This is a genomic window from Pseudomonas sp. PHC1 (assembly GCF_046487845.1).
Taxonomy (GTDB): Bacteria; Pseudomonadota; Gammaproteobacteria; order Pseudomonadales; family Pseudomonadaceae; genus Aquipseudomonas; species Aquipseudomonas sputi.
Map to the genome: position 1 here is coordinate 57,672 of NZ_JBJXHJ010000013.1, position 57,671 is coordinate 115,342.

42 protein-coding genes, 1 tRNA gene and 1 pseudogene (2 of these 44 cut by a window edge) are annotated in these 57,671 nt (G+C 61.7%); 33 read left to right on the forward strand and 11 right to left on the reverse strand.

Going from position 1 to position 57,671, the window contains the following annotated elements; all coding sequences use genetic code 11:
* The 3 genes from ACKJSM_RS17385 to pgm form a co-directional block, all read left to right on the forward strand.
* On the forward strand, positions 1 to 163 hold the end of the coding sequence (locus ACKJSM_RS17385) for a hypothetical protein (protein WP_410238384.1). Its footprint begins 1,292 nt before the window's first position; the window shows 163 of its 1,455 coding nt (coding positions 1,293–1,455); its start codon lies beyond the left edge, outside the window; the stop codon is at positions 161 to 163.
* A 49-nt stretch (positions 164 to 212) separates the two neighbouring features.
* Entirely contained in the window at positions 213 to 1,643 is a 1,431-nt protein-coding gene (locus tag ACKJSM_RS17390) for a PLP-dependent aminotransferase family protein (RefSeq protein ID WP_410238385.1), read from the forward strand.
* 76 nt (positions 1,644 to 1,719) lie between these two features.
* Positions 1,720 to 3,366: a phosphoglucomutase (alpha-D-glucose-1,6-bisphosphate-dependent) gene (pgm, locus tag ACKJSM_RS17395; RefSeq protein WP_410238386.1), complete on the forward strand. Its 1,647-nt coding sequence runs from the start codon at positions 1,720 to 1,722 to the stop codon at positions 3,364 to 3,366.
* Positions 3,367 to 3,427: 61 nt separating this feature from the next.
* Here pgm and ACKJSM_RS17400 read toward each other — a convergent pair whose 3' ends face one another.
* The gene (locus tag ACKJSM_RS17400; protein WP_236178728.1) at positions 3,428 to 4,123 is read right to left on the reverse strand and encodes a pirin family protein; all 696 of its coding nucleotides are present in this window, start codon (positions 4,121 to 4,123) and stop codon (positions 3,428 to 3,430) included.
* Positions 4,124 to 4,401: 278 nt separating this feature from the next.
* Between ACKJSM_RS17400 and ACKJSM_RS17405 the strand changes: the two genes are divergently transcribed.
* Positions 4,402 to 6,876, forward strand: a complete 2,475-nt coding sequence (locus ACKJSM_RS17405; RefSeq protein WP_410238387.1) for a UvrD-helicase domain-containing protein — start codon at positions 4,402 to 4,404, stop codon at positions 6,874 to 6,876.
* Between the two features lie 58 nt (positions 6,877 to 6,934).
* On the opposite strand, the gene ACKJSM_RS17410 is transcribed toward ACKJSM_RS17405, so the two are convergent.
* A complete protein-coding gene (locus ACKJSM_RS17410) occupies positions 6,935 to 7,207 on the reverse strand; it encodes a DUF1652 domain-containing protein (protein WP_236179676.1) in 273 nt (90 codons plus the stop codon).
* Positions 7,208 to 7,471: 264 nt separating this feature from the next.
* Here ACKJSM_RS17410 and ACKJSM_RS17415 point away from each other — a divergent pair, with 264 nt between their 5' ends.
* The 14 genes from ACKJSM_RS17415 (at position 7,472) to ACKJSM_RS17480 (ending at position 28,785) form a co-directional block, all read left to right on the forward strand.
* Positions 7,472 to 8,287, forward strand: a complete 816-nt coding sequence (locus ACKJSM_RS17415) for a helix-turn-helix domain-containing protein (protein ID WP_236179639.1) — start codon at positions 7,472 to 7,474, stop codon at positions 8,285 to 8,287.
* A gap of 51 nt (positions 8,288 to 8,338) precedes the next feature.
* A complete protein-coding gene (locus tag ACKJSM_RS17420; RefSeq protein WP_410238388.1) occupies positions 8,339 to 9,745 on the forward strand; it encodes an NAD(P)/FAD-dependent oxidoreductase in 1,407 nt (468 codons plus the stop codon).
* Positions 9,746 to 9,775: 30 nt separating this feature from the next.
* Positions 9,776 to 10,120, forward strand: a complete 345-nt coding sequence (locus ACKJSM_RS17425; RefSeq protein ID WP_410238389.1) for a cupin domain-containing protein — start codon at positions 9,776 to 9,778, stop codon at positions 10,118 to 10,120.
* Positions 10,121 to 10,176: 56 nt separating this feature from the next.
* Positions 10,177 to 11,262, forward strand: a complete 1,086-nt coding sequence (locus ACKJSM_RS17430) for a polyamine ABC transporter substrate-binding protein (RefSeq protein WP_410238390.1) — start codon at positions 10,177 to 10,179, stop codon at positions 11,260 to 11,262.
* 388 nt (positions 11,263 to 11,650) lie between these two features.
* Positions 11,651 to 13,117, forward strand: coding sequence for a serralysin family metalloprotease (locus ACKJSM_RS17435; RefSeq protein WP_236179632.1), 1,467 nt, complete (start codon positions 11,651 to 11,653; stop codon positions 13,115 to 13,117).
* A gap of 93 nt (positions 13,118 to 13,210) precedes the next feature.
* Positions 13,211 to 13,630 (forward strand): AprI/Inh family metalloprotease inhibitor, encoded by a 420-nt coding sequence (locus ACKJSM_RS17440; RefSeq protein WP_410238391.1) that lies wholly within the window; start codon positions 13,211 to 13,213, stop codon positions 13,628 to 13,630.
* A 213-nt stretch (positions 13,631 to 13,843) separates the two neighbouring features.
* The gene (locus ACKJSM_RS17445; RefSeq protein WP_410238392.1) at positions 13,844 to 15,631 is read left to right on the forward strand and encodes a type I secretion system permease/ATPase; all 1,788 of its coding nucleotides are present in this window, start codon (positions 13,844 to 13,846) and stop codon (positions 15,629 to 15,631) included.
* Positions 15,628 to 16,977, forward strand: coding sequence for an HlyD family type I secretion periplasmic adaptor subunit (locus ACKJSM_RS17450; RefSeq protein WP_410238393.1), 1,350 nt, complete (start codon positions 15,628 to 15,630; stop codon positions 16,975 to 16,977). The genes ACKJSM_RS17445 and ACKJSM_RS17450 overlap by 4 nt, the downstream gene beginning before the upstream one ends.
* A 2-nt stretch (positions 16,978 to 16,979) precedes the next feature.
* Positions 16,980 to 18,347: a TolC family outer membrane protein gene (locus tag ACKJSM_RS17455; protein WP_410238394.1), complete on the forward strand. Its 1,368-nt coding sequence runs from the start codon at positions 16,980 to 16,982 to the stop codon at positions 18,345 to 18,347.
* A gap of 56 nt (positions 18,348 to 18,403) precedes the next feature.
* Entirely contained in the window at positions 18,404 to 21,355 is a 2,952-nt protein-coding gene (locus tag ACKJSM_RS17460; RefSeq protein ID WP_410238395.1) for an autotransporter domain-containing protein, read from the forward strand.
* A gap of 109 nt (positions 21,356 to 21,464) precedes the next feature.
* Positions 21,465 to 24,551: an autotransporter domain-containing protein gene (locus ACKJSM_RS17465; RefSeq protein WP_410238396.1), complete on the forward strand. Its 3,087-nt coding sequence runs from the start codon at positions 21,465 to 21,467 to the stop codon at positions 24,549 to 24,551.
* 57 nt (positions 24,552 to 24,608) lie between these two features.
* Positions 24,609 to 26,297 carry a polyurethanase gene (locus ACKJSM_RS17470; RefSeq protein WP_410238397.1) on the forward strand — a complete coding sequence of 563 codons (1,689 nt, stop codon included), beginning with the start codon at positions 24,609 to 24,611 and terminating at the stop codon, positions 26,295 to 26,297.
* 100 nt (positions 26,298 to 26,397) lie between these two features.
* Positions 26,398 to 28,251 carry a polyurethanase gene (locus tag ACKJSM_RS17475; RefSeq protein ID WP_410238398.1) on the forward strand — a complete coding sequence of 618 codons (1,854 nt, stop codon included), beginning with the start codon at positions 26,398 to 26,400 and terminating at the stop codon, positions 28,249 to 28,251.
* Positions 28,252 to 28,410: 159 nt separating this feature from the next.
* Positions 28,411 to 28,785 carry a hypothetical protein gene (locus ACKJSM_RS17480; protein WP_236179608.1) on the forward strand — a complete coding sequence of 125 codons (375 nt, stop codon included), beginning with the start codon at positions 28,411 to 28,413 and terminating at the stop codon, positions 28,783 to 28,785.
* Positions 28,786 to 28,843: 58 nt separating this feature from the next.
* Here the strand turns inward: ACKJSM_RS17480 and ACKJSM_RS17485 are convergent, their stop codons facing one another.
* Positions 28,844 to 29,068 carry a YgdI/YgdR family lipoprotein gene (locus ACKJSM_RS17485; protein WP_039768348.1) on the reverse strand — a complete coding sequence of 75 codons (225 nt, stop codon included), beginning with the start codon at positions 29,066 to 29,068 and terminating at the stop codon, positions 28,844 to 28,846.
* A gap of 198 nt (positions 29,069 to 29,266) precedes the next feature.
* Here ACKJSM_RS17485 and ACKJSM_RS17490 point away from each other — a divergent pair, with 198 nt between their 5' ends.
* From ACKJSM_RS17490 to ACKJSM_RS17505, 4 genes are all read left to right on the forward strand, one after another.
* Positions 29,267 to 30,919: a VRR-NUC domain-containing protein gene (locus ACKJSM_RS17490; RefSeq protein ID WP_410238399.1), complete on the forward strand. Its 1,653-nt coding sequence runs from the start codon at positions 29,267 to 29,269 to the stop codon at positions 30,917 to 30,919.
* A complete protein-coding gene (locus ACKJSM_RS17495) occupies positions 30,916 to 33,234 on the forward strand; it encodes an ATP-dependent DNA helicase (RefSeq protein WP_410238400.1) in 2,319 nt (772 codons plus the stop codon). The genes ACKJSM_RS17490 and ACKJSM_RS17495 overlap by 4 nt, the downstream gene beginning before the upstream one ends.
* A 10-nt stretch (positions 33,235 to 33,244) precedes the next feature.
* On the forward strand, positions 33,245 to 35,164 hold the full coding sequence (locus ACKJSM_RS17500) for a PAS domain S-box protein (RefSeq protein WP_410238401.1): 1,920 nt from the start codon (positions 33,245 to 33,247) through the stop codon (positions 35,162 to 35,164).
* A 79-nt stretch (positions 35,165 to 35,243) separates the two neighbouring features.
* The gene (locus ACKJSM_RS17505; RefSeq protein WP_236179596.1) at positions 35,244 to 35,780 is read left to right on the forward strand and encodes a hypothetical protein; all 537 of its coding nucleotides are present in this window, start codon (positions 35,244 to 35,246) and stop codon (positions 35,778 to 35,780) included.
* A 27-nt stretch (positions 35,781 to 35,807) separates the two neighbouring features.
* Here the strand turns inward: ACKJSM_RS17505 and ACKJSM_RS17510 are convergent, their stop codons facing one another.
* The 3 genes from ACKJSM_RS17510 to ACKJSM_RS17520 all read right to left on the reverse strand — a co-directional run bounded on the left by ACKJSM_RS17510 (position 35,808) and on the right by ACKJSM_RS17520 (position 39,402).
* Positions 35,808 to 37,169, reverse strand: coding sequence for a cation:proton antiporter (locus tag ACKJSM_RS17510; RefSeq protein ID WP_410238402.1), 1,362 nt, complete (start codon positions 37,167 to 37,169; stop codon positions 35,808 to 35,810).
* 131 nt (positions 37,170 to 37,300) lie between these two features.
* The gene (locus tag ACKJSM_RS17515) at positions 37,301 to 38,158 is read right to left on the reverse strand and encodes a glucose 1-dehydrogenase (protein WP_410238403.1); all 858 of its coding nucleotides are present in this window, start codon (positions 38,156 to 38,158) and stop codon (positions 37,301 to 37,303) included.
* Positions 38,159 to 38,253: 95 nt separating this feature from the next.
* Complete coding sequence (locus ACKJSM_RS17520) at positions 38,254 to 39,402, reverse strand: MalY/PatB family protein (RefSeq protein WP_410238404.1); 1,149 nt, start codon at positions 39,400 to 39,402, stop codon at positions 38,254 to 38,256.
* Positions 39,403 to 39,620: 218 nt separating this feature from the next.
* Here ACKJSM_RS17520 and fdnG point away from each other — a divergent pair, with 218 nt between their 5' ends.
* The 4 genes from fdnG to fdhE are packed head-to-tail and all read left to right on the forward strand — an operon-like array spanning position 39,621 to position 45,216.
* On the forward strand, positions 39,621 to 42,686 hold the full coding sequence (gene fdnG, locus ACKJSM_RS17525; protein WP_410238405.1) for a formate dehydrogenase-N subunit alpha: 3,066 nt from the start codon (positions 39,621 to 39,623) through the stop codon (positions 42,684 to 42,686).
* Positions 42,687 to 42,700: 14 nt separating this feature from the next.
* Positions 42,701 to 43,636, forward strand: a complete 936-nt coding sequence (gene fdxH / locus ACKJSM_RS17530) for a formate dehydrogenase subunit beta (protein WP_410238406.1) — start codon at positions 42,701 to 42,703, stop codon at positions 43,634 to 43,636.
* A complete protein-coding gene (locus ACKJSM_RS17535; RefSeq protein ID WP_039768364.1) occupies positions 43,633 to 44,286 on the forward strand; it encodes a formate dehydrogenase subunit gamma in 654 nt (217 codons plus the stop codon). Before fdxH ends, ACKJSM_RS17535 begins: the two co-directional genes overlap by 4 nt.
* A gap of 3 nt (positions 44,287 to 44,289) precedes the next feature.
* On the forward strand, positions 44,290 to 45,216 hold the full coding sequence (fdhE, locus tag ACKJSM_RS17540) for a formate dehydrogenase accessory protein FdhE (RefSeq protein WP_410238407.1): 927 nt from the start codon (positions 44,290 to 44,292) through the stop codon (positions 45,214 to 45,216).
* A gap of 3 nt (positions 45,217 to 45,219) precedes the next feature.
* Here the strand turns inward: fdhE and ACKJSM_RS17545 are convergent, their stop codons facing one another.
* Both ACKJSM_RS17545 and ACKJSM_RS17550 read right to left on the reverse strand, forming a co-directional pair.
* A complete protein-coding gene (locus tag ACKJSM_RS17545; RefSeq protein WP_236179581.1) occupies positions 45,220 to 46,551 on the reverse strand; it encodes an ATP-binding protein in 1,332 nt (443 codons plus the stop codon).
* Positions 46,548 to 47,273: a response regulator gene (locus ACKJSM_RS17550; protein ID WP_410238408.1), complete on the reverse strand. Its 726-nt coding sequence runs from the start codon at positions 47,271 to 47,273 to the stop codon at positions 46,548 to 46,550. Before ACKJSM_RS17550 ends, ACKJSM_RS17545 begins: the two co-directional genes overlap by 4 nt.
* Positions 47,274 to 47,422: 149 nt before the next feature.
* On the opposite strand from ACKJSM_RS17550, the gene ACKJSM_RS17555 reads away from it, so the two are divergent.
* From ACKJSM_RS17555 to ACKJSM_RS17575, 5 genes are all read left to right on the forward strand, one after another.
* Entirely contained in the window at positions 47,423 to 47,734 is a 312-nt protein-coding gene (locus tag ACKJSM_RS17555; protein WP_236179578.1) for a hypothetical protein, read from the forward strand.
* A 17-nt stretch (positions 47,735 to 47,751) separates the two neighbouring features.
* A complete protein-coding gene (locus ACKJSM_RS17560) occupies positions 47,752 to 48,432 on the forward strand; it encodes a DUF3313 domain-containing protein (RefSeq protein ID WP_410238409.1) in 681 nt (226 codons plus the stop codon).
* A 51-nt stretch (positions 48,433 to 48,483) separates the two neighbouring features.
* Positions 48,484 to 49,890 carry an L-seryl-tRNA(Sec) selenium transferase gene (gene selA / locus ACKJSM_RS17565; RefSeq protein WP_410238410.1) on the forward strand — a complete coding sequence of 469 codons (1,407 nt, stop codon included), beginning with the start codon at positions 48,484 to 48,486 and terminating at the stop codon, positions 49,888 to 49,890.
* Positions 49,887 to 51,803 carry a selenocysteine-specific translation elongation factor gene (gene selB, locus ACKJSM_RS17570; RefSeq protein ID WP_410238435.1) on the forward strand — a complete coding sequence of 639 codons (1,917 nt, stop codon included), beginning with the start codon at positions 49,887 to 49,889 and terminating at the stop codon, positions 51,801 to 51,803. The genes selA and selB overlap by 4 nt, the downstream gene beginning before the upstream one ends.
* A 6-nt stretch (positions 51,804 to 51,809) precedes the next feature.
* Positions 51,810 to 51,905 (forward strand) — tRNA-Sec (locus ACKJSM_RS17575).
* Between the two features lie 9 nt (positions 51,906 to 51,914).
* Here ACKJSM_RS17575 and ACKJSM_RS17580 read toward each other — a convergent pair.
* The gene (locus tag ACKJSM_RS17580) at positions 51,915 to 53,210 is read right to left on the reverse strand and encodes an OprD family porin (protein WP_410238411.1); all 1,296 of its coding nucleotides are present in this window, start codon (positions 53,208 to 53,210) and stop codon (positions 51,915 to 51,917) included.
* 207 nt (positions 53,211 to 53,417) lie between these two features.
* On the opposite strand from ACKJSM_RS17580, the gene ACKJSM_RS17585 reads away from it, so the two are divergent.
* The gene (locus ACKJSM_RS17585) at positions 53,418 to 55,613 is read left to right on the forward strand and encodes an OsmC domain/YcaO domain-containing protein (protein WP_410238412.1); all 2,196 of its coding nucleotides are present in this window, start codon (positions 53,418 to 53,420) and stop codon (positions 55,611 to 55,613) included.
* A gap of 224 nt (positions 55,614 to 55,837) precedes the next feature.
* Positions 55,838 to 57,052, forward strand: a complete 1,215-nt coding sequence (locus ACKJSM_RS17590) for an aldose 1-epimerase family protein (RefSeq protein WP_410238413.1) — start codon at positions 55,838 to 55,840, stop codon at positions 57,050 to 57,052.
* On the opposite strand, the pseudogene ACKJSM_RS17595 reads toward ACKJSM_RS17590, so the two are convergent.
* Positions 57,029 to 57,193 (reverse strand): annotated as a pseudogene (locus tag ACKJSM_RS17595) (hypothetical protein); the annotation flags it as partial. The gene ACKJSM_RS17590 and the pseudogene ACKJSM_RS17595 overlap by 24 nt on opposite strands.
* Before the next feature lie 47 nt (positions 57,194 to 57,240).
* A protein-coding gene (locus ACKJSM_RS17600) for a carbohydrate porin (protein WP_410238414.1) crosses the window boundary here: on the reverse strand, positions 57,241 to 57,671 show its end. 868 nt of this gene lie beyond the right edge of the window; 431 of the gene's 1,299 nt are visible here — the last part of the coding sequence; the start codon falls outside the window, past its right edge — the gene reads right to left on this strand; the stop codon is at positions 57,241 to 57,243.

Genomic DNA, 57,671 nt, shown 5'->3' on the forward strand with positions numbered 1-57,671 from the left:
AGAGCAAGTCTTGCAATGGATGACCGATGTCAGCGGTATGCCTTTGCGGCTGATCTGCCGGTTGTATGCGATGGATGCAATCCGGATGGGCGATCACGTTGCGAAGACGCATGAACGGCCCGAGCACGAGGTCGCTGCGAGTGACCGATCGGCGGAAGGTTGAGTGCGATTTTGCTGCTCCGTCACGGGAACGCGCCCGCGGGCATCTGCTCATGAGTGAGTCGCAGGCGTCCGATTTTGCCTATCAGGCGGTCTATCGCTACCTGACGCAACTGATTAACGAACCGGGCATTCAGGGACCCATTCGACTGCCATCGTTAAGGCAACTGGCCGAGCGGTTGAACGTATCGATTTCGACCATTCAGTACGCCTACGCACTGCTGGAGAAAGAAGGCCGGGTCTATTCCGTGGCCAAGTCCGGTTACTTTGCACAGACAACATCGACGATCATGCCGCCAGGGCGCGGCAGTGATTTGCTGGAAACGGTCTACGTCAACGCCAGATGCGCTGGCATGCAGGTACTGAGTGCGGATGAGCCGGCCCTGGTTCAGCCTTTGGATCGCCCTTTGCTGATGCTCGAGCGAGAGCTGTTGCGCCAGTATCCCCAGCACTTGCAGGCGCCCGCCCAGCCTTGCGGCGAGCTGGAGTTGCGCACGTTGCTGGCGGCGCGCTACACCTCATCGGCGAAACATTGCTGGCACGCCGAGGATGTCTACATCGGTGCCGATCTGAGAGGCGTGCTGGAAATCCTGATCGCCGTTCTCGAATTGCGCCATGCAACCGTAGTTGTCGAATCGCCCTGTGACTGGATGCTCCTGCGTCTGCTGGACTCTGCCGAAGTCCGGGTTATCGAACTCCCGATTGAGCCAGACGGGGCACTCGATCTGCAGAGACTGCAGAGAATGCTCGAAACCGAGCGGGTGCGGTTGATCCTGCTGTCTTCGAAACTGAACATGCCCCACGGCAGCCGTATACCCCAGAACAGTCGCCAGGCCGTCGCGCAGTTGCTCGCGAATCATGGCACCTGGGTTCTGGAGAATGATTGTCATGGCGAGTTGCTGGACGACGATGACGGTGAGCCGCTGCGCGAACTGGTGGATCCCGACCGGCTGTTGGTTTTTTCCATGTTCGAAAAAATCATCGGGGTTGAAGCGCCCTACGGGTTTGTCCTGTCGCGACAATGGCGCGCCGATCTGCAGCGTCACTTCCTGTTGCGTTCGTTTCGTCTGTCACCGATCCGCCAGAGGGCCATTGCCCGACTCTATGGGAGCGGGCGGGTCGACCAGCACTTGCCGGTACTCAAGCGCATGCTCAAGGAGCGTCGGACGCGATGGATCGAGTTGATACGTGAGCGCCTGGGTGATGTTGTGCAGATCATCGAACCTCAGGGTGGCGCCACGATCTGGCTGCATTCTGCGCGCTCGATCACAATGGATGCCGTGTTTCAGCGTCTGCTTAAACAACACGTGCTGATTGCACCGGGAGAGCTGTTCAGTCTTCAGGGGCTGCACGCACAGAACCTGCGCCTGAGTGTAACCGGCAGCGCCGAACTCGAGTTGTTAATACTTGTCGGACTGCTTGGGGATGCGTTACGACTGGCTCCGCGGGCGGATGTGCGCAAACGCCCGGCCTGTATGCAATAGACCCCATCGCACTCCGGACAAACTGCCAGTAAACTCCCTTGTAATTTCCTGAACCACTCTATTTCAGAGGTTTTGCATGACACTCAGTCCTTTTGCGGGCAAACCGGCACCGGCAGAACTGTTGGTCGACATCCCGCGACTGGTTACGGCGTATTACACCGGTCAACCCGACGCCTCGGTTTCCACCCAGCGCGTGGCGTTCGGCACCTCCGGACACCGGGGCAGTTCCTTTGATTTGAGTTTCAACGAATGGCATGTGCTGGCCATCAGCCAGGCGATCTGCCTGTATCGCGAAGCCCAGGGCATCACCGGGCCGCTGTTCGTCGGTATCGATACGCATGCGTTGTCGACCCCGGCCGGGGCCAGCGCCCTGGAAGTGCTGGCGGCCAACGGTGTGACGGTAATGATCGCCGAAGGCGATGAGTACACCCCGACCCCGGCAGTCTCCCACGCCATTCTTTGCTACAACCGTGGTCGCACCACCGGCCTGGCCGACGGCATCGTCATCACTCCGTCGCACAACCCGCCTCAAAGCGGTGGCTACAAATACAACCCAACCAATGGTGGCCCGGCCGACACCCACATTACCAAGTGGATCGAAGCCAAGGCCAACGAACTGCTGGCCAACAAACTGGCCGGCGTCAAACGCGTCAGCTACGAACAAGCGCTCAAGGCCAGCACTACCCATCGCCACGACTACGTCAACACCTACGTGGCCGACCTGATCAACGTCATTGACTTCGAAGCCATTCGCGGCGCGAAGCTGCGCCTGGGCGTCGACCCGCTGGGTGGAGCAGGGGTGCGCTACTGGTCAGCGATTGCCGAGCACTATCGTTTGGACCTGGACGTGGTGAACAAGGAAGTCGATTCGACGTTCCGTTTCATGACCGTCGACTGGGACGGGCAGATTCGCATGGACCCATCGTCCAGCCATGCCATGCAAGGCCTGATCGGCCTGAAAGAGCGCTTTGACGTGGCCTTCGCCTGCGACCCGGACCACGACCGTCACGGGATCGTCACGCCGTCCGGCGGCTTGCTCGCTCCTAACAACTATCTGGCGGTGTCGATCGATTACCTGTTCCAGAACCGTCCGCAGTGGCGCGCTGATGCGGCCGTGGGTAAAACCGTGGTCAGCAGCGGTCTGATCGATCGCGTGGCCAAGCGCTTGGGCCGTCGCCTGTACGAAGTGCCGGTCGGCTTCAAGTGGTTTGCCGACGGCCTGTTCGACGGCTCGCTGGGTTTTGGCGGCGAAGAAAGCGCCGGCGCCTCGTTCCTGCGCAAGGACGGCGGTGTCTGGAGCACCGACAAGGACGGTCTGATCCCGGCCCTGCTGGCCGCTGAAATGACCGCCCGCACCGGCCGCGACCCAAGCCAGGCCTACCGTGCACTGACCGACGAGCTGGGCGAACCGTTCTCGGTGCGTGTCGACGCCAAGGCCAATCCTGAACAGAAAGCCCTGCTGAGCAAGCTGTCGCCGGAGCAGGTCACCTCGACCGAGCTGGCGGGCGAGAAGATCCAGAGCATTCTCAGCCATGCGCCTGGCAACGATCAGGCCATCGGCGGTCTGAAAGTGATGACCGAAAACGGCTGGTTCGCTGCACGTCCGTCGGGTACCGAGGACATCTACAAGATCTACGCCGAGAGCTTCATCGGCGACGACCACCTCAAGCAACTGGTGGCCGAAGCGCAAACCCTGGTGGACGGTGCGATCAGCACCAGGTAAAACCAGGCAACGGAAAAGGGCGACCCGGTGGTCGCCCTTTTTTGTGCCCGCGATTCGCCGGTCAGGCCAGGTCCACCAACACGATCTCGCTGTCTTCCAGCGCCGTGACGGTCAATATTTGTTCATCGGCTACCGCCACACCGTCTCGAGCTTGCGCGCGCAAGCCATTGACTTCAATGACACCTGTCGCCGGAACCAGATACGCCCGACGTCCGGCATCGAGGCGGTATTCAGCCGTTTCCCCGGCCTTGATATTGGCCGCCACCAAACGTGCGTCGGCGCGAATACGCAGGCTCTGATCGTCACCTTCCTTGCCGCTGGCGAGGGTCACGAAGCCTTCGCGGTCGCCTTTCGGGAACGGTTTGGCGCCCCAGGACGGTGGTGCACCGGTTTCGGTCGGCAGAATCCAGATCTGGAAAATCTTGGTGTCCGTGGCTTCCAGGTTGTATTCGCTGTGGGCGATCCCGGTGCCGGCGCTCATCACTTGCACGTCGCCAGCCTCGGTACGGCCCTTGTTGCCCAGGTTGTCCTGGTGGCTGATCGCACCTTCACGTACGTATGTGATGATTTCCATGTCACGGTGTGGGTGGGTCGGGAAGCCCGTGCCCGCAGCAATGATGTCGTCGTTCCACACGCGCAGGTTTCCCCAGCTCATGCGTTGCGGATCGTAGTACTCGGCGAACGAAAAATGGTGGTGGGCATCCAACCAGCCGTGATGGGCGCCGCCCAGCGAGCTGAAAGGTCTGAGTTCAAGCATGATCGTCTCCTCAAAAGGTTCGTCATGGGGCGTGATGCCTGAGCCACGAAGCGAGACCGGTGATTGATGACGGCCATCATCTATCAGTCAATAATCGATAAAAAGCGTAAAAAGTGCGGCATTCCAATCGAATCAATTGATATGAGAAAAGCTCGAAACCGTCTTATCCCACTTTCAGTTCATCGCCTAAACCAATGACCTGTAAGCATTTCGCTAGAACAAAAAAGCAAATGCAGACACCATTAGCCCCAACAGCCTCATATCCGGAGTCCGTCAGCGTGGCGCAACACATCCCCGATCTTCCTCCCGAACTTCGTCCCTTGGCCGAGATGCCCTGGTTCAAACGCCTGGCGGCGCGTTTCCTTGGCCACGGTCTGACGCAACTGCGCGCCCAGCATCGGGCCTCGTGGCTGCACGGCCAGGCCGACGGCTTTCGCAGCGGGCATACTGCCGGCGTGGATTACGGGTACAAGGAGGGCAAGGCTGACGGTCTGGAAGAAGGCCGCCAGGTTTTGTTGATCCGCGACAGCCGCAATACCGAGCATCGCCCGCCGAGTATCGACAATCATCTGTTCGACGACTGGCGTCTGCCACTCAGCGCAGAACTGAAGAAACGCATGAAGGCCGACGTCGCGCGTCTGTTGCCAGTTCACGCTCAGCCGAGCGTGGCGCAATGGAAGATGATTTTCAGCGATACGCCGTCAACGTCAGTGATTGCCGGGGCCGGCGCCGGCAAATCGACCACGCTGGTGCTGCGGATCCTGCTGCTGACTCATTACTTGGGCTTTGAGCTTGATTCGATGACCGTGGTGACGTTCACCCGCGAATCGCGCAAGGACTTCATCAACAAACTGATCGAACTGTTCGCATTGTGGGGGCGGGCATTGAGTCAGAAAGACGCAAAGGATCTGGTGCGCACCTTTCACTCGCGAATCCTGCCGATGGTCCGCAGTCTGCCGGGGTTCGAGCGCTTGCAGGCATTCGAAAACCTCAGCCACCGCGCGCCCGGTGCGGATGAAGACGTCGACAGCAATCCGTTCGATCTGCGCATCAACGACGCTCAGCGCCAGCAGCTCAACGCCTGCTACCACCGTCTCTACCACGAAGACCCGCGCTTCGCGCAATTGATCCAGCCATTGTCCCGCCACGCGTTGCAGCTTAAAGAGCTGGAGCGCGATCACCCGGACGTGCAAAAACGGGTGGCAGTAACAGAGCTGGCGGCTCGCCGCGATGAAGAGCTGTGCGACATGATCGAGGACATGTGGCTGCGCGCCGGGGCTTGGCCGATCAAGGGCATCGAGCCGAGCCGCCAGACATTCGAAATCAACGGCGCATCGTTCCATTGTCACGGCTACCTTCCGAGCCTGGATGCCTGGGTCGTGCTGGGCTTCGATCCACGGGAAAGTCCTCAGGTTTGTCGTCCAAACGCCAAACTGACGGTACGCGCGGAGTGGGCCGTAAAGCGCACCCTGTTTCAAGCTTTCTGTCGTAAGCCATTGATTTGGCTTGATAGTTATGAGTCGTCAAAGCGTTTATTGGCCACGCTTGCAGGTGATGTCAGCGCCGGCCCCGGCTTCGATTACAAGGTCAAGGGCGAGCTGGCATCCGCGCCGTTGCTCGATTGTTTTGTCGCTGCCGCAGGCTTCATCGAGAACCTGGGTCTGGATGTTCCAGACGCCGTTAGCCGCATGAGTTTCGCCAAGGACGATCCGGACCGGTTTTTCTTCGAAGCTTTAAGCCTGTTCTGGCGAGCGCTGGAAGATCACTTGCTGGATCAGAAGCCGCCGGTCATGACCTACAACCGGATGTTCGCCCTGTTCAGCGAGCACTCACCGGAAAACTTCAAATTGCTGAGCGATGAGCTGCTGCGGCCGATGTCGCACCTGATGATCGATGAGTTTCAGGACGTTTCGCCGCAGATTGTCTCGTGGATCCGCGCCAGCCTCTCGCAAATCCGCAGTCGCGGCCCGGCCATGCACGTCGGACGCGGGGCGCAGCGATCATCGCTGCTTTGCGTCGGCGACGACTGGCAGTCGATCTACGGCTGGCGCGGCAGTTCGCCGAGCTACTTCATGGAGTTCAACAAGGAGTTCCCGTCGCCGAGCACGACCCGGGTGATGCTCAGCGACAACTATCGCAGCCATCAGCACATCATCGATGCAGCAGAGCACATCGTCCGGGCAGCACCGGCGATTGCCGGCAAGAAGGCCAAGGCCAGCGGCGTAGAAAGACCTTTACAGCCAGTCAACGTGCTGGAGCGCGACGATCAGGCACTCGGCCAGCGCCTGGCGGAACACTATCGAAAGGGTGATTCAATCCTGATGCTCTATCGAAAAAGTAGCGATAAGTCATTGATAGAACAGCATATTCAGTCTGTAGTTAATGTTGATTCGAGCTTGCCGTACGAGTCTCGACGCCTGAAGCAACTGACCTATCACAGCGCCAAAGGCCTGCAGGCCGACGCGGTTTTCCTGCTGGGTGATTGCCAGCATCTGACCAGTTCACCTTACAAGAATCAGGTGTATCGCATGGCCGGACTGGGCAAGGCCGGCGACAGCGAACCGTATGACAGCGCGCAGAAAGACGAAATCCTGCGCCTGGCTTACGTCGGGATCACCCGCGCAGTCAGTCATTGCTACTGGTATGTCGAGCCGCAGGACACTCAGGCGGTCAACATGCCTCGCGCATCGGACCGGGTGGCCAAGGGTAAACCGTTCTTCGTCGATCATCGGCCAGACAAGAAAACCGCCTGAATCCAGCGCCCATAAAAAAGCCCGCACGTAGCGGGCTTTTGTGTTCTAAATCATTTGGTTATGCATAACTCTTGAGAGATTTCGGAGGTATAAAAGTCTCCAGCTCATCCTCAATCGCTTCGATTATTCGTTCCACATCCGCCGCATTCATCACCGTGGCGCAGGGGATGCCGGCGATCGCGATCAGGGTTTCGCCACTGGCCCGATCGAACAGGCGAGCGACCAGACTGCCCGGCGCATCCATGGTGGCTTCGAAACCCATGGGATGAAAATGCCAGCGCATCAGCTGGCAGGCATTGGGGAACGTGACTTTGCTTGAGCCTTTGATCATGTGTTGCCCGCCTTCTTCATCGAGCGCTTCCGTTTGCTCATGGTAGGTGGGAAGAGCCTTCATTGGCTCAACCGGTGACTGCCTTTAAAAGTAGCATCTGAATGTGAAATTCCTGTGAGAATTTTCAGTTCATTTAGCGATTGCGCGGATTCTTTTGATGTAAGTCACGGCCCACCCCAATCATCGCCAAAATGCCATCACGGCCGGTTGTTGAAGCAGTGGCAGAAGTTGGGCAAGCTCGGTTCTTTTTCCAAGAGTCTTTTTATGCACGCCGATGATGACGGCCCGGAACAGACTCCGGCCACGGCCGAAACGGTCATGCGCTATCACCTGCGCTGGAAACACCGCGACCTGGATGGCGTGATGGCGCTGTACCACCCGGACATCCAGTACCACGATTTTTTCCAGAACCGCGTGCTCGGCCTCGATGAGCTGCGCGAGTACGTGCGAGTCAGCATGCCGCGCGAGTCCGACGAAGCGCTGGAGCATTGCGATCGCATTCGCATCGACGGCAACACCGCCTTCATTCAATACGAAGTGACATTGCGCGGCGGTAACGGTCTGGTGTCGTTCCGCTCCAGTGAAGCGATCACGGTCAAGGACGGGCAGATCTGGCGAGTCAACGAATATGCATCACTGGTGCGCGAACAGGCCACCAGCCCGACGGCAACCCGTCAGCGCCCGGCGGTGAGTCGCCTGGGACTGTCACCGCGCCAGTTGAGCTTCATGGCCGATGACTTGCAGCAGTATTTCCAGCGTCAGCAACCGTATCTCGACCCCGAGCTCGACCTGCAACGGGTGGCGAAGGAGTGCGGGTACAGCCGTAACCAGATTTCTTATTTGCTGAATCAGGTGCTCGGGCAAAGCTTCTACCGCTACGTCAATCAGGCGCGTCTGCAACATCTATTGCAGTCGCTGGACAATGCCACGCCACCACTGCGCATTGACGAACTGGCTTTCGCTGCCGGTTTCAATTCGCTGTCGGCTTTCTATAGCTGCTTTCGTCAGCACACCGGGCAGTCGCCGAAAGCTTATGCGAAGCAAATTTCTTTGCGGACACGCGCGCAAGACAATCCCTGAGTCCAGCCACTAGGATCGACGCCATCGAAACCTGGATTGGCGGAGTCTTGCATGCCGGCGTGGCGCACTATCAGTTTGTGGATGGACCAACTCGACGAGCCGCTGACCGCGCGCCCGGCGCTTGCGCAGGATCTGGACGTCGACGTGGCGATCATCGGCGCCGGTTACACCGGGCTGTGGACGGCGTACTACCTGAAGCAACAGGCGCCAAACCTGAATGTCGCCATTATCGAAGCGCAAACCGCCGGGTTCGGCGCATCCGGTCGCAACGGCGGCTGGTTGATGGGCAATCTGCTGGGCGAGGATCGCCTGCTGGCAGGGTTGTCGCCACAACAACGCCGCGCTTCATTCGACTTGTTGCACAGCATTCCCGATGAAGTAGAAGTCGTCCTCGAACGCGAAGGCATCGACTGCGATTACCGCAAAGGCGGGGTGCTGTACTGCGCCGCGCGCTATCCCGAGCAGCAAGCCAGTCTTCGCGACTACCTGAAAAAGCTCCACGCCCAGGGCCTGACCGACGACGATTACCGCTGGCTCAGCCCGGAGCAACTGGCGCAGCAGATCCGTATCGCCAAACCTTACGGCGGCATCTTTGCGCCGCACGTGGCGACTATTCACCCGGCGAAACTGGTGCGCGGACTGGCGCGAACCGTCGAAGGCCTGGGGGTGAAGATCTACGAAAGCAGCCCGGTGACCCATTGGCAGGCCGGCAGGCTGCGTACCGATAAGGCCAGCGTGCGCAGTCGCTGGATCGTCCCGGCCATCGAAGGTTATTCCGTCACGCTGCCCCCGCTGGGGCGTTATCAACTGCCGGTGCAAAGCCTGATCGTCGCGACCGAGCCCTTGTCCACCGCGACCTGGGACGCGATCGGCCTCAGTCGGGGCCAGGCCTTCAGCGAATTCAGCCGTCAGGTCACTTACGGCCAGCGCAGCGCCGACAATCGCTTGATCTTTGGCGCCCGTGGCGGCTATCGGTTCGCCGGCAAGCTGCGCCACAACTTCGATCTGACCCGTGATGAAGTCGAACTGCGCCGCTACCTGTTCGGCGAGCTGTTCCCGCAACTGAAAAACGTGCAGATCACCCATGCCTGGGGCGGCAACCTCGGGATGTCGCGCCATTTCAAACCGCACATGCTCTGTGACCGGGCCAATGGAATCGCGCTGTCCGGCGGCTATGGCGGGGAGGGTGTCGGCGCGTCCAACCTGGGCGGTCGTACCCTGGCCGATCTGATTCTCGAGCGCGACTCCGAACTGACCCATCAGCCGTGGGTGCTGCCCGACGGTGGAATTCACGCGCTGCGGGCCTGGGAGCCGGAACCGTGCCGCTGGCTCGGCTACAACGCGATCATCAAAAGCTTCGTCCACGAAGACCAGACCCTGGCCAATCCGGCGACCGCGCCCTGGCGGCGCAAGCTTGCCAGTCAGGTGGCCGGTTTCATGGAAGGTTTCATGCACTGAACGATGTTGACTACGAGACAGGTAACGCCCATGAGCATCACCCAATTCAAGAACACCGCCCTGTTGCAACTGGAAGAATCCAACCCGGTGGCCGTGCCGCTCGGCACGCCGGTGGCGATTGCCTCGACCACCAGCGTCGAGCGCGACGACGGTGTCGAAACCGGCGTCTGGGAATGCACCCCCGGTCGCTGGCGCCGGCAGATCACCGCTCAGGAGTTCTGCCATTTCATTTCCGGCCGCTGCACGTTCACCCCGGACGACGGCGGCGAAACCCTGCACATACAAGGTGGCGACGCACTGATGTTGCCGGCCAACACGCTCGGGATCTGGGACATCCAGGAAACCGTGCGCAAGACCTATGTCCTGATTTTCTGACGTTTTGATCCTTTTGATTGCCTGCCAACAACAATAGCCAATACAGGAATCGATCCATGATCCGAAAGACCCTCGCGCTCGCACCCTTGATGCTCGCCGTCTCCCTCGCTCAGGCGGCGGATACGGTCAAGGTTTACAACTGGTCCGACTACATCGCGCCGGACACCACCAAAAACTTCGAAAAGGCCAGCGGCATTGGCGTCACCTATGACGTCTACGACAGCAACGAAACCCTCGACGGCAAGTTGATGACCGGCAAATCAGGTTACGACGTGGTGTTTCCGTCCAACCATTTCATGGCGCGGCAGATCGAGGGCGGGGCGCTGAAGAAACTCGACAAGAGCCAGTTGCCGAACTGGAAGAACCTCAACCCGGTGTTGCTCAAGGCCCTGCAGACCAACGATCCGGGCAATGAACACGGCTTTCCGTACCTGTGGGGCAGCACCGGCATCGGCTACAACATCGCCAAGGTCAAGGCTGTGCTGGGTGACAACGCGCCGGTGGATTCCTGGGACTTGATCTTCAAGCCTGAATACATGGAAAAACTGCAGAAATGCGGTGTGGCGATCCTTGATAACGGCCCGGAACTGCTGCCCGCAGCGCTCAACTACCTGGGTTTGCCGCATCACAGCAAGAACCCCGAGGACTACAAGAAAGCAGAAGCGCTGTTGATGAAAGTGCGGCCGTACGTCAGCTACTTCCATTCCTCGAAGTACACCAGCGACCTGGCCAATGGCGACATTTGCGTGGCCGTCGGTTTCTCCGGCGACATCCTGCAAGCGGAAAACCGCGCCAAAGAGGCGAAGAACGGCATCGACATCGGCTACGAAATTCCCAAGGAAGGCGCCGCCATCTGGTTCGACATGGTCGCCATGCCCGCCGATGCACCGGACGAGAAGGCTGGCTACGCGTTCATGAACTACCTGCTGCGCCCGGACGTGATGGCCGGCATCAGCAACTACGTGCACTACGCCAATGGCAACGAACAGGCCGACAGCCTGATCGACCCGGCGATCAAGAACGACACCAAGGTTTATCCAAGCCCGGAAATGATGGGCAAATTGTTTGCGCTGGAAGCGATGCCGCTGAACATCGACCGGATCCGGACGCGGGTGTGGAACAAGATTCGTACCGGCAGCTGAAAAAAAACAGGCGAGGGTGGCACAGCCCTCGCCTGATTATGTTGTGTTGGAGCAACTTGATATCAAACCACTGGCATTGTACTGATAACGTGCAGCAAAGTGAGACGCTGCTAACAAAAAACAACTTACCGATATTTAATATTTAAATAAGAAATCGTCAGACAATTAGGCAAATTCACCACACTTGCAAACTTCTTTCAGCGGCAGGCGCTTTGTTTACGGGAGTTTCCCGGAACAGTTCAATTTGATCTCGAAAAAACGCTAGACGTTAGATTTCAAATTGTGTCAGGTTTCTTACGCCTTCATTGGGCGAGTGATAGGACAATCTCGCCAGAGGTTGTCGCTATCGGACAAAAACTGTTCCATTGCTAAACAAGGAAGTGTGTTTATGTCGAAAGTAAAAGCTAACGCTGTTGATACCGCCGAACAGGCTTTCCAGTTGAGCGCGGCGCCGCAACCTCTGGCCGCGACCAGCACGGCGTATAACCAGATCAATAGCTTCAGCCACCAGTACGATCGTGGCGGCAACCTCACGGTCAATGGCAAACCCTCCTTTTCCGTCGACCAGGCCGCCACCCAGTTGCTGCGCGACGGCGCTGCCTACCAGGACAAGGATGGCAGCGGCAAGATCGAACTCACCTACACGTTCCTGACTTCGGCATCGTCCAGCACGATGTACAAGCACGGGATCAGCGGGTTCAGTCAGTTCAGTTCCCAACAGAAAGCCCAGGCCGTGCTCGCCATGCAATCCTGGGCCGATGTGGCCAACGTGACCTTCACCGAGAAAGCCTCGGGCGGTGACGGCCACATGACCTTCGGTAACTACAGCGGCGGCCAGGATGGCGCTGCAGCGTTCGCTTATCTGCCAGGCACCGGTGCCGGTTACGACGGCACGTCGTGGTACCTGATCAACAGTGGCTACACGCAAAACAAAAACCCGGATCTGAACAACTACGGTCGTCAGACCCTGACGCACGAAATCGGCCACACCCTTGGCCTGGCGCACCCGGGCGACTACAACGCCGGTAACGGCAACCCGACCTACAACGACGCGACCTACGGGCAAGACACCCGCGGCTACAGCGTCATGAGCTACTGGAGCGAAAGCAACACCAGCCAGAACTTCAGCAAGGGCGGCGTGGAAGCCTATTCCTCCGGCCCGCTGATGGATGACATTGCAGCGATCCAGAAGCTCTACGGTGCCAACATGACCACCCGTACCGGTGACACCACCTACGGCTTCAACTCCAACGCCGGTCGCGATTTTCTCAGCGCCTCGTCGTCGGCCGACAAGCTGGTGTTCTCGGTGTGGGATGCGGGCGGCAAGGACACCTTCGACTTCTCGGGTTTTACCCAGAACCAGAAGATCAACCTCAATGAAGCCTCGTTCTCCGACGTTGGCGGCCTGGTGGGCAACGTGTCCATCGCCAAGGGCGTCACCATCGAGAACGCGATCGGCGGCTCGGGTAACGACCTGCTGATCGGCAACAGCGTGGCCAACGAGCTCAAGGGCGGTGCCGGCAACGACATCCTTTACGGAGCCGGTGGTGCCGACAAGCTGTGGGGCGGCGCAGGTTCGGACACCTTTGTGTTCGCGGCCAGTTCCGACTCCAAGCCGGGTGCGATCGATCAGATCCTCGATTTCGTCAGCGGTCTGGACAAAATCGACCTGACCGGTATCACCAAGGGCGCCGGCCTGCATTTCGTCAGCGCCTTCACCGGCGCGGCGGGCGATGCGGTTCTGACGTCCTCGGGCGGCAACAGCCTGCTGTCGGTCGACTTCTCCGGGCACGGCGTGGCTGATTTCCAGGTCAGCACCGTCGGCCAGGCGGCGTTCAGCGACATCGTGGCGTGATGTAACACGGGAAAGCGGTGCGTGATGCGCCGCTTTCTTTACTTGCATCGCCATGGCCGGTAAGCAAGGCTACGTGCCGGAGTGAAATTTCCTATGATCCAATTCGCTTTTACCCGCAAAGCGGCGGCGTACTTGTTGCCGATGCTGATGATGATTTCTGGAGAAACAACCATGGCAAGCAGCCTGAGACTCGAAGACCCATCGGTATTTGCCGGACAGTGGCAAGCGACCCTGAGCGACCGCAGTGACAGCGCCGAAGCGCAGGCGATGCAAGATAAACCGTCGAACACTTGCCTGATCGATCTTGAAGCCAACCAGACGCTGGGCAAAGGTGCCGATTGCCTGAGCGCGTGGTTGCACGACGCAGCCATCGGCTGGTTCCCCGATCCGGACGGGCTGTCGATTACCGGCAAGGAAGGCTCAAGAATCCAGTTTTTCAGCCGACAACGTGATGGGCTTTATCTGAGCACTTTGAAGTCGGGCCTGGTGATTACACTTGAGCGTTCCTCGTAGCAGCCGTAATGACCGAAACCGACTGACCGTTTAAATATAAAGCGCCCCGTTACAGTTATAAGCCGCAGTGCAATAACACCGATGCCGGTTTTAATCGGAAAGTTGTTATTGAGGTGTAAGCAAGTACTGACGGTGTATGTCCCGCACTCAAGGCGGGCAATTAATTTGAAGTCTCGCCAAGCCGGGCGGGAAATACCATTTCAGGAATAATCAATGAAGATGGCGAAGGCCCCAGCCACCGCTCCCTTATTCAAGGCATTGGGTGACTATAAAAGCATTCTGATCAGCGTCGGATGCTTTACCGCACTGATTAACGTGCTGATGCTGGTGCCTTCCATCTATATGCTCCAGGTCTACGACCGGGTGCTGTCTTCGCAGAATGAAACCACCCTGGCGATGCTGTCGCTGATGGTCGTCGGTTTCTTCGCGTTTATCGGCCTGCTGGAAGTGGTGCGCAGTTTTATCGTGATCCGCATCGGCAGCCAGCTCGAGCGCCGTTTCAATCTGCGGGTCTATCAGGCAGCGTTTGAACGCAACCTGTTCAAGGGCGAGGGCAACGCCGGGCAGTCGCTGGGCGATCTGACCCACATTCGCCAATTCGTCACCGGGCCTGCGCTGTTCGCGTTTTTCGATGCGCCGTGGTTCCCGGTGTACCTGTTCGTGATTTACCTGTTCAACGTCTGGCTCGGCGTACTCGCCACCGCGGGCGCGCTGCTGCTGATTGCCCTGGCGTGCCTGAACGAATACATGACCAAGAAGCCGTTGGGCGAAGCCGCCGGTTTCTCGCAGAAATCCAGCCAGTTGGCCACCAGCCACCTGCACAACGCCGAAACCATTCAGGCCATGGGCATGCTCGGCGCGTTGCGCAAACGCTGGTTCCAGGTGCATTCGCGCTTTCTCGGGCTGCAGAACCAGGCCAGCGACACCGGCGCGGTGATCAGCTCGCTGAGCAAGACCCTGCGTCTGTGTCTGCAATCGCTGGTGCTGGGGCTGGGCGCACTGTTGGTGATCAAGGGCGACATGACCGCCGGGATGATGATCGCCGGCTCCATTCTGATGGGCCGGGTGCTGAGCCCGATCGATCAGTTGATTGCCGTGTGGAAGCAGTGGAGCGGGGCGAAGCTGGCTTACCGCCGCCTCGATGCCTTGCTGCAAGCCTTCCCGCCGAGCGATGACGCCATGGCGCTGCCGGCGCCAAAGGGCCAGATCACGTTTGAACAAGTTAGCGCAGGCCCTCCGGGTCAGCGCGCCGCGACCCTGCATATGGTCAATTTCAACCTGGCGGCCGGTGAAGTGCTGGGTGTGCTCGGTGCTTCCGGCTCCGGCAAGTCGACCCTGGCACGGGTGCTGGTCGGCGTATGGCCGGCGCTCGGCGGCACAGTGCGCCTGGACGGCGCCGACATTCACCGCTGGAACCGCGATCAGCTCGGCCCTTACATCGGTTATCTGCCGCAGGACATCGAACTGTTCAGCGGCAGCATCGCCGAGAACATCGCCCGCTTCAGTGAGGCCGATCCGCAAAAGGTTGTGGCCGCCGCGCAACAGGCCGGCGTGCACGAACTGATCCTGCGCATGCCGCAAGGCTACGACACCCAACTGGGCGAAGACGGCAGCGGTTTGTCCGGCGGTCAGAAGCAGCGCGTCGCACTGGCCCGTGCGCTGTACGGCAACCCGAGCCTGGTGGTGCTGGACGAGCCGAACTCCAACCTCGACACCGTCGGCGAAGCCGCGTTGTCCAGCGCGATCGTGCAGCTCAAGGCCCAAGGCACCACCGTGGTACTGGTGACCCACCGCTCTTCGGTGCTGGCCCAGGCCGACAAACTGCTGGTGCTCAACGATGGCCGCTTGCAGGCCTTCGGCCCGAGCCACGACGTGCTCAAGGCGCTGTCCGGTAACCAGCCCGGTAACCCGCCGCAACCAAACGACAAGCCTGCACAAGCACCGGCCGGGCTGAGCATGAGCCGCCAGTATCAGCCGACGACAAGGAATTCGGGTGTATGAGCAGCGCGAGCATGAACACGCAAAACGAAGCCACGATGGAACACGACTACATCACCGAGCGCCCGGAGCGCGATGCGAAGTTTTTCGCCCGCATGGGCTGGATTCTGGCACTGGTCGGCGCCGGCAGTTTCTTCACCTGGGCGGCATTGGCACCGCTGGATCAAGGGATTCCGGTGCAAGGCACCGTGGTGGTGTCGGGCAAGCGCAAGGCCGTGCAATCGATGAGCAGCGGCGTGGTCAGCCGGATTCTGGTGCGCGAAGGCGAAATCGTGAAGCAGGGCCAGCCTCTGTTCCGCCTCGACCAGACCCAGGTCGCCGCCGACGTGCAATCGCTGCAAGCGCAATACCGCATGGCCTGGGCCAGCCTGGCGCGCTGGCAGGCCGAGCGCGACAACCTCAAGCAAGTCACCTTCCCGGCAGAACTGAGCGACAACGCCGATCCGCGCCTGGCGCTGGTGCTGGAAGGCCAGCGGCAACTCTTCAGCAGCCGTCGCGAAGCGTTTGCCCGAGAACAGGCCGCCCTGCGCGCGAGCATCGAGGGCGCTAACGCGCAGCTGGCGGGCATGCGTCGCGCCCGAACAGACCTCAACGCGCAAGCCCAGTCGCTGCAACAGCAGTTGAGCAACCTGCAGCCGTTGGCGGACAACGGCTACATTCCGCGTAACCGCTTGATGGAATACCAGCGTCAACTGTCGCAGGTTCAGCAGCAACTGGCCGAGAACAGCGGCGAAAGTGGCCGGGTGGAGCAGGGCATTCTTGAGTCCCGGCTGAAACTGCAACAGCACAGCGAGGAGTACCAGAAGGAGGTCCGCACCCAGTTGGCCGATGCGCAACTGAAAAGCGTCACCCTGTCCGAGCAACTGACCTCCGCCGGCTTTGACCTGCAGCACAGCGAAATCCTCGCCACCGCCGACGGCGTGGCGGTCAACCTCGGCGTGCACACCGAAGGCGCCGTGGTCCGTCAGGGCGAAACCCTGCTGGAAATCGTTCCGCAAGGCACGCGCCTGGAAGTCGAGGGGCACCTGCCGATCAATCTGATCGACAAGGTCGGTACACACCTGCCGGTCGACATCCTGTTCACCGCGTTCAACCAGAGCAAGACGCCACGGGTGCCCGGCGAAGTCAGCCTGATTTCCGCCGACCAGATGGTCGACGAGAAAACCGGCGTGCCGTACTACGTGTTGCGCAGCAGTGTCAGCGATCAGGCCATGGAACAACTCAACGGTCTGGTGATCAAGCCCGGCATGCCGGCGGAAATGTTCGTGCGCACTGGCGAACGTTCACTGCTCAATTACCTGTTCAAACCGCTGCTCGATCGGGCCGGCTCCGCGTTGACCGAAGAATAAGGATGTTCGGCTGTATGAATAAGCTTTCCATGCTGGCGGCAGCCTTCGCGCTGCTCGCGGGCAACAGTGCAATGGCGGCCATGGGGCCGTTCGCGATCTACGAACAGGCGTTGCGCAATGATCCGGTGTTCCTCGGCGCGATCAAGGAGCGCGATGCAGGCCTTGAAAACCGAGCCATCGGCCGCGCCGGTCTGTTGCCGAAACTGGGTTACAACTACAACAAGGGCCGCAACTCGTCGAAAGCCACGTCCCTCGACGAACGCGCGCGCAACCGCACCGATGAGCGTAACTACAGCAGCTACGGCTCGAGCCTGACCCTGCAACAGCCGTTGCTCGACTACGAAGCCTACGCGGCCTATCGCAAGGGCGTGGCCCAGTCGCTGTTTGCCGATGAAAACTTTCGCGGCAAGAGCCAGGAGCTGTTGGTACGGGTGCTCGACAACTACACCAAGGCCTTGTTTGCCCAGGACCAGATCGACATCGCGCAGGCCAAGAAAAAGGCGTACGAACAGCAGTTCCAGCAGAACGAACACATGTTCCGCCAGGGCGAGGGCACGCGCACCGATATCCTCGAAGCCGAGTCGCGTTATGAACTGGCGACCGCCGAGGAAATAGAGGCCCGCAACGAGCAGGACGCCGCGTTACGGGAGCTTGGTGCACTGGTCGGGGTGCCGGCGGTGGACATCACTGATCTGGCGCCGCTGGATCAGAACTTTCAGACCTTCGCCTTGATGCCGGCCAACTACGACACGTGGCACGAACTGGCGATCAGCAACAACCCGAACCTTGCGTCCCAGCGTCAGGCCGTGGAAGTGGCGCGTTACGAAGTCGAGCGCAACCGCGCCGGGCATCTGCCGAAAGTCAGCGCCTATGCCACGATGCGCCAGAACGAGTCGGAAAGCGGCAACACCTACAATCAGCGCTACGAAACCAACACCATCGGTTTCGAAGTCAGCGTGCCGTTGTACGCCGGTGGTGGTGTGTCGGCCTCGACTCGTCAGGCCAGCCGCACCATGGAACAGGCCGAGTACGAACTGGACGGCAAGACCCGCGAAACGTTGATTGAACTGCGTCGCCAGTTCAGCGCGTGCCTGTCCGGGGTCAACAAATTGCGCGCCTATCAAAAGGCACTGGCCTCGGCCGAAGCGCTGGTGGTGTCGACCAAACAAAGCATTCTCGGTGGCGAACGAACCAACCTCGACGCACTGAACGCCGAACAACAACTATTTACCACCCGCCGCGACCTCGCACAGGCACGCTATGACTACCTCATGGCCTGGACCAAGTTGCATTACTACGCGGGCACCTTGAGCGAGCAGGATCTGGCGCGGGTGGATGAGGCCTTCGGACAAGGCCCAAGGACCCAATAACGCCGTAATTTCAACGCAAAAAGCATCGACCCAAAACAACAAAAAGAGTGGTGAACATGGACGTACGCATCAAGCCGATTTCGGTCGGCACTCTGCTGCTTGTGATTTCTACAACCCAGGCTCAGGCCCAATACCTCGAAGCCGGGAAACCCGGCGATCCGGCCAGTTGGCGCAGTGCCGAATTCCTGCGCGACTGGGGACTGCGGCGGATGCAGGTCGATCAGGCCTATGCCGCCGGCATCACCGGCAAGGGCGTGAAGATCGGCGCGCTGGATTCGGGTTTCGACGCGGCGCATCCCGAGTTCGCCAGTGATCGCTATCACCCGGTACTGGCCAGCGGCAGCTACCTTGACGGCTCGCTGTTCAACGTCAACGGCACCCTCAACCCGAACAACGACTCCCACGGCACCCACGTGGTCGGCACCATGGGCGCGTCCCGCGATGGCACCGGCATGCATGGCGTGGCGTACAACGCGCAGATATACGTCGGCAACACCAACAAAAACGATCGTTTCCTGTTCGGTCCCAACCCCGATCCGCGCTACTTCAAAGCGGTGTACGACGCGCTGGCCGACGCCGGCGTGCGGGCGATCAACAACAGCTGGGGCAGCCAGCCGCCGGATGTCAGCTATCGAACCCTTGCGGATATGCATGCCGCCTATGCCCAGCACTGGAACAAGGGCACCTGGCTCGACGCGGCGGCAGACGTTTCCCGTCGGGGCGTGATCAACGTGTTCAGCGCCGGCAACAGCGGCTACCCGAATGCCAGCGTGCGCTCGGCGCTGCCGTACTTTCAGCCGGATCTGGAAGGCCACTGGCTGGCGGTCTCCGGACTCGATCAAAGCAATCAGCAGAAGTACAACCAGTGTGGCATCGCCAAATACTGGTGCATCACCACACCGGGGGCGAAGATCGACAGCACCATTCCCGACGGCGGTTATGCGATCAAGTCCGGCACCTCGATGGCCGCGCCGCACGCCACCGGTGCACTGGCGTTGGTGATGGAGCGCTACCCGTACATGAACAATCAGCAGGCTCTTGAGGTACTGCTGAGCACGGCTACCCAGCTCGATGGTTCGGTGACCGATGCACCGACCGAACGGGTCGGCTGGGGCGTGGCCAACCTGTACCGGGCGATGCGCGGGCCGGGTCAATTGCTCGGGGTGTTCGACGCCAATCTGGCGGCCGGACAGAGCGATGTCTGGAGCAATGACATCAGCGACAAGGCGCTGATCCAGCGTCAGAGCGAAGACCTCGCCGAGCACAGCGCCTGGCAGCAGACCCTGCAAAGCAAGGGCTGGCAGAACGGTGTGCCGGCCGGTGCCAGCCAGCAGGATCAGACTGATTACGCCGTGGGCATGGTTCGCGACGCAGCGGCGGCCGGCCGGGTGTATCAAGGCAGCCTGATCAAGTCCGGTGACGGGCGACTGGTTCTGACCGGGAATAACAGCTATCGCGGACCGACCACGGTCAACGGCGGCCTGCTGACGGTAAACGGTTCGCTGACCTCGGCCGTGACCGTCAATGACGGCGGCACCCTCGGCGGCTCCGGGCGCATTGGCGCACTGACCGCCAACAGCGGCGGCCGCGTGGCACCGGGCAATTCGATTGGCACCTTGACTGTGGCCGGTGACGTGACCTTCGCGCCGGGTTCGACCTACGCCGTAGAGTTGTCTCCCACCGACAGCGACCGCATCGTCGCTGGCGGCATCGCCTCCATCAACGGCGCCACTGTGAGCCTGTCGCTGGAAAACAGCCCGACGCTGCTCAGCACCACCGAGGCCAGAAGCCTGCTTGGCCGGCAGTACGACATTCTGCAAGCGGCGGGTGGCATTCAGGGCCGGTTCGGCGCGGTGCTGCCGGATTATCTGTTCATCGGTGGCAGCCTGGCCTACAGCGACAACGGCATCGGCCTGAGTGTCGAGCGCAACGCGACTTCGTTCGCCAGCGTCGGCCAGACCCCGAATCAACGCGCTGTGGCTGCCGCCGTGGAAGGCATGGGCGCGGGCAGTTCGGTTTATGAAAGCCTGCTGTTGTCGGCCACCGCCAGCGACGCGCAACAAGCCTTTCAACAGCTGAGTGGCGAAATCTACCCGGCCCTCGGCTCGATGCTGATCAACGACAGCCGGCAACTGCGCGATGCCATCGGCGAACGCCTGCATGACGCCCAAGCCACGCAAAGCAATGGCTGGATCAAGGCCCTCGGCGCCTGGGGCACTACCGATTCGCGCCACGACACCGCCGGTTACAGCACCTCCATCGGTGGCTTGCTGGCCGGTGTCGACGGTGCCGTCGACGAGCAGACTCGCATCGGTCTGGTCACCGGTTACAGCGACAGTTCGCTGAGCATGGGCTCCGGCACCCATTCTTCGGCCAAGGTCGACAGCTATCACCTGGGCGCCTACGCCGGTCACGACCTCGGCGCCTGGCGCCTGAGCACCGGCGCTGCCTACAGCTGGCATCGCGCCGATGTGAAACGCGACCTGCAGTACGGCAATGTCAGCGCCAAACAGAAAGCCAAGGTCGATGCCGCCACCACTCAGGTATTTGGCGAAGCGGCTTATCGACTGAACCTGCAACCGCTGGCCCTGGAGCCGTTCGCCAACCTGGCCTACGTGCACCTCGACACCGACGGCTTCACCGAGAAGGGCGACGCTGCGGCATTGAAAAGCAATGACGATCAGCGCGACGCGGTGCTCAGCACCCTCGGCGTGCGGGCGATCAAGACCTTTGACCTGTCGTCCGCGCAGAAGCTGGCAGTCAGCGGCCATGTTGGCTGGCAGCACAGCCTGACCGACATCGACTCCGAACAACATCTGCGCTTCGCCAGCGGCCGTGCGCCTTACACCGTAGAAAGCTCCGCGCTGGTGCGCGACGCTGCGCTGGTTGGCGTGCAGGCCAGCCTGGCACTGACCCGCGACGTGCGGGTGAACCTCGATTACACCGGACAACTGGCCAGCCGCGAGAAGAGTCACGGCGTGGGCTTGAGCCTGAACTGGCAGTTCTGACTGATCGCAACTGATCGAGACTGATTGATCGTTCCCACGCGGGAGCGTGGGAACGATCACGAGGCTGAATACACGGATTTTTCGCAACATCACTAAGGAAGGTCGCTGGATGAAAAACAACAACACCCCCGCGCAATCGGGTGGCTGCTTTCGCCTGAAAACCCTCAACGTCGCCTTGCTCTGCGCACTGGCCACCTGGGGCAGCGCACACGCGGCGCCCTATGTGGAAAACGGTCGGGCAGGGGATCCGGGCAGTTGGCGCAGCGCCGAATTTCAGGCTGACTGGGGCCTGGGCGCCATCGGTGCCGATCACGCCTACGCCGCCGGTTACACCGGCAAGGGCGTGAAACTGGGAATCTTCGACCAACCGGTCTACGCCGCGCACCCGGAGTTTTCCGGCAGCAACAAGGTCATCACCCTGGTGACCTCGGGGATCCGCGAATACACCGACCCGTATATCCCGGTCAAAGCCGGGGACGCGTTCCGCTATGACGGCTCGCCCTCGGTCGGTTCCGACGGCAAGCTCGGCGCCCACGGCACCCACGTCGGCGGTATCGCCGCCGGCAGCCGTGACGGCGGGCCGATGCACGGTGTGGCGTTCGGCGCACAGATCATCAGCGCCGACAACGGCGATCCGGGCCCGGAAGACGGCATTGTGCGCGGCAATGACGGCGCGGTGTACAAGGCCGGCTGGGATGCGCTGATCGCCAGCGGCGCGCGGATTATCAACAACAGCTGGGGGATCGGCATCACCGACCGTTTCGACCTCGGTGGCCGCGACCCGGCGTACCCGCACTTCACCGTCAACGACGCGCAACTGCAGTTCAACGAGATCCGCACACTGCTGGGCACCAAACCCGGCGGCGCCTACGACGGCGCAATCGCCGCCGCGCGCAGCGGGATCGTGACGATTTTTGCGGCGGGCAACGACTACAACCTGAACAACCCGGACGCCATCGCCGGCCTCGGTTATTTCGTTCCGGACATCGCGCCGAACTGGATCACCGTTGCCGCCCTGCAAAAGAACCCGGATCTGGCCAGCGCCAACCCGTACATCATGAGTACCTTCTCTTCGCGCTGCGGCTACACCGCGAGTTTCTGCGTCTCGGCACCGGGTACGAAAATCTTCAGCTCGATCATCGAAGGCACCAACGCCGACAACCTGACCACCGGCTACAAGAACTACAACGGCACCTCGATGGCCGCGCCGCACGTGGCCGGTTCCATGGCGGTGCTGATGGAGCGCTTCCCGTACATGTCCGGCGATCAGGTCGCCAGCGTGTTGCGCACCACGGCCACCGATCTCGGCGCACCGGGCATCGACGCCCTGTACGGCTGGGGCATGATCAACCTGCGCAAGGGCATCGACGGCCCGGCGATGTTCGTCACCGAGCAGGACATTCCCGAAGAGTTCCGCATCCAGGGCGCCTACGGCAGCGGCCAGTTCGTGGCCGATCTGCCAGGCATCGGCGCGATCATCGATGCAGGCAAGCCCACCGAGCGCGTGTGCAACGACATCACCTGCGGGCTCGACACCTGGCGCAACGACATCTCCGGCCACGGCGGTCTGACCAAGCAAGGCATCGGCACCCTGGTGCTGACCGGCAACAACACTTACAGCGGCCCGACCCTGGTCAATCAGGGGCGACTGGCAATCAATGGCTCGCTGCAATCGGCGGTCACGGTCAATGACGGTGGCATTCTCGGCGGTAACGGCCGGATCGCCGCGCTGACCGCCAACCGCGGCGGCACCGTGGCGCCGGGCAACTCCATCGGCACCTTGAACGTGGCCGGTGACGTGACCTTCGCACCGGGTTCGACCTATGCGGTGGAAGTGTCGCCGACCAGCAGCGACCGGATCGTCGCCGGCGGCAAAGCATTGATTGAAGGGGCGACAGTGACCATGTCGCTGGAAAACAGCCCGACGCTGTTGACCACGGGCGAAGTGAACAGCCTGCTCGGCACCCAGTTCAACATCTTGCAGGCAGCGGGCGGGATTGAAGGGCAGTTCGGCCAGGTGTTGCCCGACTATGCGTTCCTCGGCGGCACCCTGGCTTACTCGGCAAGCGGTGTGCAACTGGACGTCGGCCGTAACGGCGCCTCGTTCGCCAGTGTCGGCCTGACCCCGAACCAGCGCGCGGTCGGTGCTGCCGCCGAACGCCTCGGCGCCGGCAATGCCCTGTTCGAAACCCTGTTGCTGTCGCCGTCGGCAGCCGCTGCGCAGGAGGCCTTCCAGCAACTGTCCGGCGAGATTCATCCAGCCATCGGCACGCTGCTGATCAACGACAGCCGCTACCTGCGCGATGCCGTGGGCGAACGTCTGCGCGAGCGGGATCTGTTCGATGCCGGCGCACCGACCGATGACCGCAGCAACGCCTGGCTCAAAGTGCTGGGCGCCTGGGGCAAGAGCGATGGCGGGTCGAAATACGCCGATTCCACCAGCTCCATCGGCGGCCTGCTGGCCGGGGTCGACGGTTTGATCGCTGAAGATACCCGCCTGGGTTTCGTGACCGGTTATAGCGACAGCTCGCTGAGCATGGGCGAGGGTACGCATTCGTCCGCCTCGGTCGATAGCTATCACCTGGGCGCGTACCTGGGGCATCAGATCGATGCACTGCGTCTGACCGCCGGTGCGGCCTACAGCTGGCATCGCATCGACGTCAAACGCGACCTGCAGTTCGCTGGCGTCAGCGGCAAACAGAAAACCAAGCGCGATGCGACCACCGCGCAACTGTTCACCGAAGCGGCCTACGACCTGGGCCTGCAACCGATGAACCTGGAGCCGTTCGCCCATCTGGCCTACGTGCACCTCAACAGCGACAGCTTCACCGAGAAGGGTGATGCCGCCGCACTGAAGGGCGGTGAAGACAACCGCGATGTGGTGTTGTCGACCCTCGGTGTACGGGCCAAACGCACGTTTGCCCTGTCGGAGAAACATCAGCTGGAACTGGGTGCAAGCCTGGGCTGGCAGCACAACCTGAGCAGCGTGGATGCCGACAGTCACCTGGCCTTCGTCAATGGCAACAGTGCGTTCACCGTGCAAAGTGTGTCGATGGATCGAGATGCAGCGGTGGTCGGCGTGCGCGCCGGGCTGGCGCTCAATCGCGATGTCCGGGTCAACCTGGACTACAACGGGCTGATCGGCTCCAACGAAAAGGACCACGGTGTGGGCCTGACGCTGGACTGGCAGTTCTAAGAGGTAGCGGCAGTTCTTTCGAGAACTGCCGTTTTTGAAAGGAAGAGAGAGCACAACATGGGATTGTTCGATTACAAAAATGCCGACGGCAAAGCGCTGTACAGCGATGCCATTGCCCTGACGCTGTATGCCTACACGCCGACCGGCCAGGCCTTGCCCGGCACCGGCTGGAAGCCGATCGGCGCCACGGCGCTGGGCTATCAGGGCAAGGTCGGGGCGCAGGGCACGTTCTTCGGCGAGAAGGACGGCTTCACCAGCGCCGAGGCCGAAGTGCTCGGCAAGTACGACGCCGGGGGCAAGCTGATCGGCATCGGCGTGGCTTTCCGGGGCACCGGCGGGCTGGGTTACAGCGACACCTTCGGCGACATGAAAAACAACCTGCTGGCCGCCATCGGCCCGTCGGACTACGCCACTCAGTACGCGAAGAACGCCTTCGACAACCTGCTCAAAGCGGTGGCGGCTTTCGCCGTCGCCCATGGCATCGCGGCCAAGGACGTGCTGGTCAGCGGCCACAGCCTCGGCGGCCTCGGGGTCAACAGCGTGGCGGAGTTGAGCGCGAGCAACTGGGGCGGGTTCTTCAAGGACGCCAACTACATTTCGTTCGCCTCGCCGACCCAGAGCAGCACCGGCACCAACGTGCTGAACATCGGCTACGAGAACGACCCGGTGTTCCGCGTGCTCGACGGCACCACGTTCAGTACTGCGTCGATGGGCAAGCACGACAAGCCGCACGATTCGACCACCGACAACATCGTCAACTTCAACGACAACTACGCGTCCACCGCGCAGAACCTGGTGCCATTCAGCATCGCCAATCCGCTGAACTGGTCGGCCCACAGCTCGCTGGGGTATGCCGACGGCCTGAATCGGGTGATCGCGTCGACGTTCTACGGCCTGACGCACAAGGACTCGACGATCATCGTCTCCACCCTTGAGCAAGCGTCGCGGGGCAAGACCTGGGTCGAGGATCTGGGCCGCAGTGGCGAGCCGCACACCGGCAGCACGTTCATCATCGGCACCGACAGCGGTGACTGGCTCAAGGGCGGGGCGGGCAACGACTTCCTCGAAGGCCTGGGCGGCGATGACCGTTTCCGTGACGACGGTGGCTTCAACATCCTGCTCGGCGGCCAGGGCCACAACACCTTCGAGCTGCAAAAGCCGTTGCAGAACTTCAGCTTCGCCAACGACGGCGACGGCACGCTGTACGTGCGTGACGCCTACGGCGGCATCAGCATGACCCGTGACATCGGCGCGCTGGTGAGCAAGGAGTCGGGTTCGTGGTGGGGCAGCAAGGAAATCACCTGGACCGTAACCGCCAAAGGCCTGGCCAACGGCGCCGAACTGACCCAGTACAACCATTCGCTGAGCGGCGGCGCCATGGGCGACACCCTCAAAGCCACCGCTGACGGCGACTGGCTGTTCGGCCTGGGCGGCAACGATCACCTGCAAAGCGACAAGGCCCACGTAACCTTCGTTGGCGGCGCCGGCAATGACGTGATGAGCGCGGTGGGTGGCAACAACACCTTCCTGTTCAGCGGCGCGTTCGGCTTCGACGCGATCAATGGCTACCAGGGCAGCGACAAACTGGTGTTCATGGGCGTCGAGGGTGCGGGGCAGGGCTACGACTACAAGCAGCACGCGGCGCAGTCCGGAAGCGATACCGTGCTGAAGATTGGCGACTTTGCCGTGACGCTGATCGGGGTCGGTGTAGCTAACCTGTCGGATTCGAGTTTCGTCTTCGCCTGACAAACGAAAGTTGTACTGAAATGCTCCGGGGCGCCTCGGGAGGGGCGTTCTGGTTGTGAGCTATCTCTGAACAATTCCAACAAAGAGAGAGGCAACAGCAATGGGTGTGTATGACTACAAGAATTTCGGTACGGCGGATTCCAAGGCGCTGTTCAGCGACGCCATGGCCATTACGCTGTATTCCTACCACAACCTCGATAACGGCTTTGCCGTCGGTTATCAGCACAACGGCTTCGGCCTCGGCTTGCCGGCCACGCTGGTGACCGCGCTGATCGGCGGCACGGATTCGCAGGGGGTGATCCCCGGCATCCCGTGGAACCCCGATTCGGAAAAAGCCGCGCTCGACGCGGTGAAAAAAGCCGGATGGACCCCGATCACGGCCTCGCAACTGGGGTACGAGGGCAAGACCGACGCCCGCGGCACCTTCTTCGGCGAAAAGGCCGGCTACACCAGTGCCCAGGTGGAAATCCTCGGCAAATACGACGCTCAGGGCCATCTCACGGAGATCGGCATCGCCTTTCGTGGCACCAGCGGCCCGCGGGAAATCCTGATCGGCGACTCCATCGGCGACGTGATCAACGACTTGCTCGCCGCGTTCGGGCCCAATGATTACGCGAAGAACTACGTCGGTGAAGCCTTCGGCAACCTGATGAACGATGTGGTGGCGTTCGCCAAGGCCAACGGCCTGACCGGCAAGGACGTGCTGATCAGCGGCCACAGCCTCGGCGGGCTGGCGGTCAACAGCATGGCGGACTTGAGCACCAGCAAATGGGGCGGGTTTTTCCAGGATTCCAACTACATCGCCTACGCCTCGCCGACCCAGAGCAGCACCGACAAGGTGCTCAACGTCGGCTACGAAAACGACCCGGTGTTCCGCGCCCTCGACGGCTCGACCTTCACCGGTGCCTCGCTCGGTGTGCACGACGCGCCCAAGGAGTCGGCGACCGACAACATCGTCAGCTTCAACGACCACTACGCCTCGGCGGCGTGGAACGTGCTGCCGTTCTCGATCGTCAACATTCCGACCTGGATCTCGCACCTGCCGACCGCCTATGGCGACGGCATGAACCGGGTGATCGAGTCGAAATTCTACGACCTGACCAGCAAGGACTCGACGATCATCGTCGCCAACCTGTCCGATCCGGCGCGGGCCAACACCTGGGTGCAGGACCTGAACCGCAACGCCGAAACCCACAAGGGCAGCACCTTCATCATCGGCAGCGACGGCAATGATTTGATCCAGGGCGGCAGCGGCAACGATTATCTGGAGGGCCGCGCCGGCAACGATACGTTCCGCGATGGCGGGGGCTACAACATCCTGCTCGGCGGTTCGGGCAACAACACCCTGGAGTTGCAGAAGTCGGTCAATACCTTCGACTTCGCCAACGACGGCGCCGGCAACCTGTACATCCGCGATGCCAACGGCGGGATCAGCATCACCCGCGATATCGGCAGCATCGTCACCAAGGAGCCGGGATTTCTCTGGGGCCTGTTCAAGGACGATGTGACCCACAGCGTCACGGCGGACGGCCTGAAGGTCGGCAACAACGTCACCCAGTACGAATCGAGCGTAAAGGGCACCGGCGCCGCCGACACCCTCAAGGCCAAGGCCAGCGGTGACTGGCTGTTCGGGCTGGACGGCAACGACCATCTGATTGGCGGGGCGGGCAATGACGTGTTCGTCGGTGGCGCCGGCAATGATCTGCTGGAGTCGGGCGGTGGGGCGGATACCTTCCTGTTCAGCGGCGGGTTCGGCCAGGATCGCGTGGTGGGTTACACCGCCAACGACAAACTGGTGTTTCTCGGCGTGCAGGGCGTGTTGCCGGGCGAGGACTTCCGCGCCCATGCCTCGACGGTAGGGCAGGACACGGTGCTGAAATTCGGCGCTGATTCGGTGACGCTGGTCGGGGTTGCGTTGAACAGCCTGAGTGCCGACGGGATTGTGATCGCCTGACCGCAAGGATGGGGAGGGAGCGTGCTCCCTCCCCACCGCGAAAGTGACTCACCAGCCATTCCCTGACTCCAATCCCTGCACCAACAGGAAATGCGGCCTAAAGCCATGACGGCAACGTTCGTCATTCAAGGGCTGCCAACGAGTACAGGAGATTCACACGTGAAAGGTTTCAAGGGGTATATCGGTGTTGCGGGGCTTGTGCTGCTGTCGGCCAATGCCTGGGCCGATCTGCCTCACAGCTCGATTCTGAGCCGCTATGGCGTGACACCCGATCAACTGCCGGAACCGGCCAAAAGCGAAGACGCCAAGCCCGTCGAAGAAAAAAGCCGCTTTCATATCCAGCCTGAACAACCGTTCGTGACCCTCCGCATCGGCGAAGACCATGAGCCGGAGATGACCGGCAACCTGAGTATCGACCGCATGGCGCAACAGGAGCGTCAGCGCTGCCAGCGCTTGCAGGAAGAACTGGTTCGCCGCGGCGAGCGTCCCTTCAGTTGCGACGGCTCCCTCCCGGGCATGGCGTTACCCCGCTGATGAATGCAAAAAAGGCTGCGATCCCACAGGGTCGCAGCCTTTTTTGATGTTTTATCCGTCAGTCTTCTTTGCGCACGGTTGCCACTTCGTCGGCACGTACACGCACCTTGGCGCCGGAAATATCCTTGAACTCGTAGAAGCCATCCTCGGTTTTGGTATCGGGCATGTCTTCGGTCAGGTACTGGGTGCCGTTCTGCAGGGTGACCACCGTTGGCGTCGAGCAACCGGCCAGCGTCAACAGCGCAGCGACTGCCAGCGGGATACCCAGGGTTTTGATTTTCATAGGACGGCTTCCTCATTCATTTCGACCATTGTCGGTCCTCTAACGCGGTTGGTGCCATGACACCCGAAAAAGTTCGATGGACACGTGAAAAAAAACTGCGTTCACGGTGCCACTGATCCTTTTCCGTTTGCGCCCGCCGGGGTAGGCTGGTATCTGTACGCATAACCAGTACTCGCTTGCCATGGCCCCGAATCTACCGTGACTGCCAATCCCCTCGACGACCCGTTCTATTACCTCAACAACTTCCGCCAGGTGCTTGATTGGCTTGAGCTTCGTTATGCCGATGTCATGAGCGAAACGGAACATGCCTTCATTCGCGACTTCAAGGCACTGCCGCGTCCGTCCCAGGGTTTGCTGGTGCGTATGGTGATGCGCAAGGGCGTGCATTTCCGGGCCGGCAAGCTGAATTACACGGAAATCGGCGACATCGCCGAAGCGGCGCAACCGCTGCTGGAGCATGGCTGGCTCGATGAACAGGCACCGTTGTCGATGGCGGAGCTGTTCGAGATTTTGCTGAAGGCGGAGCTTCTGCAGGTCTTCGGCCCGGCCATCCACCAGCCCCGAGGCAAGAAAACCGACTGGCTACCGCTGTTGCAGGAACAATTTCCCGAGCCCCGCAGTTTTCAGCAGTGGTGTCCAACGCTGGCGGATCGGCTGTTCAGCCTGACGCTGATGGACCTGTGCGATCGCTTTCGTCTGATGTTCTTTGGCAACCTCTATCAGGACTGGTCAGAGTTCGTGCTCGCCGACCTTGGCATCTTTACCTACGAAAAAGTCGAATTCAGCGCCGATTCCCGTGGCTTGCGCAGCCGTGCCGACGTCGATGCGTGCCTGTTTCTGCACAACTGCCAGCTGTATTTCGAAGCGGGCGAACCACTGGAGCCGATCGTCGAACAGGTCGCGGCGCTGCATTTCGACAACCCTTGGCTGCAACGCCGGCGCGGCAAACTGTTGTTCCAGATCGGCCAATACTGCGAGCGTCTCGGCGAATTTGCCCTGGCGTTGAAGATCTATCGCGATTGCGCCTACCCTGGCGCGCGATTGCGGATGATCCGTGTGCTGGAACGCAGCGCCGAATACGCACTGGCACTGGAACTGGCGGTCATCGCCGAGCAGGCGCCGGAAACCGCCACCGAACAACAGGGCCTGCAACGGCTGGTGCCGCGTTTGCGGCGCAAGCTCGGCGGGCCACCGATCAAGCGCACGGCGCCGGGCATGGTGGAACGGCTGGATCTGCACCTGCCACGTCTCGATCCGGCGTTGTCGGTGGAGTATCACGTTCAGGCGCACCTGCACGAAGCAACGGGGCCGGTGCATTACGTGGAAAACAGCCTGATCAATTCACTGTTCGGCCTGCTGTGCTGGCCGGCGATCTTCGCGCCATTGCCGGGCGCGTTCTTTCACCCGTTCCAGCGTGGCCCGGTGGATTTGCTCAATGAAGACTTCCAGCTCCGGCGCGCCGAGCTGTTCCAGGCTTGTCTGGCCGAACTCGACGACGGCCGTTATGCCGACACCATCCGCGTGCGGTTCGCGACGAAGTGGGGGGTGCAATCGCCGTTCGTGTTCTGGGGCGCGCTCAATGAAGAACTGCTGGAGCAGGCCTTGGCCTGTCTGCCGGCCGAACACCTCAAACACTGGTTCAGCCGTCTGCTGCTGGACATCAAGGCCAATCGCGCCGGCATGCCGGACCTGATCCAGTTCTGGCCGCAGCACAAGACCTACCGGATGATCGAAGTCAAAGGCCCCGGGGATCGCCTGCAGGACAATCAGCTGCGCTGGCTGGAGTTCTGCAACACGCATCGGATGCCGGTCGCCGTGTGTTACGTGCAATGGGCGGAGCAAGGCGCTTGAGCTACAGCATCGCGGTGCGGGCGCTGTGCGAATTCACCGCAAAAACCGGTGACCTCGACTTGCGCTTCACGCCGTCGCCGACCGCGCTGGAGGGCATCGCCGGGCATCGCACGGTGGCGTCCCGGCGCAACGACGCCTACCAGAGCGAAGTGGCGCTGGAGGGCACATTCGGGCCGTTGAGGGTCAAGGGCAGGGCGGACGGCTACGACCCGACGCAGAACTGCCTGGAAGAAGTCAAAACCTACCGCGGCGACCTGAGCAAGCAACCGGCCAATCACCGTTCCCTGCATTGGGCCCAGGCAAAAATCTACGGCTGGTTGATGTGCTGTCGATTGCAGCTTGAGCAGATCAACCTGGCGCTGGTGTATTTCGACATCGTCACGGAAAAGGAAACCTGCCTGGTCGAGGCGTTCAGCGCCGATGCGTTGCGGCAGTTCTTCGAACAGCAGTGCGGTCTGTTCCTCGCGTGGGCCGAACAGGAAATGGCCCATCGCGAAGCGCGCAACCGCGCGGCGCAGCAGCTGAGTTTTCCCCATGCCGCTTTCCGCCCCGGCCAGCGTCACCTCGCCGAATCGGTGTTCAAGGCTGTCAGCACCGGCCGCTGCCTGATGGCCCAGGCTCCCACCGGCATCGGCAAGACCCTCGGTACTCTGTTTCCGATGCTCAAGGCCCTGGCGCCGCAGCAATTGGACAAGGTGTACTTCCTCACCGCCAAGACACCCGGACGCAAACTGGCGCTGGATGCGGCGCAAGTGCTGTTCGATCACAGCGAAACCTTACCCCTGCGGGTGCTGGAAATGGTCGCCCGGGACAAGGCCTGCGAACACCCGGACAAGGCCTGTCACGGCGAGTCCTGCCCTTTGGCCGAGGGCTTTTACGACCGTTTGCCCGCTGCCCGTAAGGCTGCCAGCCAATTGCGCCTGCTGGATCAGGCCGCGCTGCGAAGCGTCGCGGCGCAGCACGGGGTATGTCCGTATTACCTGAGCCAGGAAATGGCCCGCTGGGCCGATGTGGTGGTGGCGGACTACAACTATTACTTCGATTTCAGCGCGCTGCTGTTCGGTCTGGCCCAGTTCAATCAATGGAACGTTGCGGTGCTGGTGGACGAGTCGCACAACCTGGTCGAACGCGGGCGGCAGATGTACAGCGCCACCCTCGATCAGGCGACATTGGCCAACGTGCGCAAAACCGCGCCCGAGGCCCTGAAGAAGTCGTTGCAGCGGGTCAACCGAGAATGGAACGCGCTGCACAACGACCAGTCGGCGCCGTATCAGGCCTACGACAAGGCACCGGAAAAACTGCTGCAGGCGCTCTCATCCTGCACGGCGAGCATCGGCGACTACCTCAACGATCACCCGCAAGGGCTCGACAGCGCACTGCAGAACTTCTATTTCGAGATGCTGCAATTCGGCCGGGTCGCGGAACTGTTCGACGCGCATTACCTGTTCGACATCAGCAAACGTGAACTCCAACGCAAGCGCCCGCTATCGCAACTGTGCCTGCGCAACGTGGTGCCAGCGGCGTTCATCGGCCCGCGCCTGAGTTCGGCGCGCAGCAGCGTGCTGTTTTCCGCCACCCTCAGCCCGCGCCACTATTACGCCGACTTGCTCGGCACCCCGGCCGACACAGTCTGGATCGATGTCGAGTCGCCGTTCAGCGCCGAGCAGTTGCAGGTGCAGATCGTCAGCCGGATTTCCACGCGCTTCGCGCACCGTCAGGCATCGCTGGAACCGATTGTCGAGCTGATCGCCCGCCAGTTCAGCGAACGTCCGGGCAACTACCTGGCGTTCTTCAGCAGCTTCGATTACCTGCAACAGGTCGCGCAGTTGCTGGCCGAGCGACACCCGCACATCACTCGGTGGCAACAATCCCGAGGCATGGCCGAAGGGGCGCGGCAGGATTTTCTCGATCAATTCACTGCCGACAGCCAGGGCGTCGGCTTCGCGGTGCTCGGCGGCGCGTTCGGCGAAGGCATCGATCTGCCCGGCGCGCGGCTGATCGGCGCGTTCATCGCCACCCTCGGGCTGGCCCAGCTCAACCCGGTCAATGAACAGATGAAGCGGCGCATGGCCGCGATCTTCGGGGCCGGCTACGACTACACCTACCTGTTCCCCGGCGTGCAGAAAGTGGTGCAGGCCGCCGGTCGGGTGATCCGTACCCAGCAGGATCGCGGCGTGGTGATGCTGATCGATGATCGCTTTGCCGAAAGTCGTATCCGGCAGTTGCTGCCGCGCTGGTGGCAACTCGACCACACAGAAGCCGCTGTCCATTGCTCCGGTTTGACGCATACTCCTGTCATTGAGAATTTGCTTTGAGCCAAGCCTGATGAGCGAGAACAAGAAGTCCGCTGCAATCGAAGACATGCGCTTTCGTTTGCTGATCGATGCGGTGGTCGATTACGCGATCTACATGATTGACCCCGATGGCATCATCACCAGCTGGAACTCCGGTGCCAAACGCTTCAAGGGATACGAAGAAGCCGAAATCCTCGGCGAGCACTTTTCCCGGTTCTACACCGATGAGGACCGTGCAAACGGCTTGCCGCAACGGGCACTCGAAACGGCGATCCGCGAAGGCCGGTTCGAGGGTGAGGGCTGGCGGGTACGCAAGGACGGCACGCATTTCTGGTGCCACGTGGTGATCGATCCGATTTTCAGCCCGAGCGGGCAACTGCTCGGGTTCGCCAAGATCACCCGCGACCTGACCGACCGCAAGATGGCCGAAGAAACCCTCAAACAGAGCGAACAGCAGTTTCGCCTGCTGGTGCAGGGCGTCACCGACTATGCGATCTACATGCTCAGCCCCGAAGGCCGGGTGACCAACTGGAACCCCGGCGCGCAGCGAATCAAGGGGTACAGGCCGGATGAGGTCATCGGCCAGCACTTCTCGATGTTCTACACCCCCGAAGACCGTGAAGCCGGTGAGCCTCAGCGGGCCCTGGAGACCGCAGTGCGTGAGGGCCGCTTCGAGAACAAGAGCTGGCGTCTGCGCAAGGACGGCACGCGATTTCTGGCGCATGTAGTGGTCGATGCGATCCGTGGCGAGACCGGCACTTTGCTCGGGTTTGCCAAGATCACCCGCGACGTCACCGAGGCCACCGAGGCACAACAGGCACTGGAAAAAACCCGTGAAGCGCTGTTCCAGGCGCAGAAAATACAGGCTATCGGCCAACTCAGCGGTGGCATCGCCCACGACTTCAACAATCTGCTGACGGTGATCCTCGGTAACCTGGAAATCGTGCGCAAACGCGTAGGCGACGACCCGAAGGTCAGCCGTCTGCTGGAGAACGCCACCCAGGGCGCCTTGCGCGGCGTATCACTGACCCAGCGCATGCTGGCCTTCGCCCGGCGTCAGGAGCTCAAGACCGAACCGATAGAAATCCCGAAACTGGTGCAGGGCATCACCGGGTTGTTGCGCAGCTCGCTGGGGCCGGGCATCCGCATCGAAACGCAGTTTCCCGAAGACCTGCAAGCGGTGCTGGCCGACAGCAATCAGCTTGAGCTGGCGGTGCTTAACCTCGCCACCAACGCCCGTGACGCCATGCCCGGGGGCGGCAGCGTCACCCTCAGTGCCAAACCCGAAGTCGTGCTCGAACAGCACGATTCAAGCCTGGCGGCCGGGCGCTATGTCTGCCTGCGGGTGACCGATACCGGGGAAGGCATGGACGCTGCCACGCTGGCGTCGGCGAGGGATCCGTTTTTCACGACCAAAGGTCTGGGCAAGGGCACTGGCCTTGGGTTGTCGATGGTGCACGGGTTCATCGAACAACTGGGCGGTCGATTCATTCTGAACAGTACCCAGGGGCAGGGCACCACCGCGGAACTGTGGTTGCCCGTCGCCATCGACGGTGTTGCCCCCAACCCGGTTGGCCCAATGGTGTCCTCCGATACCTTGCCGCGCCTCAGCGTGCTGGTGGTGGATGACGACAGTCTGGTGCGCACCAGCACGGTCCTGCTGCTGGAAGACCTTGGCCATCGGGTCGTCAGTGCAAACTCCGGCGCCCAGGCGTTGGAGATGTTCGGTCAGGGCGAGGTCATCGACCTGATGATCACCGACATGGCCATGCCGAAAATGAGTGGCGCGCAACTGGCTCACGCCGTGCGTCTGCTCAAGCCGGATCTGCCGATCATCCTCGCCACCGGCTATGCCGAACGCCTCGAAGGCTTTGCCGCAGGGTTGCCGCGATTGTCGAAACCGTTCAATCAGCTGAATCTGATGGAGATCATCGCCCAGTCGATGAAGTGAACCGGGGGGGAGGACGGGATCCAGCTGAACTTGTCCGATTCCGGACGCCTCCAAACGCTTTGTTTCCGGAGCGTTTCCCGTGCCACGCATACTGACCCAACCGACCGCCGAAGAAGCCTTGACTGAACACGATGCCAAAATGTTCGGCTCACCCAAGGAACGGCTGGATTTCTACCGACGGGAAATCCAGTACGAAACCAGCATTCTGGCCAACCGCACCGACGCCTACCTGGCCGCGCAATCGTTTCTGGTGATTGCGTTTGCGTCCTGCATGGCCAACCTCAACCCCGAGTGGGGCAAATTGTTCACCCTGGTGGTGCCACCGTTTCTGGCGCTGCTCGGGCTGCTCAGTTCGCTCAATGCCTGGCCGGGAATCCGTGCCGCCTACGACATCATCGATCATTGGCACTTCAAGCAGAGTGAACTGCTGCGCAGCGAACCGCTGATGGGGCTGGCTTATGACGAATCGCCGCTGTTCAGCGAAATGGAATCGAGCCACAAGGGCTACCGCAAGTCACTGCTGTTTTCCATTCGTACGCCGTGGATCTTTGCCACGTTCTGGATGTTGCTCGGCAGCTATGCGTTCTACATTCAAGTGACCAACCCGGGAAGCTGAAAGCACCACCGGGCTCAAACCCACCCGTCAGGGGCGGTCCTGTTCGGGTTTTCCCGGTTTTTTACGCCGCTCGTAGCGGGCGAGAATCGGCTGGGTGCTGATACCGTGCAGCAGAATACTCAGTGCCACCACCGAAAGGGTCAGATCGGTGCACAGCGTGGCCACGTTGTCGGTCAGCCCGTGGTTCAGCGCATAGAAGAGGTAGAACAGACTGCCGATGCCGCGAATACCGAACCAGCCGATGAGCAGTTGCTGGCGTCGTGCAAGCAGTGAGCCCCATGGCATCAACGCCACGCAGGCCGGGCGAATGACACAGAACAAGACCCCGCCGACCAGCAGCGCGCGCCAATCCCAGTGACTGACCAGCACCACACCCAGCAGCGTGACCAGAAACACTTCCATCGCCCGTTCCACCAGACCGCCGAACGCGAGCATGTCGCCCATCATGATGCCAGCCGCCACCTGGCTGCCTTCCAGCCGCTGGGTATCGCCGTGCACCGCCTGCTGCGGCTCGACGTTCTGATGACCGACAACCGGTTGCACCATGTGCTCGGCGGGCGGTTGGTGGGCGCCGGTGGAATTGACTTCTTCCTGACGCAAGCCGAGGCCGGCGGCGAATACCGACAGAAAGCCGTAGCCACCCATGGATTCAGCCACGACATAGGCCAGCGCAATCAACGCCAGGGCCAGATAGTCGTTGGGGCTGAGGGTGCTGTCATCGTTGTGGATGCGCAGTGACAGGGTCAGGCGGCCGATGCCACGGCCCATCCAGTACCCGCAGAGCAACCCGGCGGGAACTGCCCAGAGCACGCTGCGCAGTACCCAGTCGGGCCATTCGGCGGCAAGCCCTTCACCGCGCAGCAACAACAGACCGAGGATCACGAACGCAAAGGCGATCCCGTCATTGAGCCCGGCCTCGCCGGACAGGCCGAACCGCACGCTGTCGACGTCCCGCGCATCGTTAACCTGCACCAGCGCCGCGAGCACCGGGTCTGTAGGTGCCAGAATCGCTCCGATCAACAGCGAAGGGCCCCAATCCAGGTTCAGGCCAAAATGCAGCAACAGGCAGACGCCAATGATCGTCAGCACCATCACCGGGCCCGCCAGGCCAAATGCAATCCGCCAGCGTTTATCGCGCAACGGCAACCGCAACTTCAAACCGCAGACGAACAGGGAAAACAGCACCGCGACTTCAGTCAGGTGCTCCATCCACAAGGAGGCTTCGTCCAGCGGCAGTTTCAGCAGATCGAGGCCCGCCGGCCCGATGCCGACGCCCAGTAGCAGACAGACAGCCGATGTTGTGACCGGCATCCAGCGCAGGTACGACGACGTCAGCGCCAGGGTCAGCAGCACGGCACCGAGTACCGCCACCCAGATGATGAAGTTCATGGCACACGACCCGTGAGGTCAGTTCGATGCCGCCCCGACATGACGACCTCCTGATTTCTTGCAACCCGAGTGGGCCATCAAGGTATGGAGAGGTCGCCCTGTCCAGCGGTTCACTTTTTCTGGCAAGCGGTTCAGAGCATCGGTTTGCCGCCGGTCACGCCATAGCGCTGGCCGGTGATGTAGCTGGCTTCATCCGATGCCAGCAGCACGTAGATCGGCGCGACCTCCACCGGCTGGCCGGGACGGCCGAGTGGCGTTTGCTCACCGAAGTTCTGCACTTCCTCGTCCGGCATGGTCGAGACGATCAGCGGCGTCCAGATGGGCCCCGGCGCCACGCAATTCACGCGGATCTCCCTTGGGCCGAGCATCTGCGCCAGCCCACCGGTGAAATTGGCGATGGCGCCTTTGGTGGTCGCATAGGCGAGCAGGGAGGGCTTGGGCATGTCCGAATTGATCGAACTGGTGTTGATGATCGAGGCACCGGGGCCCATGTGTTTGATGGCGGCCTGGCACAGGCGGAAGATCGCGGTGATGTTGACGTCGAAGGTCATCACCCATTCGTCATCGGGAATTTCCTCGAAGGTTTCGTGGGTCATCTGGAAAGCTGCGTTGTTGACCAGCACATCGATGCGGCCAAAGCGCTCGACGGCTTTGTCCACCAACGCCTGGCACTGGGCTTTCTGTGCGATGTCGCCGGGCAGCAACAGGCACTGGCGGCCGGCCTGTTCGACCCAGCGCGCAGTCTCTTGGGCGTCTTCGTGTTCGTTGAGGTAGGCGACCGCTACATCGGCACCTTCGCGGGCGAAGGCGATCGCGACCGCCCGACCGATGCCACTGTCGGCACCGGTGATCAAGGCAATCTTGCCGGCCAACCGACCGGAGCCGGTGTAGCTCTGTTCGCCGCAATCGGGGTACGGCTCCATGTTGCGCTGGGAGCCGGGAACCGCTTGCGCCTGTTTCGGGAACGGGGGTTTTGGGTAATCGGTCATCGTCAATCTCCGGGTCTCATGGCAGTCAGGCCGGTTGACCCGGCCCGCTCGTGCTGAGTTCGATCGGATTGACGCTAGGGTTTGCCCTGACTCGATTACCGGGACTTGAGGGCTCGCTCCATCCGGGCAATGCCTTCTTCCAGCATCGACCGCGGGCAACCAAAGTTCAGGCGCACGAATGGCTGGCTGTGGTCGCCAAAGTCCAGGCCCGGGCTGAGGCCGACCCGGGCGCGGTCCAGGAAGAACTTCTGCGGGTCGTCCAGATCCAGCGCCGAGCAATCGAGCCAGGCCAGATACGTGCCTTGCGGCACATTGAGGGTCACGCCGGGCAAGCGGTTGCGCACCGCCTCCACCAGCCAGTCACGGTTGGCTTGCAGGTACTGTTTCAGTGCCTCAAGCCAAGGGCCGGCTTCGCTGTAGGCCACGCGGGTGGCTTCCATGCCCAGCGGGTTGACGCTGTCGACCATGCCGCAGCGGGCGTGGTTGACCCGCTCGCGCAGGGCAGCGTCCTGAATGATCATGAACGAAGTCTTCAGACCGGCGATGTTGTAGGCCTTGCTCGCCGACATCAGGGTGATGGTGCGGCGGGATATTTTCGGGCTCAGGGACGCGGTCGGAATGTGCACGCGGCCGTCGTAGCACAGCTCGGCGTGGATCTCGTCGGAGATGATCCAGGCGTCCTGGGCCACGCAGATGTCTGCCACCGCTTGCAGTTCTTCACGGTCGAAGACTTTGCCGATCGGGTTGTGCGGGTTGCTCAGGAGCAGGGCGCCACCACCTTTGAGCGATTCAAGCAAGGCGTCCAGCGCAGTGGTGTAGGTGCCGTCGGCCTGGGCGTTGAACTCCAGTTCAACCTTGTTCAGACCCCAATGGCCCGGTGCGTGGCGCAGCGGCGGGTAATTCGGGGTTTGCACCACGACGTTCTGCTGCGGTTGCACCAGCGCCTTGAGCGCCATGTTGAAGCCCGACTCCACGCCCGGCAGGAAGATCAGTTCCTGGGGTTTGACTCGCCAGGCAAACTTGTTCCAGAGGTCGGCGACGATGGCCTCGCGCAGGTTGTCCTGGGCCACGCTGTAGCCGACCAGTGGGTGCAGCAGACGTTGTTGCAGCGCCTCGATGACCACCGGCGGCGCGGCGAAATCCATGTCAGCGACCCACATCGGCAACACGTCGGCCGGGTAGCGGCTCCACTTGGTGCTGCCGGTGTCGTGGCGGTCGAATACCTGATCAAAATCGAAAGTCATGCGCGGTCTCTAAGAGCGGAGAGGGGTCGTGGCCGCCATGATAAGCCCCATCTTCTGCGGGTGCGAACTTGTGACCCAAGGATGGCCGACGGTCGGTTTTCACACAGGTCGCAGAGGCTTTGTCTACAGTGAAAAAGTCGGCACTGATGTGCCGCAACCGTGATTGTCCAGAACAAACCCGGCACCAGTACCGGGTTCCACCTGATCAGGAGTGCACGATGGATCTCAGCCGTCGTCAGTTCTTCAAGGTCGCCGGTATCGGCCTTGCAGGCTCTAGCCTGGGCGCGTTGGGCATGGCCCCGACGCAGGCCTTCGCCGAGCAGGTGCGCCACTTCAAGCTTGCCCACACCCATGAAACCCGCAACACCTGCCCGTATTGCTCGGTCGGTTGCGGCTTGATCATGTACAGCCAGGGCGATGCGGCGAAGAACGTTGCGCAAAACATCATCCACATCGAAGGCGACGCCGACCACCCGGTCAACCGCGGCACCCTGTGCCCGAAAGGCGCGGGCCTGCTGGACTTCATTCACAGCCCCGGCCGCCTGCAGTACCCGCAGGTGCGCAAGCCCGGCAGCAGCGAATGGACCCGGATCACCTGGGATGAAGCCCTCGACCGCGTCGCCGACCTGATGAAGGCCGACCGCGACGCCAATTTCGTCGAACAGAACGCCCAGGGGCAGACAGTCAATCGCTGGCTGACCACCGGTTTCCTCGCGGCGTCGGCGTCGTCCAACGAAGCGGGCTACATCACCCAAAAGGTGATTCGCAATCTCGGCATGCTGGGGTTCGATAACCAGGCGCGTGTCTGACACGGTCCGACGGTGGCAAGTCTTGCCCCGACGTACGGCCGTGGAGCCATGACCAACACCTGGACCGATATCGCCAATGCGAATCTGATCCTGGTGATGGGCGGCAACACAGCAGAAGCGCATCCTTGCGGCTTCAAATGGGTGACCGAAGCCAAGGCGCACAACGCCGCGCGGCTGATCGTGGTCGATCCGAGGTTTACCCGGACCGCGTCCGTGGCCGATTACTACGCGCCGATTCGCACCGGCAGCGACATCGCGTTCATGGGCGGGCTGATCAATTACCTGCTGACCGAGGACAAGATCCAGCACGAATACGTGCGCAATTACACCGACGTGTCGTTCATCGTCAGAGCCGGATTCGGCTTCGAGGACGGACTGTTCACCGGTTACGACGCGGCCAAGCGCAGCTACACCGATAAATCCACCTGGGGTTACGAGCTGGGTGACGACGGCTTCGTCAAAGTCGACCCGACCCTGCAGGATCCGCGCTGCGTCTATCAACTGATGAAGCAGCATTACAGCCGCTACAACATCGACCTGGCGAGCCAGATCTGCGGCATGCCGGTCGATGCCATGAAGAAAATCTGGGAGGAAATCGCCACTTGCTCGGTGCCGGGCAAGACCATGACCATTCTCTATGCGTTGGGCTGGACCCAGCACTCGATCGGCTCGCAGATCATCCGCAGCGCGGCGATGGTGCAATTGTTGCTGGGCAACGTCGGCATGCCCGGCGGTGGGGTCAACGCCTTGCGCGGGCACTCCAACATTCAGGGCCTGACCGACCTCGGCTTGCTGTCCAACGCGCTGCCGGGTTACCTGAGCCTGCCCACCGACATGGAGCAGGACTACAACGCCTACATCAAGAAACGCACGCAAGTCCCGCTGCGGCCGGGGCAACTGTCCTACTGGCAGAACTACAGCAAGTTCCACGTCAGCCTGATGAAAGCCTGGTACGGCGCCAATGCCACCGCCGAGAACCAGTGGGCCTATCACTACCTGCCGAAACTCGACATCCCCAACTACGACATCCTCAAGGTGTTCGATCTGATGGGGCAGGGCAAGGTCAACGGCTACATGTGCCAGGGCTTCAACCCGATTGCCGCGTTGCCGGACAAGAACCGGGTGATGGCGGCGCTGGCCAAACTGAAATGGCTGGTGGTGATGGACCCGCTGGCCACCGAGACCTCGCAATTCTGGGAACACGTCGGGCCGTTCAACGATGTGAAGAGCGCCGACATCCAGACCGAAGTGATTCGGCTGCCGACCACCTGCTTTGCCGAAGAGGAAGGCTCGCTGGTCAACAGCAGCCGCTGGCTGCAATGGCACTGGAAAGGCGCCGACGGCCCCGGCGAGGCGCGCACCGACGTGCAGATCATGAGTGCGCTGTTCCTGCGCCTGCGTGAGCGTTATCAGGCCGAGGGCGGCAAGTTCGCCGATCCGCTGATGAAACTGTCGTGGCCGTACAAGATCGCCGAAGAACCCTCGCCGGAAGAGATCGCCAAAGAGATCAACGGCTACGCCACCACTGATTTCACCGATGCCACGGGGGCGGCGATCAAGGGCAATTCGCAACTGGCCGGGTTCGCCCAGCTCAGGGATGACGGCAGCACCGCGTCCGGTTGCTGGATCTTCTGCGGCAGCTGGACCGAAGCCGGCAACCAGATGGCCCGTCGCGACAACAACGACCCTTATGGCATGCATCAGCATCAGGGCTGGGCATGGGCCTGGCCGGCCAACCGGCGGATTCTCTACAACCGGGCCTCGGCGGACGTCGCAGGCAAACCCTGGGATCCGAAAAAACGCCTGGTCTGGTGGAACGGCAAGGCCTGGGGCGGCACCGACGTGCCGGACTACAAGGCCGACGTGCCGCCGGAAGCCGGGATGAACCCGTTCATCATGAACCCCGAAGGCGTGGCGCGGTTCTTCGCCGTCGACAAGATGAACGAAGGGCCATTCCCCGAGCACTACGAGCCGTTCGAAACGCCGATCGGCATCAACCCGCTGCACCCGGAAAACAAAAAAGCCACCAGCAACCCGGCGGCGCGGATCTTCGATTCGGTGTGGGACAGCCTCGGCGTGGCCAAGGATTACCCGTACGCCGCCACCAGTTACCGGTTGACCGAGCATTTCCATTTCTGGAGCAAGCACTGCAAGTTGAACGCGATTGCCCAACCCGAGCAATTCGTGGAAATCGGCGAAGTGCTGGCGAAAGAGAAGGGCATCGTTGCCGGCGACCGGGTGCGGGTCAGCTGCAAGCGCGGGTTCATTGAAGCGGTGGCGGTGGTGACCAAAAGGATCCGGCCGCTGCAGGTCAACAACCAGGTGGTGCACCAGATCGGCATTCCGCTGCACTGGGGCTTCACCGGCCTGACGCGCCACGGTTACCTGACCAACACCCTGGTGCCGTTCCTCGGCGATGGCAATACACAGACCCCGGAATCCAAGTCGTTCCTGGTCAACGTGGAGAAGCTCTGATGGAGAATCTTTAGATGGCCAGCCAAGACATCATTGCCCGCTCGGCCACCACCACCCCGGCGCCTTCGATACGCGATCAGGAGCAGGTGGCCAAGCTGATCGACACCACCAAATGCATCGGCTGCAAGGCCTGTCAGGTCGCGTGCTCGGAATGGAACGAGTTGCGCGACGAGGTCGGCCACAACCACGGCACCTACGACAATCCACAGGACCTGAGCGCCGATTCATGGACGCTGATGCGCTTCACCGAGCACGAAACCGACGACGGCAACCTCGAATGGCTGATCCGCAAGGACGGCTGCATGCATTGCGCAGAGCCCGGTTGCCTGGCGGCTTGCCCTAGCCCCGGCGCGATCATCAAGCACGCCAACGGCATCGTCGATTTCGATCAGGACCACTGCATCGGCTGCGGTTATTGCATCACCGGTTGCCCGTTCAACATCCCGCGCATTTCGCAGAAGGATCACAAGGCCTACAAATGCACCCTGTGTTCGGACCGGGTGGCGGTGGGGCTGGAACCGGCCTGCGTAAAAACCTGCCCGACCGGCGCCATCGTGTTCGGCACCAAGGACGACATGAAGACTCATGCTGCCGAGCGCATCGTCGACCTGAAAAGCCGAGGCTTCGACAACGCCGGTCTCTACGATCCTGAAGGCGTCGGCGGCACTCACGTCATGTACGTGCTGCACCACGCCGACACCCCGAAAATCTACGCCGGTTTGCCGGACAACCCCCAGATCAGTCCGCTGGTGGGCTTGTGGAAAGGCATCAGCAAACCCTTGGGCCTGCTGGCCATGGGGGCGGCGGTGCTGGCCGGGTTCTTCCATTACGTGCGGGTCGGCCCGAACCGGGTCGAGGACGATGAACATCCCGATCCGCCCGACACCTCGGTGCACGTCGTCGATCCGGCGGTGCACACCTTCGACCCACGCGGGGAGGGCCGGCCATGAGCAACAAGACGATCCTGCGCTACACCGCCAACCAGCGCACCAATCACTGGCTGGTGGCGATTCTGTTCTTCATGGCCGGGCTGTCGGGGCTGGCGCTGTTTCATCCGTCGATGTTCTGGCTGACAAATCTGTTCGGCGGCGGGCCATGGACGCGGATCCTGCACCCGTTCATGGGTGTGCTGATGTTCGTGTTCTTCCTCGGCCTGGTGTTTCGCTTCTGGCGCTCGAACTTCTTTATCGACAACGACTGGAAGTGGCTGCGGCGCATCGACCGGGTGCTGGTCAACGATGAAGAGACCGTGCCGGCGGTGGGCAAGTACAACGCCGGGCAAAAGCTGCTGTTCTGGACTTTACTGCTGTGCATGCTCGGCTTGCTGTTCACCGGGCTGGTGATCTGGCGCGCGTATTTCAGTCACTACTTCGGCATCACCACCATCCGCTGGGCGATGTTGCTGCACGCGCTGGCGGGGTTTGTGCTGATCCTGAGCATCATCGTTCACATCTACGCCGGAATCTGGATCAAGGGTTCGGTGGACGCGATGATGCACGGCTGGGTCAGTCGCGCCTGGGCCAGGAAACACCATGCACTCTGGTATCGCGAGGTGGAGAGCAAAGATCCGCCGGAGCGACCGGTCACGAAAAAGGGCTGACAGTTGCCAACCATCCTTGAACCCGGAGAAATCGAAGCGGCGGCCAGTTCGCCGCCGTTTCTGCATTTGCCGCCGCATAACCTGTTCATGTTGCGGGCCCAGCGCCTGGAGCGTTTGGCCGACGGGCATCCGCTGGCCGATTACCTGCACTTGATCGCCGGGCTGTGCCGCGCTCAGCAGCAAATCCTCGACGATCCGCCCTCGACCGCGCCGCGTGATGAACAGAGACTGGAAGTCTGCCGGCAGCACGGCATGCCGCCGTTCGCCGCCGACACCTTGATTCGCGAGGACACCTGGCAGCTTTATCTTGAAGCCTTGCTCCAGCGCTATGTCGCACCCGAGCAACCCGCCGTGGTCGAGGCTGTGACCACGCTGCGCATCGCTAGCCCCGGCCAGCGGCGGGCCTGGGCCGTGGCATTGGTCAGCGGCCAGTATTCGCTGGTGCCGGCGGCGCTGGTGCCGTTTCTCGGGGCGGGGCTGCAAGCGGCGTGGAGTCACTGGCTGCTCAGCGCACCCAACCTGCAACTGACGCCCGGCGACAGCCTCAGCCAGTGCCCGGCCTGTGGCTCGCCGGCCATGGCCGGAGTGATCCGCCATCGCGGCAAGCACAACGGCCTGCGTTATCTGGTGTGTTCGCTGTGCGCCTGCGAATGGCATGTGGTGCGGGTCAAGTGCGTGTATTGCGAGCAAAGCAAAGGGCTTGAATACCTGAGCCTGGAGGATGACCGCCACGCCGCCAATCAGGCGCCGTTGCGCGCCGAAGTCTGTCCGGGCTGCAACAGCTACCTGAAGTTGCTGTATCTGGAAAACGATGGAGAGGGCGAGGCGCTGTCGGCGGATCTGGGCAGCCTGCTGCTCGACATGCGCCTGGCTCAGGACGGCTATCAGCGGCTGGCGCCGAATCTGTTGCTGGCGCCCGGCGACGAATAGCCCTCAGCGATGCGGCAGTTCAACCCGGGCGCGTAAGCCGCCGCTGCGGCGATTGTGCAGACTCAGCTCTCCACCCTGTTCACGAATGATTCCCCGGGCCGCCGAGAGACCAAGCCCGACACCGCCGGTGTCGCGGTTGCGCGAGGTCTCGAGACGGAAAAACGGATCGAACACCCGCTCCAGCGCATCCTCGGGAATTCCCGGCCCCTCGTCTATCACCTCGATGCGGATCGATGCATCATCGCTGCTCAGCGCCACGCTTGGGCGTTGTCCGTATTTCACCGCGTTATCCAGCAAATTGACGATGACCCGTTTGATGCCCAACGGCCGGCCGTTGTACACCACATGTGCCGGACCGGTGAAACCGATGTCGATGTGCTGATCGCGGTAGTCATCGACGATGGTTTGCAGTAACTCCGACAGATCGAACGCGGTGGATTGTTCCAGGTGGGTGTCTTCCCGGAAGAACGCCAGGGCAGCGTTGATCATCGATTGCATTTCCTCGATGTCGCGGATCAGTTTGCCCTGATGGTCGAGGTCCTCCATGAATTCGCTGCGCAGGCGCATCCGGGTCAGCGGTGCGCGCAAATCATGGGAGATGGCGGCCAGCATGTGCGTGCGCTCGCCGATGAAGTGCTGGATCTGCGCCTGCATCGTGTTGAAGGCGACGATGGCCTGACGGATTTCGTGCGGGCCTTCAAGGTGGATCGGTGGTGCTTTCAGATCCCCACCGAAGCGCCGGGCCGCATGGGCAAAGCGCTGCAACGGCTGGGCCAGTTGGCGTGTGGCCAGCCAGGCGACCAACAGCGTGGCGACCAGGCCCAAGGCAACGATCACGGCGATTCGCACGTTCAGGCTCAATCCCCAACTGCGCTCCGGCGGCGTGAACGACAACCAGCTGTCATCGCCCAGCCGCACCAGCGCCACGTAGTGCGCCCGAGGGCTGCCGGCGGGCCAGTCATCGGGGTTGAAGACGTCGATCTGCCGGTCATCGCCGAGCAATTGCCGCAGCGCCGGCACTTTTCCAGCCTCGACCTGTTCGCCGCCCCCCGGCAGACCGAAGTCGACCCAACGGGGTTTCCACAACACGTCGAGCATCGGGCTGCTGGCGGCGCTGGCCAATTGCGGACGCAAGGCCGCCGGCGCCGCCTCGATCACTCGCGTGGTGGCGGCGATTTGTTCCAACAGCCCGGTGCGCTCGATCGGCGGTCGGGCCCAGATTCCAGCGACCTGAACGAACAGCGCGTTGAGCAGCAGCGAAGCGAGCATGGCCGCGACGATCGTCAGTGCAATCCGCCGACTGAGAGTGTCGCGCCGCAGCATCCGGCCGATCATGAGCGGCTGACCTTGGCAGTGAACATGTAGCCGCCGTTGCGCACGGTTCGGATCAGGTCCGGGCGTTTGCTGTCCGGTTCGATCTTGCGCCGCAGCCGGCTGATCTGCACATCGATGCTGCGGTCATAGGCGTCGTGGCCCTGGCCGTGGGTCAGGTCGATCAGTTGCTCGCGGGTCAGGATGCGTTGCGGGTGTTCGAGCAACACCCGCAGCAGGTCGAATTCGCCGGCGGACATTGGAATCATCACGCCTTCGGGTGAGCGCAGTTCGCGGCAGGTGATATCCAGATGCCAACCGGCGAAGGCCATGACCGGGCGTGAAGGCTCGGCGCCGAACGGAGCGTTCTCACCGACCCGACGTTGCAGGGCGCGCACCCGGGCCAGCAATTCCTGCGGGGCGAAGGGTTTGGTGAGGTAATCGTCGGCGCCCAGTTCCAGGCCGACGATCCGGTCGCTCAGCTCGGCCATGGCCGTGAGCATGATGATCGGGATGCCCATCTGCGCCCGAACCTTCTGGCACAGGCTCAGGCCACCTTCGCCGGGGAGCATCAGGTCGAGGATGATCGTGTCCGGCCGCGCCTGCGCAATGGCCGCCCACATGGCCTCGCCATGGGCGGCGACATCGACCTGATAGCCGTGCTGAACGAAGAACTTCTTCAGCAAGGACAGAATTTCCCCGTCGTCATCGACGATCAGCAATCTGCTCACGTTTGCGCAATCCATGAACCCAAAAGAAGCGCATCTAAAACCATTTCGATGCGCCGGTCATATATTTCAATCCTGCAACATTCCTTCAGCGCGGACATCAGCCGGACATCGACGGGCAAACATCCGCAGGCACTCTGCACGCCTTCCAACCAAGGGGGCTCAACATGAAGGACATGAACAGCGGCTACATCACCCGGGACCATGGCGCCGTGCGCCCGTTGATCCTGACCCAGCGCACCACCGCGCCGGGCCCGGACACACCGATTCTGTTCCAGGAGACGTGCCTGGGGCTGGCCAACGATCAGAGTCAGTTGATCCTGCGCCGCTATTTCGAACGATTCAGCCCGACCGAGGCCCATTGGGTCGAATACCTCCATACGATTTCTACCGCCGAATTCATTCAATGGATCATGACCCACGGCCAGTTGCGCATCGAGTGCTCCGACAATACCCCGCACAGCCACGTCCACGCCTGAACAAGGAAGTACCATCGATGAGTAACCATCGCTCACTGGCTGTGCTGTTTGCCGCCACCCTCAGCCTGTCGGCGTGCAGCAGCAAGAAGCTTCCGACCGAGCCGCAGGCCGGGTTTCTAAGGGATTACAGCGTGCTCAAGGAAGGGCAGACCGCTTCGGGGCAGACGATCCTGAGCTGGGTCAGCCCGGCACTGGCGAGGGGCCGTTACACCCAGGTTTACCTGGCGCCGAGCCAGTTCTACCCACGGCCCGAGCCTTCGCAGCGCATTCCCCAAAGCACCTTGTCGGGCGTGACCCACTATTACGACGCAGCCCTCAGGCTGGAGCTGGGCAAAGTGCTGCCGCTGGCGTCGAAACCCGGCCCGGACACGCTGATCGTCAAACCGGCCATCACCCAGGTCGCCGCCAGCACTCAGGGCCTGCGTTTTTATGAATGGCTGCCGGTGACGCTGGTCGCGGCCGGGGTGAGCAGCGCCACCGGTATTCGTGACCGGGACAGTGAGATCGCCACGGAAGTGTCCTTCGAAGACGGTTCGACCGGGGAGGTCGTGGCCGAGGTGGTGCGCAAGGGCAAGGGCGTGCCGCTGGAGAACGACAAACAGGTCATGACGCCCGATAACGTGAAAGCCGTCCTCGACGGCTGGGCCACGGACTTGAGTCAAACCTATGTACCGGTTCAGCGAGCCGCGCTGCGCTAGAAGCAGGGTGGTCTAACATCATCAGGCGTATTTCGATTTCGGGAGTGCCTGATGTCCGTGAGTGTTGCCCTGCGGTTACCGTCGATAGACAGTCTGTTGCGCCACCCCGCGTGCCAGCCCTTGGCCGAGCGTTACGGACGCGAGGCCCTGTTGACGGGGTTTCGCCAGTTACTGGATGAGTTGCGCGAAGCGGTGGTGGCCGGGCAATTGACCGCCGTTGAAATCAGCCCTGAAGCCCTGGCCGGAAGGGTGTCTGAACGCCTGGCACTGAAGCAGTGCAGTCAGGTGCGCCGGGTGTTCAACCTGACCGGCACAGTCCTGCACACCAACCTCGGCCGGGCCTTGTTGCCCGAAGAGGCCATTGAAGCCGTGCAACTCGCGGCGCGCTATCCCTTGAATCTGGAATTCGATCTGGCCAGCGGCAAGCGCGGTGACCGCGACGACCTGATCGAAGGCCTGATCCGCGAACTCACCGGCGCCGAAGCCGTCACCGTGGTCAACAACAATGCCGCCGCCGTATTGCTGACCCTCAACAGCCTCGGCGCGCGCAAGGAAGGCATCATCTCCCGGGGCGAGCTGATCGAGATCGGCGGCGCGTTCCGCATCCCCGACATCATGAGCCGCGCCGGCGTGCGCCTGCACGAGGTTGGCACCACCAATCGTACCCATGCCCGCGACTACGAGGCGGCAATCAGCCCACGCAGCGGCCTGCTCATGCGCGTGCACGCAAGCAACTACAGCATCGAAGGTTTCACTGCTCGGGTGCCGACTGCCGAACTGGCGGCGCTGGCCCATCGACATGGTCTGCCGCTGCTCGAAGACCTCGGCAGCGGCAGTCTGCTGGACCTGACCCGTTGGGGCTTGCCGGCGGAACCGACGGTACGCCAGGCACTGCTCGATGGCGCCGACATCGTCACCTTCAGCGGCGATAAATTGCTGGGCGGGCCGCAGGCGGGGGTGATTGTCGGGCGCAAGGACTTGATCGCGAAGATCAAGAAAAACCCGCTGAAACGTGCGTTGCGGGTCGACAAACTGACCCTGGCGGCACTGGAAGCGGTGCTCGGGCTCTACCGCGACCCCGATCGACTGGCCGAACGCTTGCCGAGCCTGCGCCTGCTGACTCGGCCGCAAGCCGACATTCTGGCCCAGGCCGAACGCCTGCAACCGGCCTTGTCTCAACGGCTGGGCGAGGGCTGGACCGTGACGGCGATGCCGGCGCTGGGCATGATCGGCAGCGGCAGCCAACCGGTGGCACGCCTGCCAAGCGCCGCATTGTGCCTGCGCCCGCAAGTATCGAAACGCCTGCGCGGACGTTGCCTGCTGAATCTGGAAGCCGCGTTTCGCGCCTTGCCGGTCCCGGTGCTCGGGCGCCTCGATGACGACGCGTTGTGGCTGGATCTGCGGCAACTCGACGATGAACCGGCGTGGCAGGCGCAACTCGGGCAGTTGCAAACGTGATCGTCGGCACGGCGGGGCACATCGACCACGGCAAGACGTCACTGCTGCAAGCGCTGACCGGGCAAACCGGCGACCGCCGCCCGCAGGAACGCGAACGCGGGATGACCATCGACCTCGGTTATCTGTACGCTGAACTGGCGCCTGACGCCGGGCTGACCGGTTTCATCGACGTGCCGGGCCATGAGAAATTCACCCACAACATGCTGGCCGGCGCGCAGGGCATCGATCTGGTGTTGCTGGTGGTGGCTGCGGATGACGGGGTGATGCCGCAGACCCGCGAGCATCTGGCGATTGTCGAGTTGCTGGGCATTCCACGGGCGCTGGTGGCGATCACCAAGTGCGACCGGGTCGAGGCGGGCAGGGTGGAAGAGGTTCGCCGGCAAGTTGAAAGCCTGCTGGCGTCCGGGGTCTATGCCGGAGCGCCGCTGTTGACGGTTTCCAGCGTGACCGGCGAGGGTGTCGATGCGCTGCGCCAGATGTTGTTGCAGACGCAGGGTGCAATACAGGCGCGCAGTCGCGAAGGCGGGTTTCGTCTGGCGATCGACCGGGCATTCAGTGTCGCCGGTGCCGGGATCGTGGTGACGGGGACGGCGCTTTCGGGTTTGGTTGCGGTGGGTGACAAGCTGAGTCTGGGCCCGACGGGCAACACCGTACGGGTCAGAGGCCTGCACGCGCAGAATCAGGCCGCCGAACAAGCCTTCGCCGGCCAACGGGTGGCCCTGAACATCAGCACGGATCGTCTCGAGCTCGGGCAGATTCATCGTGGCCAATGGTTGCTTGCCCAATGGCTGCACGCGCCGACCCAGCGGCTGGACATCGAATTCCAGCTGCTGCCGGGCGAACGGGTTTTCCAGCATTTTCAGCCGGTGCACCTGCATCTGGGCACGCAGGACGTGATCGCCCGGGTCGCCTTGCTGGAAGGTTCGAGTCTGGCGCCCGGCGAGCGCATGTTTGCGCAATTGCTGACCAACGTCCCCGTGCACGGCGTCAACGGTGATCCGTTGATCCTGCGTGACGCCAGCGCCCAGCGCACGCTCGGCGGTGGTCGCGTGCTCGATCCCTTCGCCCCGGCCCGCCAGCGGCGCAGCCCGGAAAGGCTGGCGCAACTGCGCGCACTGGCGATCAGCGCCGAGCTGGAACAGGCCTTGCCGACGTTGCTGGAATACAGCGCAAGCGGCCTCGACCCGCAACGCCTGGAGCGTCAGTTCAATCGTCCGCGTGACGGCTGGACGCTGCCGGACAACGTCCGATTGATCGAAACCCGGCAAGGGCCGGTGCTGTTCAATGCGCAGCGCTGGGGCATGCTCAAGTTCACCTTGCTGGAACAACTGGCGCGCTTTCATGAGCTGGAGCCCGATCAGATGGGCCCGGATCGCGACCGTCTGCGGCGCTTCAGCGGTTTGAGCCTTGAGCGCGCGACCTTCATCAGCCTGCTGGAAGAATTACTCGTTGCCGGCTCGCTGGTCGCCAGCGGCCCATGGTTGCACTTGCCCGACCATCAGGTGCGCCTGAGCGCCGACGACGAAACCCTGTGGCAGGCGTTGCAACCGTTGTTCAAACAGGCCGGTTTCGATCCGCCGTGGGTCCGTGACGTGGCGAAAGTCGTCGATCAGGAAGACGCGACCGTCCGATTGCTGCTGCGCAAACTGGCGCGCCTTGGCGTGATGCACCAGGTGGTGCGCGACCTGTTTGTCACGGACATCACGCTGCGGCAAATGGCGGCGGTGCTGCTGCGCCTGGCGGAGGAAAATCCGCAGATCGAAGTCACGGCGTTCCGCGATGCGCTAGGCTTGGGACGCAAGCGCAGTATTCAGATCCTCGAATACTTCGACCGGCTGGGCCTGACCCGGCGTGTCGGCGAAGGCCGGCAAATCCGCTCCGACAGTGCGCTGGCGAACTCCGGCGCGAACTGAGTTCAAGGAAGGCAATCGCGCCCGGTGGCGCGGCCGGGCTTCAAACCCGGTTGGGGACGGCATCCGTTCCCGGGCAGGTTCGACTCCGGCTGCCTTCCGCCAATTTGCCCTTCAAAAACCCAGCGGGTACTGGATCACCACGTAGATCCGGTCGATGTCGTCGCCCGCCTGGGCGCTGTTGGCCCGGTGCGACACGTGGGACAGCTGCACCGACAGATCCTTGGCCGCGCCGGACTGGACGATGTAGCGCAGATCGATGTCGCGTTCCCAGTGTTTGCCGCCGTCTCCTTGCTGTGGCTGGTATTGACCGCTGTCCGCATCGAACGGGTTATAGGCGCCGCCCCTGGGCGCGTGGGTGCCGTCGATGTGGCTGCCGGACACGTAGCGGGTCATGAAATTCAGCCCCGGAATGCCGAAGGCGCCGAGATCGAGGTCGTAACGTGCTTGCCAGGAGCGTTCGTGGGCGCCGTTGAAGTCGGCGTATTTGATCGAGTTGGCCAGGTAGATCGAGTCGCCGCCGACGAAATCGAACGGCGTGTCGCCATTGATGCGTTGCCAGCCGAGCATGACCGCGTGGGCGCCAAAGGTGTATTTGCCCGAGAGGCTGAACGCGGTGTTGTCGATAGCGCCGGCCAGCGCCTGCCCGGTGTCGCGGGTGTGGTAGACGTTGGCATCGAGCAACAGCCCGGACTGTTTGAAATGCAGGTTGGCGTAGTACTGGCGCCAGGTGTCGCTCAGATCTGACGCATACAGCGCGCCGCCGAGCGGGCTGTCGCTGAACAGGTCGGTGCCGACAAAACTGATGCTTTCGCCTTGGGTGCTGGCGCCATAGCCCTGAAAGTCGCCTTTGCCGGAGGAACTGTCCTGATTCTTGAAGGCCGTGAAGCGCCCGGCCACAACGCGGGCGCTATCGATTTCGCGGCTGTCGAGCAGAAAGCCCGTGGCGTACTCCGGTTGCAGGCGTTTGTCCGAGGTATCGAACACCGGCGTTCCCACGGTCATTTCACCGAAGGCGAGGGTGGTTTTCGAAGCCTTGAGCTTCAGCGCACCGCCGGCGCTGGAATACTCGCTTTCGCTCCGACCGTCGCTGTCCACCGGCAACAGGCCGGTGCCGGAGTGCCCTTTGCCGCCATCGAGTTTGAGCCCATAAAAGGCGTGGGCATCAAGGCCAAATCCGACGGTTCCTTGCGTGAAACCGGATGCGAAAGTACCGATAAACCCTTGAGTCCATTCCTGTTTGTAGTTTTTTTCGGCGGGTGAGGGCGAGCGGTAATCGTTGCTCAGGTAGAAGTTGCGGCTGAGCACTTCGGTCTTGGCGTCATCGAGAAAACCGCTGGCGCACGCGGTATCGGCGAGCCCGCCAATCAGTAAGGCCAGCGCGAGGCGCGGTCTGGATAAAACCATCATGTGTCAGCAACCAGGATTGGCGGAAGATGACGCCATGTTCACGCGGATCGGCTGCCGGCGATTGAGCGCATGTGCTGAGTTGAATGTGTGAACAAGCGTCATGTTCCGTCGGCCGGCTCAGGATGGATTGCTCAAAGCACAAGACTTCACGCTCAAAAGCCGGATAATGGCGGCCAATTTGTTTAGCCCGCTATTCTGGTAACCCGCATGGAAATCAAGGTCAATTTTCTCGACAACCTCCGACTCGAAGCCAAGTTCGATGACTTCACGGTGGTGGCCGATCAACCGATCCGTTACAAGGGCGATGGCTCTGCACCGGGTCCGTTCGACTATTTCCTGGCGTCGTCGGCCTTGTGCGCGGCTTACTTCGTAAAGTTGTACTGCAGCACCCGCAATATCCCGACTGAAAACATTCGTCTGTCGCAGAACAACATTGTTGATCCGGAAAACCGCTACAACCAGATCTTCAAGATCCAGGTCGAGCTGCCGGCGGACATCTCCGAGAAGGATCGCCAGGGCATCCTGCGCTCGATCGACCGTTGCACGGTGAAGAAGGTGGTGCAGGCCGGGCCAGAGTTTGTGATCGAGGAAGTCGAGAACCTCGACGCCGATGCCCAGGCCTTGCTGATGCCGGTTTCCACCTCAGGCGCGGGCACCTGCATTGCCGGCAAGGACCTGCCGCTGGAACAAACCATCGCCAACATGTCGGGGATTCTGGCCGACCTGGGCATGAAGATCGAAATCGCTTCGTGGCGCAACATCGTGCCTAACGTCTGGTCATTGCACATCCGCGATGCGCAGTCGCCGATGTGCTTCACCAACGGCAAGGGCGCGACCAAAGAGGGTGCGCTGGCCTCGGCGCTGGGCGAATTCATCGAGCGGCTGAACTGCAACTTCTTCTACAACGATCAGTTCTGGGGCGAAGAGATCGCCAATGCCGAGTTTGTGCATTATCCAGACGAGCGCTGGTTCAAACCGGGCGCCAAAGATGAGTTGCCCGTAGAAATTCTCGACGAATATTGCCTCGGTATTTACAACCGCGACGGCGAACTGCGCGGCTCGCACCTGTACGACACCAACTCCGGCAACACCCAGCGCGGCATTTGCTCGCTGCCGTTCGTGCGTCAGTCCGACGGTGAGGTGGTGTATTTCCCGTCCAACCTGATCGAAAACCTGTTTCTGAGCAACGGCATGAGCGCCGGCAACACCCTGGCCGAAGCCCAGGTGCAGTGCCTGTCGGAAATCTTCGAACGGGCGGTCAAGCGCGAAATCCTCGAGGGCGAAATGGCCCTGCCGGATGTGCCGCAAGAGGTGCTGGCGAAATACCCGGGCATCCTCGCCGGGATCAAGGCGCTGGAAGAGCAGGGCTTCCCGGTGCTGGTCAAGGACGCATCGCTGGGCGGTGAATTCCCGGTGATGTGCGTGACGCTGATGAACCCGCGCACCGGTGGCGTGTTCGCCTCGTTCGGCGCCCACCCGAGTTTCGAAGTGGCGCTGGAACGCAGCCTTACCGAGTTGCTGCAGGGCCGCAGCTTCGAAGGCCTCAACGACCTGCCACAGCCGACCTTCTCGGGCCAGGCGGTGACCGAACCGAACAACTTCGTCGAGCACTTCATCGATTCCAGCGGCGTGGTGTCGTGGCGGTTCTTCAGCGCGAAGGCCGACTTCGAATTCGTCGAGTGGGACTTCTCCGGCAATGGCGAAAACTCCAACGCCGAAGAAGCCGCGACGCTGTTCGGCATCCTCGAAGACATGGGCAAGGAAGTCTACATGGCGGTCTACGAGCACATCGGTGCCAAGGCCTGCCGTATTCTGGTGCCGGACTATTCGGAGATCTACCCGGTAGAAGACCTGATCTGGGACAACACCAACAAAGCGCTGCAGTTCCGTGCCGACATCCTCAACCTGCACAACCTGAGCAAAGTCGGCCTGCGCAACCTCGTCAAAGGCCTGGAACACAGCGAGCTGGACGACTACACCGATATCACCACGCTGATCGGCATCGAGTTCGACGACAACACGCCATGGGGCAAGTTGACCATTCTCGAATTGCGCCTGCTGATTTACCTCGCCTTGCAGAAGTTCGAGCAGGCCAAGGATCTGGTCGAAGCCTTCCTGCAATACAACGACAACACGGTCGAGCGTGGTCTGTTCTATCAAGCAGTCAACGTCGTGCTGGAAATGGAACTGGACGAGGATCTGCAGCTGGAAGATTACGAAGCCAACTTCCGCCGCATGTTCGGCGACGAACGCATGGATGCGGCGATCGGCTCGGTCAACGGCAGCGTGCGCTTCTACGGTCTGACGCCGACCAGCATGAAGCTGGAAGGGCTGGATCGACACCTGCGCCTGATCGAGAGCTACAAGAAACTGCACGCGGCGCGAGCCCACGTAGCGGGTTGATTGTTTTTGCAGCGCGCACACGACAAACGCCCCGACTTGTTCGGGGCGTTTGTTTTTGTGATGCGAAGATGAAAGAAGGCCTACGAGCCCATCAACTGGCGGTCTGCGATTTGCGGTTTGTCCGATCCTTTCCTGGAACCGCCGTTGCGTCGCTTTTTTTATGCTTGCTGAAACGTTTCATCACGTTTATAAAAAAGGTTACAACTCCAAGAAAGGCTGCTGCCATGACCCCGCTCAAACTCGTTGTTGCCCTCAGCGCACTGTCCGCTGCCTCCCACGCCATGGCCTGGGATTACGTTCTGCTCGACACCGACAAAGCCGCTCAGAACTGGCAGATCACCAGCCAGCAACTCGGCGTGAAAACCGACAAACCCTTCAGCGTCAGCCTGCGCACTTTGCATGGCGGTCGGCAGGAGGGCGTCAGCATTGTCGACATCGATAACGGCACGATGAAACTCTCGGTGGTGCCGACGCGGGGAATGAACGTCTTGCAGGCCTCGGTCGGCAATGTGCGAATGGGTTGGGATTCGCCGGTCAAGGAGGTGGTCAATCCGTCCTTCATCGAACTCAATGGCCGCGGCGGTCTGGGTTGGCTGGAGGGTTTCAATGAGCTGGTGACCCGCTGCGGATACGAATGGGTCGGCCACCCCGGCGTCGACAACGGCGAACTGCTGACCCTGCACGGTCGGGCTGCCAACATTCCGGCGAACAAAGTCACCCTGCACATCGATGAAACGCCACCGTACGCCATCACCCTGCGCGGTGAACTGAAAGAGCAGGCGTTCAAGAAAGTCGACTTCTCCGTCGCCACCGAACTGGTCACTGAACCGGGCAGCGTCGTGTTCGCCCTCAACGACACCCTGACCAACAACGGCGACTATCCGAAGGAATACCAGGCGCTGTACCACAGCAACTTCAGCACCCCGTTTCTGGAGCAAGGCGCTCGTTTTGCCGCGCCGGTGAAACAGGTGTCGCCGTTCAACGACAAGGCCAAGAGCGATTTGGCTGAATGGCAAACCTACCGCGCACCGACCAAGGACTACGACGAAACGGTTTACAACGTGGTGCCGTATGCCGATGCCAAGGGCGATACGTTGACCGTGTTGCATAACAAGGCCGGCAGCCTGGGCGTTTCGGTTGGCTTCAATACGCAAACATTGCCGGTGTTTTCCCTGTGGAAGAACACCGATACCCAAGGTCAGGGTTACGTCACCGGGCTGGAGCCGGGGACAAGTTTTTCCTACAACCGCCGTTATCAGCGCCCACTCAACCTAGTCCCCACCATTGGGCCGAAGGAACATAAAAACTTCCGCATCAGCTACAGCTTGTTGGCGGATAAGGCGGCCGTGGACAAGGCCTTGAAGCAGGTGAGCGAGATTCAGGGCGGGCGGGAGACTCAGGTGCGGCAGGCGCCGTTAGTTGACCTGACCAAGGGCTGACACCGGCTGGAGCGTTCTTGGCCGATACCGCCGCACCTCGGCCAAGAGTTCGGGCCCGATTCCGTCGGCTGCTTCAAGGTCCGCCAGCAAGCGCGCGACCTTGAGCTGTCGATGGGCTGTTCGCAATGACAGAGACTGCCGGCACTTGGCCGGCCAAGTCAGTCATTCACGATCAGAGATCGTCGGCGTCAGAGCGCAGCTTTCACCTGCAATCCAAACACCAACGCATTGTCGATGTCCTGCCCGGAGAACGCGCCCGGTTCGATGATGTATTGCACATTCGGGCGCAGCGTCAGCCATGGAGTGGCTTGATAGCCGTAGCCGAGTTCGATCAATTGTTCGGCGCTGTCCAGATTGGGGAACGCGGCGCCATTGGCCACGGCGGTGTCCTGCAGTACATCGCGGCTGCGCGGGTTCGGCACTGCGCGGCCGTAGCCCAACGCCACAGTGTCACGCGGGCGGCCTTCAAAAGGCTTGTACAGAACCAGGCCGGTGCCGTACCACTTGCTGAACGGCGAAGCCGCTTCGCTGGCCGCCGAGTATTGGCCGAAGGCATGCAGGCTGCGCCCTTCAGAGGTGTCCGAAGCCCAGACGGCCTGGTCGATCAGGACGTAGTGAC

Bases quoted from the DNA above. Each gene is read 5' to 3' on its own strand.
- ACKJSM_RS17425 (WP_410238389.1), top strand. From the start codon at position 9,776: ATGAGCATCACCCAATTCAAGAACACCGCCCTGTTGCAACTGGAAGAA.
- ACKJSM_RS17555 (WP_236179578.1), top strand. From the start codon at position 47,423: ATGAAGGACATGAACAGCGGCTACATCACCCGGGACCATGGCGCCGTG.
- ACKJSM_RS17500 (WP_410238401.1), top strand. From the start codon at position 33,245: ATGAGCGAGAACAAGAAGTCCGCTGCAATCGAAGACATGCGCTTTCGT.
- ACKJSM_RS17550 (WP_410238408.1), bottom strand. From the start codon at position 47,273: ATGGATTGCGCAAACGTGAGCAGATTGCTGATCGTCGATGACGACGGG.
- ACKJSM_RS17440 (WP_410238391.1), top strand. From the start codon at position 13,211: ATGATCCAATTCGCTTTTACCCGCAAAGCGGCGGCGTACTTGTTGCCG.
- ACKJSM_RS17560 (WP_410238409.1), top strand. From the start codon at position 47,752: ATGAGTAACCATCGCTCACTGGCTGTGCTGTTTGCCGCCACCCTCAGC.
- ACKJSM_RS17400 (WP_236178728.1), bottom strand. From the start codon at position 4,123: ATGCTTGAACTCAGACCTTTCAGCTCGCTGGGCGGCGCCCATCACGGC.
- ACKJSM_RS17430 (WP_410238390.1), top strand. From the start codon at position 10,177: ATGATCCGAAAGACCCTCGCGCTCGCACCCTTGATGCTCGCCGTCTCC.
- ACKJSM_RS17475 (WP_410238398.1), top strand. From the start codon at position 26,398: ATGGGTGTGTATGACTACAAGAATTTCGGTACGGCGGATTCCAAGGCG.
- ACKJSM_RS17545 (WP_236179581.1), bottom strand. From the start codon at position 46,551: ATGATCGGCCGGATGCTGCGGCGCGACACTCTCAGTCGGCGGATTGCA.
- ACKJSM_RS17465 (WP_410238396.1), top strand. From the start codon at position 21,465: ATGAAAAACAACAACACCCCCGCGCAATCGGGTGGCTGCTTTCGCCTG.
- ACKJSM_RS17485 (WP_039768348.1), bottom strand. From the start codon at position 29,068: ATGAAAATCAAAACCCTGGGTATCCCGCTGGCAGTCGCTGCGCTGTTG.
- pgm (WP_410238386.1), top strand. From the start codon at position 1,720: ATGACACTCAGTCCTTTTGCGGGCAAACCGGCACCGGCAGAACTGTTG.
- ACKJSM_RS17415 (WP_236179639.1), top strand. From the start codon at position 7,472: ATGCACGCCGATGATGACGGCCCGGAACAGACTCCGGCCACGGCCGAA.
- ACKJSM_RS17470 (WP_410238397.1), top strand. From the start codon at position 24,609: ATGGGATTGTTCGATTACAAAAATGCCGACGGCAAAGCGCTGTACAGC.
- ACKJSM_RS17515 (WP_410238403.1), bottom strand. From the start codon at position 38,158: ATGACCGATTACCCAAAACCCCCGTTCCCGAAACAGGCGCAAGCGGTT.
- ACKJSM_RS17450 (WP_410238393.1), top strand. From the start codon at position 15,628: ATGAGCAGCGCGAGCATGAACACGCAAAACGAAGCCACGATGGAACAC.
- ACKJSM_RS17410 (WP_236179676.1), bottom strand. From the start codon at position 7,207: ATGATCAAAGGCTCAAGCAAAGTCACGTTCCCCAATGCCTGCCAGCTG.
- ACKJSM_RS17580 (WP_410238411.1), bottom strand. From the start codon at position 53,210: ATGATGGTTTTATCCAGACCGCGCCTCGCGCTGGCCTTACTGATTGGC.
- ACKJSM_RS17585 (WP_410238412.1), top strand. From the start codon at position 53,418: ATGGAAATCAAGGTCAATTTTCTCGACAACCTCCGACTCGAAGCCAAG.
- ACKJSM_RS17535 (WP_039768364.1), top strand. From the start codon at position 43,633: ATGAGCAACAAGACGATCCTGCGCTACACCGCCAACCAGCGCACCAAT.
- ACKJSM_RS17460 (WP_410238395.1), top strand. From the start codon at position 18,404: ATGGACGTACGCATCAAGCCGATTTCGGTCGGCACTCTGCTGCTTGTG.
- ACKJSM_RS17520 (WP_410238404.1), bottom strand. From the start codon at position 39,402: ATGACTTTCGATTTTGATCAGGTATTCGACCGCCACGACACCGGCAGC.
- ACKJSM_RS17445 (WP_410238392.1), top strand. From the start codon at position 13,844: ATGAAGATGGCGAAGGCCCCAGCCACCGCTCCCTTATTCAAGGCATTG.
- ACKJSM_RS17590 (WP_410238413.1), top strand. From the start codon at position 55,838: ATGACCCCGCTCAAACTCGTTGTTGCCCTCAGCGCACTGTCCGCTGCC.
- ACKJSM_RS17435 (WP_236179632.1), top strand. From the start codon at position 11,651: ATGTCGAAAGTAAAAGCTAACGCTGTTGATACCGCCGAACAGGCTTTC.
- ACKJSM_RS17420 (WP_410238388.1), top strand. From the start codon at position 8,339: ATGCCGGCGTGGCGCACTATCAGTTTGTGGATGGACCAACTCGACGAG.
- fdxH (WP_410238406.1), top strand. From the start codon at position 42,701: ATGGCCAGCCAAGACATCATTGCCCGCTCGGCCACCACCACCCCGGCG.
- ACKJSM_RS17510 (WP_410238402.1), bottom strand. From the start codon at position 37,169: ATGAACTTCATCATCTGGGTGGCGGTACTCGGTGCCGTGCTGCTGACC.
- ACKJSM_RS17455 (WP_410238394.1), top strand. From the start codon at position 16,980: ATGTTCGGCTGTATGAATAAGCTTTCCATGCTGGCGGCAGCCTTCGCG.
- ACKJSM_RS17390 (WP_410238385.1), top strand. From the start codon at position 213: ATGAGTGAGTCGCAGGCGTCCGATTTTGCCTATCAGGCGGTCTATCGC.
- selA (WP_410238410.1), top strand. From the start codon at position 48,484: ATGTCCGTGAGTGTTGCCCTGCGGTTACCGTCGATAGACAGTCTGTTG.